A 57,074-nucleotide genomic window follows, 5' to 3' on the forward strand; every position below is an offset into this window, starting at 1 on the left:
GAAATCATAAATGGCATACCAAACGTTACTTTTTGACATCGATGATACGTTACTGAATTTTCAAGCGGCGGAAAAACAGGCGCTGGAAGGATTATTCAAAGAGCTTAAACTACCGTTGGACAGAAAGATCTATGATTTTTATCATGCTGAAAATTTAGCCCTCTGGCAGCAGTTTGAACTAGGTAAGATCAGTAAGCCTAAGCTGCTTGTTAAACGGTTTACGACGTTGTTTGCTCATCTTGGTATCACCACCGGTATCGATGGCCAGCAGATGGAGCAGCGTTACCGCTATTACTTGGGACAAGGTCACGAGCCGATGCCGCAAGCACCGGAAGTTTTAAATGACCTTAGCCAGAAACATGACCTGTACGTTGTGACTAACGGGGTGGCTAAAACTCAGCAGAAACGGCTTTCGGAAGCCCACATTGACCGCTTCTTTACTGACGTGTTTATTTCTGAACTAGTGGGCGCGCAAAAGCCTGCCCGAGCGTTCTTCCAGCGGGTGACGGCCGATATTCAATCCTATGAACCCGCCCAAACCATCGTTATTGGTGATTCATTAACGTCAGACATTAAGGGAGCAGCTGGTTTTGGCCTGGATTCGGTATGGTTTAATCCTACCCATCAGCCTAACCAAACTGCGATCAAACCGACGTACGAAATTGATCAGCTGGAAAAACTGGAAAACATCGTGGCATAAAAAAACGTTAATCTAGTCAATTTAGGCTAGGTTAACGTTTTTTTGCTTGAGTCGTTACTATTTTAGTCTTTTAAATCTGACAAATTATCCTTCATTTAATAATGAACTAAATCTTATCCAACCCCTGTTTCAAATCGGCAATCAGATCGTCCACGTTTTCGATACCAACCGAGATCCGGATGAGATCTGGTGTGATACCGGTCTGCTTTAACTGTGCTTCATTGAGCTGAGCGTGGGTCGTTGATGCTGGATGGATGATGAGTGAATGAGCATCACCAACGTTTGCGAGTAAGGAGAATAGATCAAGACTTTCGGTTAATTTCTTCCCCGCAGCTTCACCGCCTTTAAGTCCCAGTGTGAAGATTGAGCCGGTGCCTTTAGGGAAGTACTTCTTGGCTAAAGCGTGGTACTTACTGTCTTCAAGATCCGGATAGTTTACCCAGGCAACCTTTGGATGGTCGTTTAAGAACCGGGTGATCTTCTCCGTGTTGGCCACGTGGCGTTCAACCCGCAACGATAAGTCCTCTAGTCCTTGAATGAGTAAGAATGAGTTAAACGGACTAATAGCGGCCCCCGTATCACGTAAGGTTTGGGCACGAACCTTAGTTGTGAATGCTGCGGGTGCTAGATTGTTCCAAACTAAGCCGTTGTATGATGCATCCGGTGTCGTAAAGTCAGGGTATTTGCCCGATGCGGCATAGTCGAACTTACCGTTTTCAACGATGACACCGCCCATGCTGGTACCATGGCCGCCAATGAACTTCGTTGCTGAATGAACGACCACGTCAACACCATGGTCTAGCGGTTGAATCAGGTATGGTGTTCCAAAGGTATTGTCGGCAATCAGAATAATGCCATTGTCATGGGCAATTTTGGCTACGGCTTCAATATCAATGAGGTTAATGCCGGGGTTACCAATGGTTTCAATGTACAGTGCCTTGGTATGGTCATCGATGGCCTTGGCAAAGTTTTGCGGGTCATCAGGATCGACAAAGGTGGTGGTGATGCCTAGTTTAGGCAGGGTGACGCTGAATAGATCATAAGTTCCGCCATAAAGGGTGCTGGCTGAGACGATGTTATCGCCTTGGTTGCAGACGTTTTGAACAGCGGCTGTTACCGCCGCGGCACCGGTTGCTAAAGCGACACCGGCAGTCCCGTTTTCAAGGGCAGCGACCCGCTTTTCAACCACGGCTGTCGTTGGGTTGGTGAGCCGGGTATAAATATTACCTGGATCAGTTAAAGCAAACCGGCCAGCCGCTTGGGCAGCATCCTTGAAAACGTAAGAAGTTGTTTGGTAAATCGGCACTGCGCGCGCACCCGTTTCATCGACAACTTGACCTGCGTGTACCTGTTTTGTTTCAAAATGTAATTGCTTTTCCGTCATATTGATCTCTCCCTAAATTAGTATTGATAAAGCTGTTCCATTATTTAAATATGTGTGTTAGAAATGAAAAAAGCGTTCGTCCCATACCAAGCCTAAAGCTTAGTATGGGACGAACGCCGTGTTACCACCCATCTTCGCAATTCACTCACATGAACTGCCTCAATGACACCTTTTGATGTCTGGGATGGTAACGCATCCTTGCGGGTCAGTTGCGTGAACAGCTAACCATCATTTGCGGGTTCATTCGCCAAATTGAACTTTTCCTGCCTTTCACTAACTGCAGGTCGCTGGGTAAAGTCGCATTGGGTACTACTCCCATCAGAATTTCATTTTCTAATTACCATCTAATATAGACGGTCTTAATTTAGAAGTCAAATCTTTTTTTAGATTTAGCAGTAGGGGGTCATTTTTTCGGCTTCTTGGTAAATAGTGATTTGACCCAGCCAAAGAGCGGTCCCCAATCCATCATGCCGCCTGAACTGGGGGGCGTTTTAACATTCAATTTGATCTTTGGCATGCTGTGATATACATAGGGTTTACGTGGCTTTTCTGGCATCATCATGCCTCCTCATTATTGAAACAAAACTTTAATTACATTTTAACGCAAATCGATTGTTTTCAAACTTGAAATAGCGTAAAGTTTCAGTGTTATACTAGATGAAATCAACGAACAGAGAGGTGGTGCGCAATGAATTCAATTATGAACGATCTGCAATATGCCTTGCAGCGCAAAGCATTAGTCAACGTTTATCAAGTGAAACAAGATGTTGTTTATACGGGGTACGTTGATATTGTGGACGATGCGGGGATTATTTTAACGACTTTCGACGATACCGGCAGCGAAGACGGCGCGGTTTATCTCACCTTTGAGGTGATTGAACTGGTTGAGTTTGAAAGCGATGACCTCGATAACATGCGGTTTCGGATCGAAAACGCGACGGCTGAACACTTCTTCACGTTTGGTCGGATGACAACTGAATTTAATTTAAAACGCCCACTGATTCGGCAAGTATTGGCGACCGCTATGGCGGATGAGACGGCCATCATGGTCTTGGATAAGCAGAGCGGTGAACTGCACGAAGGTGAAGTCACCCGAATCGCAGAACAAGATTTTGACCTGCAGATTTTCAATAAATTTGATCTCAGCCAACACCCATTACTAACTTTCAAACATCAGGATGTTGCGTTAATTGAGTTTGAAGGTAAGGAACTGACCCTGCAGACGGCTGCTATGGGCTATCTGCAGACGTTAACGCCCGTTAAAAAAATGTCAGTGACCAGATTGACCGAGATTGCCGCGGTGCTGCACCAGGCCGAGCAGACTCAGCAGTTGATTTCCATTAATCCCGTGGCAGACGAAGGGATGTTCTTCGTTGGCCGGGTCAATACGATTGGTGAAAACAGCGTTGTGATTAATCTGATTGATATGACCGGCCAGTTTGGCGGTTATTGGTTAGTTAGGCTGACCGCTATCGCACAAGTGACGACCCAATCTGACTATTTAGCAGTGATGAAAACTTACATGACGTTGGACCAGACGTTGGGCGTTGTTGCCCAGCCGGAGTTAAACGATGAACGGCTGTTTGACGGCACCGATAACCTCTTTCAGGCGGTCTTAAGCCAAGCTAGTAAATTCCACCGGGTCATTCGGCTCCAGTTGAACGGTGATGACAATGTCGTTGGCTACATCAGTAAATTTGGCGGCAACGAGATTATCTTTCACTTAGTTGAACAGGGAACGGTCATCGACACGATGGGAACACTCATCGAATTAAGTGATATTGATGAAGTTGCGTTTGATTATTTGGACGCCATGTTAACTGAGAAACAGCTACGTAATCAAGGTGAACTTTAGGAGGTAATCTCCGTTGATGAAAAAATGGCAGCAGCTACCTAAGTGGTTCAAAGACACGATGCAAATTATCGTGCCCATGGTCATTTTGTTAATCTTGTATGATTTATTGGCACCGCAGTTCACGCATCAGCCCTATTCGATAACGACCCTGATTGCCTTTCCGTTTCAAGTGATCATTGGGTTTGCGCTGGTCGCACTCTATAACTATTACAAGCTCAAATCGCTTGCGAAGCAACAAGCACAAAAGGCTGAGGCTGAACGAATCGAACGGGTCAAAAAAGAACAGCAAAAACGGCAGCACGCAGAAAATAGTCAGCGTAATCAGGCTGTGAAGCAGAAGCGACAGTAGTAACAATTCTTATAAGACAGATAAAAACCAATCCTCAATTTTATACTGAGAATTGGTTTTTTTAGTTGATTTTCTGCTGTCCTCATAAAATTATTGCTGAGTGGGATGCAGCCACTTGTTGACTAGATTCCTGTTCAAATACAAGACCGGCATCAGTAACAATAATGCCAGAATACCGCAAGATGGGAATCCCCATGCTCCGGAGAAGACGTCCATCACGCTGCCGACAAACAGGCTGCCGATTGGCGTAGTTCCTTGGTTAAGCAACACATAGATACTCATTACCCGACCACGCAGACCGTTGGGAATCGAAAATTGAAACGAGGCGTTTGATTGATTGAGAAAGACCATGTTACAAAAGCCGATGGCAACCATCATCGCGATGGCCAGGGGATAAGTGTGAACAAAGATCATTAACGTTTGTAGCGTAGCCGTTCCCAGTCCCACTGCCAGGTAGATATTGCGTTGCAGGCCAAAGCGGGAAAGGTAACTCATCAGAAACGCTGCAATCAACGAGCCAATGCCAGTGGCTGATAGCAGGCTGGCATAGGTTTGCGCGCCAGAATTGAGCACGGTTTTCGCAAATATTGGGATGATGACGTTATTGTTGTAGTTGAGTGTGCAGACAATGATCATTAATTCGGCACTCATACGGACGGCAGCGTGTTGCCAGACGTAGGCGAGGCCTTCCTTGACGTCTTTCCAAAGATAGCGTTTTTGAGTTTTGGCGATTAACGCTGGCGTCTGCTGAATCAAGAATAGACCCAGTAACACGGCTAGGTAGCTGATTGAGTCAACGAGAAAACAGAAGCCAACGCTAAATTTGACCATGAGGATGCCGGCTAGGGATGGTCCAGCAATTTTGGCTAAGTTAAAAACGGTGGAGTTAAGCGAAATGCCGTTCATCAGATCCTTTTGGCCGACAAGTTCCACAACGTAGGACTGACGGGTGGGGGTATCAAAACTTTGAAGCACCCCGTGGAGGATCGCAATTAACAAAATTTGCCAATACTGGATGATTTTGGCGTAGACCAGGATGGTCATGATGACACCCAGAATGAGGAACCCAGTTTGAGTTGTGAGCAGGATCAATTTTTTTGGGTGGCGATCAATCACGGTGCCGGCAATCAACGTCAACAATAGGATCGGAATGAATTGGCAAGCGGTCAAAACACCGACTAGAAATGCCGAGTTGGTCATTTGATACACGAGCCAAGTCTGGGCGGTGCGTTGGATCCAAGTGCCCATCACCGAGATGATTTGACCAAACCAAAAATAACGGAAGTTTCGATTTCGAAGTGAAGAGAAGGTACTGCGAAAAACGTTCAAGATAATGACCGGCTTTCAGAATGAATCATTGATGATCGATTTAATAAGATTTAACACTGTTAGTGAGTGAATTATATCTGTTATATCACAGAACGATGTGAAAAGACTGGTCAAAATTAGAAAATAAATTCTTGATTTCTCAAAGAAAAATCACCTTATCAAGGAAACCAATTTGGCTTTCTCGATAAGGTGATTTATTTGTAGCTTCATAATGCGATGATTCGGTTAATCAGTATAAAATTCAATCGCCAGTGCGCCCACGCTGGTATACGTGCTGATCACTGGGCCGGCTTCATGAATGGTCACCAGGGTATCTGGCAGCGCTGATTTGATACGGTTAGCGACCTCACTGGCTTGAGTGAGATTATCCACGTGAGTAAGGCCAACTTTAGCCGGGGCCACCGTCTGGATGCGGTCGACTAGTTCATCCACTTCCTTACGAATGAACCGTTTGCCACGGCCCTTAGCGGCTACTCTTAACTCGCCGTCTTTGACCTCCGCCATAACCTTAATGTTTAACAGATTGGCGATCCCACCAGCAGCTTTGCTGATACGGCCGCCTCGGATGAGGTTTTCAAGGGTGTTGAGAAACACGTAAATTTCGGTGTGAGAACGGTGCAGGTCAATGGCGTTAAGAATGGTCTCCAGTGGCGCACCATTTTTGGCGAGTTTGGCAGCGGTGATCACTTGAAAGGCCAGGCCACGGTCGATTGAAAGCGAGTCAACAACGGTGACTTTGGTATCGGACATGTCGGCGGCTTGCCGGGCAGCGTTGACGGTCCCGCTCAGAAAATGAGTCAGGTTGAGACACAGGACTTCATCACCATTTTGACCAAGCTGATCAAAGACTTCTAAAAATTGGCCGATTGAAGGCTGACTAGTCTTAGGGAGTTCGTCGTCATTCACTAGATGACTGAGAAATTGAGTATTAGTAATTTGAATACCATCATTTAAAAATTCTTGTTTACCTAAACGGACGACCAGCGGCACAACTGTGATCGGTAAGGTTGCCAGTTCATCAGGCGTTAGCTGCACGGTCGAATCCGTTACGATTTGAATAGACAATAGGTCCACCTCTTTAAAAAGATCAATGCCATTAACTATCGGGCATCGTCATTCACCAATAATAAATTTGGCAGTATACTTAATTATACCGTAAAATGAGTATAAAACATGAAAGACGGGTTTAAAATGACGGAATCGAAAAATTCTGATACGCAAGATCAACCCACCCCCGCAAAGACGCCGCTGAACCTTAACGATTTGGCCTCTAATCCAATGCGGGTGGGCATGGCACGGCTGGGTAAGCAAAAACGGCCGCAAGCGAAGTCTAAAAAGAAACACTGGTGGTCGAGAAGAACCAGATAAGGAGTGATCAAATGGCTGATTTAAACTTGATTCAAGGCGACATTACGCAATTCAAGGGCGATGCTATTGTGAATGCGGCCAATACCGGTTTGGTTGGTGGCGGTGGCGTTGATGGCGCGATTCACCGGGCTGCGGGACCAGAGCTGGATATCGCCTGTCGTAAGCTGCATGGCTGTCCAACGGGAGAGGCTAAGGTGACGCCCGGTTTTAATTTGCCGGTTAAAATCATTATCCACACGGCGGGTCCAATCTGGCGCGACGGGTCGTTTGAAGAACCTAAGTTGCTGCGAAACTGCTATGAGAATAGTTTAAAACGAGCGGTGGAAAATCATTGCCAGACGGTGGCTTTTCCATCGATCAGTACGGGCATCTATGGCTATCCATTAGACAAAGCCTGTAAGATTGGCGTATCAACCATTCGCAATTTTGAGGCAGCGCTTCAGGTCACTATGGTGGCCTTTGATGAAGGTACTTATCGGGCGTTTGAAAAAGCGATGTTAGCGTAAAAAGACAGTCTGTTTATCAGAAAAAACTGATAGACAGGCTGTTTTTAATACTGCATAACATTTAATTATTTGAATGCTAGCGACGAATTAGTTGACGCCGATAAAATGATTCAATGCCGCGGCTTCTTCAGTCGTTGCGTCACTTTCCTGTGACTTGATATTGTGTAATCTTTCAACCGTAATGTGAAGATTTAAGGCCAGTTCAGTATCTGTAAGATTATGTTTCTTTTGATATTGAATGATTTTTTCCGCAATACCGCTAACTTCTTGCTCCATAATATACCTCCACCTGATATGACTTAAAACTAAACACAACTAATGCCTATACTTCATTATATACGATTTTAGCGAGTGCACCAAAGAATTAGGGCGCAACTCGTAAAAGAACCGCCATTAAGGGAAATTAAAATCAGTAATGACAGTGTCTAAAGGGGGACCGGTGTAAGTAACCAGCCAAAAGTGCGATGTCAAAAGATCATTGTTACACAAACTCAATTCGGCTGTAATCTTTTCGTGATAATCTTCCTGTATTATTAATACTATTAAATACTTAACATGAGGTGATACTTATGAAAATGACAAATAGTTTACTGATACTCACAGCTGCCGTGTCCTTATTTGGTGCTACGGTTACCACAGCATCAGCTGCCACGATCCAAGCTTTACCTCATCAAGAAGCTGTTCAAGCAGCTCACGATGCTGTTGAAAATCATGATAGTGAAAATAAAGTTGCGTCTACAAGTGCCAATCGTTCTGATCAGACAGCCGATACGCATTCGGCTACGGCTAATTCAACGACGACTAGTCATGCTGCGACTGTTACTAATGACGGTGAGACTGCTAATTCGTCACGCGGAACAGCCGTTGTGAATTTAGCTAAGAAATTAGCTGCCATGAATATTCCCTATGTTTGGGGCGGTGAATCACTAAAAGGAATGGACTGTTCCGGTTTAACGGATTACGTGTACGCGCACGTGGCCGATATTCATTTAGGCCATTACACGGTGACTCAGGAATCTAAGGTCACTAAGAAGCCCGTCTCACAGGCTAAGCCAGGAGATCTGCTCTTCTGGGGTGCGGATGGCGGGACCCATCACGTGGCGATCTACATCGGTAACCACCAGTTTATAGCTGCGCCGCAACCAGGACAAAACGTTGGTGTTGAGACCATCAGCAGCGCCTTTATGCCGGACTTTGCTGGGACTGTTAAGGAATGATTTGCAGGATCCGCCTATCTGTTTGTGCGCATGTTATAATGAGCGTAAATAAGTAAGGGGGGAGAGGCAGACTCCGTAGGCTGAGCTTGCCGATTACAAATGATGAAACCAGTAATTAAATTCGTATTACCATTGGCAGTTCTGGGGCTGCTGGGCGGCTGCGGGTCACAGACCAAGTCGCATTCGGCGTCATCTAATAAGCCGAAAACTAGTAAGGTTGCAAAGAACAAGGCCGTTAACAGCAGTAACAGTGCGGCAAGTCAGTCTTCGGTCACTCAGTCATCTTCTGATTCGGAGTCGTCAGTGGCATCTTCTCAGTCTTCAAGTTCCAGCGAACATCAACATTCAGTGAAGTCTCCAGCGACTTCACAGCAGCCAACTAAAGCCAGCAGCGCTAAGACTAAGATGACGCAAGCCCATCCGGCAGTCACACAGCAGTCGGTGGCCAGTAAAATTTCCCAGACGTTGGGTGGCCAATATGCGCCTCAAGACCTGGCCTTTCAATTTAGTCAGTCGGGTGCTGGGACCTACACCGTTCAAGTGCAGGAAAATCACCAGTCACCTAACATGAAGGCTAAGGGTGCCGACCCGAGCACCAGCCCAACAGTGGCCTGGTTTAAGACTAATACCAACGGGCAGCTGCTGAAGTCAGTTGACGGCGGTGCCACTTACACAGTCGTAGGTAATGCTTATTAACTTTAAAAGACAACAAAATAACCTGTTGATCGTTATTCACTAACGACCAGCAGGTTATTTTTGTGACTTAATAGACATATTCAAGTAGCATCTGTTGATATCAAGTTACCACATACCGTGTTTTTCGCGAATCGATGATCTAAATCCAAACAGCGCAACGATAAAGGCAAAGAATGCGATAGCGGCAATCACCGTCCACAGCCAGCTGCTGGTTTGGACCAAAACAAAATAACCGATACCGATAGAACTAAAAAGTGTTAACAGCAAAGATAAAAAGAGATTTTCAATACCGAAAAATGCGTGGCCAATGGTCAGCATAATGGCGCCGGTAAAGACGGTCTCAGCACTAACCATACTGCCTGCGTGATAGAAAAATGCACCAAATTCAAGCAGTACACCCAGTACCATTACGGTTACCCCAAATGCTGTAGTGAATTTAAGTGGTTTTCGAGCCATAATGATCACCTTCTTTAACTTATATTATAATTCTTTTACGTTAAATGCGGTAATCATATTACTGAAGATGAAAACCAAACAGGGCCACTTGCAAAAGTACCAGACTGCCGAGCAAAACGAGCCAGTCCCACCAGCGGACACGAATTTGCTTGAAATAGGTGCGGGGAGCTTCTTCCGAAAAGCCGTGTGATGTCATGGCTTCGGCTAGATTTTCTGACCAGTCTAAGGAAGCCAGGATCGCTTTAAAATACAACTGTGGTGACCAGACGTGCAGGGCCTGTCCGCGCATGTTACCAGCGGCCCGAATAATGTTAACTTCACTGACAATTTTAGGTAACAAATTAAACGCACCTAAAAAGCCATACGCAAACTTACTGGGAATGTGGGTGTTTTGCTCTAAAGACATCACCAAATCAGAAACGGTGGTGGTCAAAGTGGCTGCTGAACCAACGAACACGTAGGCGTAGATCCGAGTAAACAGGACTAAAGCAAAATGAACACCAGCATTTGACTGAAGCAAAATCGCCACTGCCAGAGCCGAAGCTGGGATCAACGGCACAAAGAACAACAGGATGAGTCGTTTGAAAGTGGGGCGGCTGGTGAGAATGAGCAGCAGCCCAATTACTGCCAGTGCAAGATTCACGATCCAAGTACTGGTGAAAGAAATTTCCAGTGCAATCAGCACTGCTAATAAGAATTTAAAACTCGGGTTCACGCTAATCCCCCCACATACTGTAATTGTCGATCCTTAAGCGTTACGTGATAGTCGACCAAAGCATCCAGGCCGAACAGCTGATGGCTAACAATGACCATGGTCTGCTGGCAGTCATGCGCAACGGTCTTCATGATTGCCATAACGGTTTGCAATGAAGTGAAATCAAGGCCGGTAAACGGTTCATCGAACAGCTCGACCGGGGTTGCCATGATCAGCATTTCTAAGATCTGCAGCTTCTTTTTCTGACCGCCGCTTAAGGTGTAAACCACGTGCTCTTGCAGCTGTTCTAAATGCAGCTGTTTTAAGAAGCCTGGTATCCGATCCTTAAAGTACGCTGGCTGCTGACTGTTTTTGAGGGACAGCGCCAATTCCTCTGCGACCGTCACGTTTAAGAATTGCTGATCCGCATCCTGAAAAATTAACGCCACTTGCTGATAGAGCTGTTTACGATGCATTTTAGCAACTTCATTTTGATTCAGTAACAGCGAGCCAGCGTATTGGTGCAATTTAGAAATTGCGAGCAGCAGGGTTGATTTGCCGGTCCCGTTGGCGCCCGTTAGCAGCGTGATGTGATGCTTGAAAAAGTTTATTGCCGGCTGTTTAAGCAGGGTCGCGTTACCCGCGGTGAGGGTCAGCTGATGCGCGGCAATCACGGCTTGATCAGTGGTTGCTGGCAATTGCAGTTGTTTATTGGAAGTATCCTGACGCTGAAAGGCAGCCATTTTTTGTTGTGCGGCGGTCTGATCAAGCAAAGTCAGCGAATCACCAGTGCCGTTCAGGATAAACAGGTGGTCAATGTATTGATCGTAGTCTTCCAAGTCGTGATCAGAGATCAAAATCGTTTTGTGTTCTTCGCGCTGCAGCCGAGACAGCTTGGATAACAAGAGTTGGCGGGCAACCGGATCAACGCTTGCGAACGGTTCATCTAATAGGATGGTATCCGCGCGCATGGCGATGATTACCGCTAAGGCGACTTTTTGCTTTTCACCGCCCGACAAACTGTTTAGCTGCCGGTGCCGCAAGTCAGTAATCTCAACGTAATCCAGTGCCCGGTCGACTCTAGCCATCATGTGGTTGGGGGCGACCTGCTGATTTTCCAAAGCAAAGATCAGTTCCCGTTCCACCGTGTCCATGGCAAATTGCTGGTTAGGATTTTGAAACATCATCGCCACCAGCTGACCCCGGTCACTTTCCGGAATGTCACTGATCTTGGTGTCGTTTAAACGAACTTCACCCGCGGTAATGACACCACTAAATTTTGGGTAAAGACCACTGATGATCTTCATGAGGGTGGACTTTCCCGAACCGGAAGGCCCCGTGAGCAGTGAAAAGCCGCCACTAGGGAAGGTGGCTGAAAGATCGTTTAAAGTTAACGGGTTTTGACCATCTTCGGTCGGGTAGGAAAATGATAAATGATTGACCGCAATAGTTGCCATGAAGTTACCTCAATTCTAGCGGGCTTGGGTCTGCATCAAATGTGTCCGATCCAGTAATTTAACGATTGCCTTAGTCAGCACACCAGCGAAGATCCAAGTTGAAATCAGGCGGATAACGAACAGTGCAATCAGCAAACCGATATTGTACTTTGCGTAGCCGTTACGAATCATGTCCCAGCCAAAGGTGACGATGGTGGTCGTCAGCACACTGAGGTTTAAGCTAAACCAGTCGTAGCGTTTATAGCCGGTAAAGGTAAAACCAAGTTCTGAAGCGATGCCTTGAACGATACCAGAAATCATGGTGCTGGCACCCCATTGACCGCCGAGAAACATTTCGACAACTGAACCTAAGAATTCACCTAAAGTCGCTGAGCCGACTTTTTTGAAAATGTAACCGGATAAGGGACCGGCCATGACCCAGATCCCCATTAAAATATCGTTAGCTGCGGGTCCCAGACCAACTGGTGTTAAGGCAACCGTTAACAGGTTGTAGACCGGGCCGACAATCCAGTAAATGACCCCAAAGAAGATCGCAATTAAGGTTAATAGAATAATGTCGCGTAAATGCCAAGCATTTGAATATTTCATAAGTATGAAGCCTCCATCGTTTAGTAACTAAATGTTTTCCAGACTAAAAACGAGTCAAAGATAAACGCTTATCTTTGACTCGTCCTTTTGGCTTCTTTTATTAATCGAAAAATGAATGCATTATGCTCCCTTCGCTGGTATTATCCAGATCAGGTTCAATGGGTGTATCTCAGCCAAAAGGCACCCCAGATAACGTTTAGTTCTAAATTAAAGTGTACACGGAGTTACCTGCTTTTGCAAACGGTGCTGGTTCATCAGCGCATCTGAGCACGGCCTAATTTTTTCAAATTAGGAATCGTGAGCATGGTGCAAAGACTGATGATATACAGCACGGACAGGAAGCCCATGACGACGATCAAGCTGTAATGGTCCATCAAAAAACCAATGGCAACACTGGAAAAACCACCGATGGCCCGACCAACGTTGACAATCACGTTATTGGCTGTGGAACGGACCTCAGTTGGATACAGGCGAGAAATCACCGCACCGTAGCCGCCAAACATCCCGTTTGAGAAGAAGCCAAGAACAGCACCAGCCAGGGGTAAGGTGACTTCGTTGAAGGCCAGAGTGATACTAAAAACGGAGATGGCGGCGCAGACTAAGAAGATACCAAATGCTCGGCGCGGGCCAAAGTAATCTAAAATGCTGCCAAACGTCATCATCCCGATACTCATCCCAACGATCGTGGCAATCATCCAAATGGAAGAGCCAGATACGCTGAGATGAAGCTTTTGCTGCATGATGGAAGGCAGCCAGTTCATTAAGCCAAAGTAGCCGGCAATTTGGACGATCACCATTACACTCAGAGCAGTGGTTTGATAGGCCAGTTTTGGCGTCTTGAATAAGGCACTGATGCGGACCCGTTTATTGGGGTCAGTTTCGGCTTTTTGGGCTGCCAGAAATTCGTCACTTTCATGTAAATGTCGACGGATGAAATACGTCAGGCCTACTGGAATGAGACCGAATAAGAACAGGGCGTGCCAACCAAATGCGGGGATAATCAGGGCGGCTGTAATAGCGGCGAGGATTGCCCCAATTTGGCCGCCAATGGCCGCAATCGAGGTCATTTTACCAATTTTGTGATGGCTGAAGTTTTCGGCAATCAGGGTAATACCGACGCCGTATTCACCACCAGCGCCAATACCGGCAACTAAGCGGCAGAGATAAATTAAGGTAATGTTATTAGCAAAGTACATGGCAGCAGTGGCAACAGCAAAAATAAAGACGGTGTACGTAAACGTTTTGACGCGTCCGAAACAATCAGCGATGATGCCAAAAAAAATACCGCCCACTAGCATCCCCAAATTAGTGATCGATGAAATCAGCCCTGCCTGCGCACCGTTGATGTGTAAATCAGCGATGATGGAAGAAAGTGCAAAGGAGAGGAATAAAACGTCCATGTTCTCTAGTGCAAATCCCGCCGAGGTAGAAGCAATCGTCCACTTTTGGTTCTTGCTTAGCGCGTGGTGTCGTGCAGTTGTTTCCATATTCAGTTGCCTCCAAAATGAGTGCTCACAGGCACTTGTTATTTTTGCGGCTATGGTTCTAACCGTTGGGGGTATTGTGACATAGTTCGTTGACGAATACAAGGATATCTTGACGGTGACCGGCGAACTGATGTAAACTCAATGCAAGATATCTTTAACTTAGCCCAGAGAGACTAACAAGTTTACGGATGAAGACCACTTTTAGTGGGACCAGTGAACCGTTTAGCGCTCGAGCTAGACGGTTTTTTTCTGGATTGAAAGGAGAAAATTATGCGACCCATCATTATTGCATTAGACTTTGAGGACCGAAATCAAGTATTCACTTTTCTGGACCGATTCGAGCATCAAGACCAGTTATTTGTGAAGGTTGGGATGGAATTATTTTACTTCGAAGGGCCAAAAATTCTGGCTGAATTACGGAAACGGGGCATTCAGGTTTTTCTTGATCTAAAACTGTACGATATTCCCAACACCGTTGAACAGGCCATGTATCAGCTGGGCCAGCAGGAAGTATCCATGGTGACCGTCCACGCGGCCGGTGGTGCAGAAATGATGCGTAGAGCAAAACAGGGCTTACTGCGGGGCAGTCAAAAGGCCGGGGTTAAGCCGGCTAAGTTGCTGGCAATTACGCAATTGACCTCGACTTCTGAAGAACAGATGCGTGCAGAACAGCTGGTCAATGCCAGTTTAACGGAATCGGTACGGCATTACGCGCAACTGGCGCAGTCCAGTGGGGCGGACGGCGTGATTTCTTCAGCGCTCGAAGACCCGATGATCCACCGTTCAACTAGCGATGACTTTCTCTGCATCAATCCTGGGATTCGGCTAGAAAGTGACAGTGCGGATGATCAAAAGCGGGTCGTCACACCAGCGCAGGCTGCCGAATTAGGCAGTAATGGTCTGGTGGTTGGCCGGTCGATCACTAAAGCGGCTGATCCAGTGGCTGCGTACGGAAAAATTGCACAAGAATGGGAGAAATAAATCATGACAGAAATTGCGCGTCAAATTGCTAAAGACCTGATCGATATCAATGCGGTGACGTTGTCGCCCAAGCGGCCCTTTACCTGGGCCAGCGGAATTAAGTCACCAATCTACACGGATAATCGGCGAACGATTGCTTTTCCAGCGGTGCGGACGCATATTGCTGACGGTCTGGCAGCTTACATTAAAGCTAACTTTCCTGAAGCAACGGTGGTCGCCGGCGTCGCAACGGCTGGTATTCCCCACGCTGCCATTGTCGCCGATAAACTGGGCCTGCCCATGAGCTACGTCCGGTCAAAACCGAAAGATCACGGGACCGGCAAGCAAGTTGAGGGTCAAGTCTTGCCAACGGATAAAGTGGTTTTGATCGATGATTTAATTTCGACTGGCGGCAGTGTTTTAGGGGCTGCTAAGGCGGTTCAAAAAATGGGCGCAGAAGTGCTGGGCGTTTTGGGTATCTTTTCGTATGAATTACCAGACAGTGCGACTAACTTTGCTAACGCCGGGCTTTCCTTGCATACCCTGACCAATTACAGTACGCTGATTCAGCTGGCAAACGAAAACCATGATATTACCCAGACAGAGTTGAATTCGCTGCAGCAGTGGCGCAAGGATCCTTGGCACTGGGTACCAACTAAAACGAAATAAGTCACGGAGGATGATTGAATGGCCATCAAATTAATTGCGGCTGATATGGACGGGACTTTTTTAAATGATCACAGTGACTATGACCGGCCACGATTTCAGCGATTACTGACCACCATGCAGGCCCAAAAAGTCCGCTTCGTAGTTGCTAGCGGCAATCAGTACCCACATTTACCGCAGTATTTTACCGGGTTGACCGGCGACATTACTTATCTCACTGAAGATGGCGCCCACATTGTGTCAAATGGGCAGACCATCAGTGAAGACGTGATTCCCCATACTTTATTGAAGGCCTTTTTAAACTGGATGAGCAGCCAGCCCTTATTCAAGCACGCCTGGGTGCTGTTTTCGGGTCGTCAGGCCGCCTGGACGGAAATCCTGCCAGTCGCCAAACGGTTTAAACAATCGAGTTATTTTTACGGTAATTTAACCCACGTCATGGATCTGGCGGAAGTGACCGATGCGATTTATAAGATTGATATTACCTGGCCAGCCTTTGACGTTTCAGCACAGGAAGCTTTAGTTAACCAGGCGTTTAAAGGCCAGTTACGAGCGACCTCCAGTGGTCTGGGCGGTATCGATGTCATTTTACCCCACGTAAATAAGGCGTATGGTCTGGCCAAATTACAGCATCAATGGCAGATCGACTACAGTGAAACGCTGGCCTTTGGTGACAGTGGCAATGATGTCGAAATGCTGCAAAAAGCGCGTTATGGTTACGTTATGAAAAACGCGCCGGAGTCGGTTAAACAGCAGGTTGATCTAATTACGCCGTTAACGAATAACGACAGCGGGGTCCTCGCCGTGATGGAAGATTTTCTCAAATCGCGCTAAATGAGTTATACTAAACCTATTGTGAAAATTTTAACGACGAGGTGGATGAGATGATTAAATTAGTGGCTCTGGATCTGGATAATACGTTACTGACCAACGATAAAAAAATCAGTAAGGTGAACGAACTGGCCTTAAAGAAACTGTCTGCGAAGGGTGTTAAAGTGGTTTTGTGCACTGGCAGACCGATCAATGCCATTTGGCACTATATTGAACAGCTGGGGCTGACGGATCCCGCTGATTTTACGATTACCTTTAACGGGGCTTTGGTGATCAATAATACCAGCCGGAAAAACCTGGCTAAACAGGGCTTGAGTAAGACTGATTTAGTTCCGTTACACGAATTCAGTAAGGCCAACGATTTTCCACTGGATATTTTGAACTTTGACCAGGTTTATCCGATTACGGATCTGGTTAAATCAACTTATCAGCTGGGTGGCGGGATTAAATTCGAACCCATGACCTTTGATGAGTTGCCTGATCAGCTCTACGCCAAAGTAGTGGCTGCTCAAAAACCAGCTATTTTGGATAAAATGGTGGCCGGTTTAACCCCTGAACTTAAAAAACAGTATCACGTTGCCCGTTCGCAACCGCATATTCTGGAATTCTTAAGCCCCACAACCGATAAGTCAGTCGGGCTGCATGCGTTACTGCAGCATTTTGGCTGGGATGAAAGCAACCTTATGGCCTTTGGTGACGCCGAAAACGATGCCGGCATGCTGAAGAGCGCCGAAATCGGTGTGGCAATGGCAAATGCACAGCCAGCAATTACCGCTATGACGAAGTATCACACTGGCACTAATGAAGAAGACGGTGTGGCTGAGTTTGTGGATAAGTATTTTAAATTAGATTAAATAGATAATGAAAGGGACTCAGGGAAAATGATTTTTCCCCTGAGTCCCTTTTTTACTGCTTTAAATATCTATTGAGTAAACGTGTTCAGAAAGCCTGCTCTCGGCCACCTAACGCAATTAATCACAAAATCCAAAACCGGGATTTTCCGATTAATTGCGTTAGGTTCTGGGAGCAACCCGGCTTTCTTCACACTCTAGTTTTTAGCGAATAATCCAGTTAGGTACTTCATAAAGGTTGCCAGATAACGATCCGCATCTACGTTGATACCGACGTTCACGTTAGTCTTTGGTTGATCCAAGCGGGCTTGGTCACCAATTGTCCGGCCATAGGTTTCTTTGTCAGTTGAGACAAACATGTTTAGGCCAAGAGTAGTAACGAGGCTTGGGTCTAAGGCGACCCCAACGGCCAGTGGGTCATGCAAAGCACAACCTGGTACTTGGGGGTTGGTTTCTTCGTAGGCTTCAATGTAGTAGTCAACGATGTCAGCAAAGGCAGTCCCAGCCTTGGTATTAAGCTCACGCCATTGCGAGGTTTCTTTACGGGTCAAAAGGGTCCGTAAAGTCACGTCCAGACCAACCATGGTTAATTGCATCGGACTAGTGAAGACCGCGTTAGCTGCTTCAGCATCTTGATTGATGTTGGCTTCGGCATACGCGTTGACGTTGCCTTCAACGGTCAAAGCACCGCCCATGAAGGTGACGTTACCGATCTCAGTCGCAATTTCAGGGGCCTTTTCCAATGCCTTAGCCAAGTTGGTCATTGGACCAGTTGGAACCAAGGTGAGGTCTTTACCATACTTTTTGACTGAATCGATCAGGAAGTCGACACCGGAAGTGGTCTCTAATTGACGCTTAGGTTCTGGTAAGTCCACTTGGCCGATTCCGTTTTCACCGTGAATACGAGCACTGACCTGCATCCGGTCGAAGTGGTCACTTGTAAGGGAGTGACTTTCGCCAAGGTAGACAGGAACGTCAGGCGCACCAAGTAATTCCAAAATCTTCAGTGAGTTGATGCCGCCTTCCTTAACGTAGACGTTACCATATGAACCGATGATACCAATCAGATCAACATCGGGTGCTGCTAAGGCGTAGGCAATTGCCATTGAATCGTCGATACCAGTATCCAAATCCAAAATCATTTTTTTTGTAGCCATCAGAAAACCTCCATTGAGTAACTTATACCCAGTCACTCGTTGATATTATTGAAAGCGCTGTACTATACTCTTTAATGATAAATGATGCATCATTGAAATACAAGAAATTTACGGCGATATTCAGGTATAGTTACCGTATCGGTGGGGTTTAGCCACCGTTAATTTAAGTCGATCCAACTCGTACGGATAGTGACATGTGGTACAATATTTTTATTCAGTGTCAGCAGAGATTCATGAATTTGGAGGGAATTATGACTCAAAATTTATCGGAAGAACAATTGAAAAAGAAGCGTCGTGAAAACCTCCTGGACGATGCTACCAAAGAACTGAATGAGTGGACCGGGGATGATAATGCGGTTGAGATCCATTTATTCCGGATGTTTTCGGAAGTCTTTAAACGTCATGATAAAGATCAAGCGGATGCGCTATTTATTGTTGGCACTAAAACGACGACGCCAAGTCTAGCCGAAGTTTCCTCGGCCCCCGTTAAGCCGTGGGTCTTCTCACGGGTGCTAGCACTATTGGGGCTGAGTTTTGGCTTATTGACGTTGTTATTCCTAGTTTTTCACAGCGATAAAGCCGTTCCCGGAATGGTTTTTATTGGGTCGTTGGCAGTGCCGTTTTCACTGGCAATTATGTTTTTTGAAATTAACGTTTACAAAAATATTTCCGTTTTTCAGGCCACGGAAGTTTTCCTGATTGGTGGCATTGCATCACTGGTGGCAACCATGGTCTTGTATCAGCTGATTCCGTCTGGAAATGGCGTGGATCTGATGTCCGCGCTGGCCATTGGGTTTATCGAAGAAACGGCTAAATTACTGATCATCGGCTATTTTATTAATAGTTTTAGGGTCAATTATATTTTCAATGGCATGTTGATCGGTGCCTGCGTTGGGGCCGGTTTTGCGGTGTTTGAAACCTCCGGCTATACCGGTGAATTTGGGCTGGTCACACTCTTTGTCAGAAGCTGGCAAGCCATTGGCACGCATACCATTTGGTCCGCAATTATTGGCGCAGCGATTATTCTCGCTAAGGGGCGTCATAAACCAGTTAAGGGCAAAACGATGGTTCGACCCAAGTTTTTACGGTTCTACTTGCTGGCGATTTTACTACATGCCGGCTGGGATTGGCAGGCACCGGTACCGTATTTGGCCGCCTTTGACATTCAAAAATGGCTGATCATCATTGCCGGCTGGATTGCAATCTTTGTCCTAATCGACGCGGGGTTACGGGAAGTCCGCACCTTGCAGGGACAGCGAATTATTAATTAAGATAAATGGAGGAATCGAAGTTGGATAAACAGTATGATATCACAATTATTGGTGGTGGCCCCGCCGGTATTTTTGCGGGGTTTTACGCGGGATTACACGAAGCTTCTGCGCAGTTGATCGAAAGTTTACCAGTGCTTGGCGGTCAGGTCAGTGCGTTGTATCCAGAAAAGCGCATCTTGGACGTCGCCGGGATTCCCGATATTCAAGCACAGCAGTTGATCAACCGGCAGATCGAACAGTTTCAGCAGTTCCCGGTTGATGTTAAAACGGAGCAGAACGTCACTAACATTGAGCAGACGCCAGAGGGCTTTACTGTAACGACCCCCAAAGAAGTGACTCATTCAAAAACGGTGGTAATCGCCGTTGGTAACGGCTCATTTTCACCGCGGCCACTAGTTATTGATAACGTGAAGGAGTTTGAAGGTAAATCACTTTTTTATGCGATTACTGATTTAGAGCATTTTAAGGGCCACCGGGTATTGATCGCCGGTGGTGGTGATTCAGCTTTAGATGAAGCATTGATGTTGGAACCGGTAGCGAAGACCGTTCACCTGGTTCACCGGCGCAATGAGTTTCGCGCCTTGGAACACACGGTTGCCCAGGTGAAGAACTCGACCGTTGATATTCAAACACCGTATATGATCAAGGCGATTGAAAAGACGGCTAGCGGCATGTTAGTGACCATCAAGAAGATGCGGTCTGATGATACGCAAACGATTGAAGTCGATGATGTGATCGTGAGCTATGGGTTTACTTCCGACCACAAGATCGTTGATGGCTGGGACATCGACTTAGCTACTGATCACCGGTTATTTAAGGTCAACACTCAGATGGAGACCAGCGTTCCTGGCATCTACGCCATTGGTGACAGCGTGACTTACCCCGGTAAGCAGGCTTTGATCGCCACAGCTTATGGTGAAGCCCCGATTGCCATTAATTCAATTATGGCAAAATTGTACCCGAATCGTCGGGGACCGGCGCATTCATCATCGATCATTCGGCAAAAATAACGTTTATAAAAGACAAAATAGGTTCGCAGTCCAAACGACTGCGAACCTATTTTTTATGCTACTTATCACCACTGTTAGCATCCGGGTTAGTAATCTTGATCCGGTTAGTATCAGTTGATTTATGATGCAATTCTGGCGCATCGGTCTTGTAATCTGATTGCGTAGAGCGATTGCCGTTTTCACTATAGAGACTAGTTGACTTATTTTTTAAGCGACGTTCAATTTTAATTTCCTTGCTTAAACCATCAGCGTAATTGTACTTTTCCGGATTGATTGGTTTCAGTCCCTTAGGATGGTAGAAGCGCAGCAGGTTCTTTTGGTTAAGCGAATCAGACAAACTCAGTTCCAGCTTGACCTTGGACTGCATCTGATCGATCTTAGCCTGCAATTCTTTGTTAGGATGCAGTTCCTGACCGGTCTTATTGTCGTAAACGACCCCGGATAGGCAAGTATACTTGTCGCTGACCCAGTCCTCGTTTCTAAAGGCTACCACGGTGTCGTGTTCCTTTGAAAACAGGTCGGTACCGAACTGAATATACTGTTTAGTACTGATACCCAGCAAGTGTAAGAGGGTCGGCAAGACATCAATTTCACCGCCGTACGTATGGTCAATGTAGCCGCCCTTAGTACCGGGCATGTTAAACATTAACGGGACGCGTTGCAGCTGCGCATTATCAAAGTCATTCCAGGTACTTGGATTTTTACCCAGGGCCTTTGCCAGATTGGTGTTTTCAGAGTTGGAAATCCCATAGTGGTCACCATACAAAACAATAATGCTCTTCTTATCCAGGCCAGTTTTGTGCAGATAACTGTAAAATTCTTTGATGGATTCATCCAGATAGTGGGCCGTCTTAAAGTAGTTATCAACGGTTTTATCGCCAGTATTGGGCGCTTTAAACCCATCATCTTGGTCCTCTTTATCCAGGGAGAATGGGAAGTGGTTGGTCACCGTTAAGTATTTAACGTAAAATGGCTGCTGCAGGCGCTGCAGGTACTTCACGGAGTCATTGAACAGTAACTTGTCTTTCAGGCCAAAGCCCAGCGATTTATCGCCTGAGGTATCGTAGTAGCTGGCATCAAAGAAGTATTGGTAACCCAGATTCTTGTAGGTGTTATTCCGGTTCCAGAAGCTGGCCACGTTACCGTGAAAAACAGCGGTGGTATAGCCGGCTTTTTGTTTCAGGATCGATGGTGCGCCCTGGAAGGTATTATCAGAGCCTAGCTGAGCGAATAAGGAGCCCTGCGGCAGCCCATACGTGCTGGTTTCCAGCATGTTTTCAGCATCACTGGTCTTACCCTGACCAACTTGGTGGTAGAAATTATTAAACGCATAGGTTGATTGGCTGTGATAGAGGTGATTCAAAAACGGGGTGACTTCTCGGCCATCGACCTTTTTATCGATCATAAATTGCTGGAAGCTTTCCAAATGCAAAATGATGACGTTTTTACCCTTGGCTTTACCAAAATAAGCTTGATTGGGTTTCGCGTAATGCCTGTGCACAAATTTAAGGATGTCGTTGAGTTCGGATTTCTTGGCAGTTGCCCGGACATCACTGTTATGCTGCGTGTTGACAGCATCGTAGATCGTGAAGGAATCCAGACCCAGATATTTGACCACGTAAGAGCGATCAAAGGTCTTGGTCAGTAACTGCGGCCGGTTCATTTCACTGATCGCCATGTTGAACCCAAAGGCTAAAAAGCCCAGTGAAGTCACCGCGAAGCCTGCCCGCCAGTTTAATTTGCGAGTGTCAGTTTTGATCTGTCTGGTCAGCAATAAGATGGCAATGATGATCAGGTCGAGCCAAAAGAAAATATCGTGGAAACTGGTTAGTGCAACAGAACTGCCGCTAAGCCCCTGATTGACCTTGTTGTAGCCCAGCATGGTAGCAACGGTCATGAAGTCGGTGAACTCACGGTAGTAGATGACGTTCAAGTAAAGCAGAACGGTGTTTAAAATATCCAGCACAATGATTGACGTGTAAAACAGCCGCGTACGCTTAATATAAAGCGCCAAACTGTAGAAAATAATTGCGGTGGGAATTGGATTTAAAATATATAAGATGAACTGTAGCGGATCGTTGAGGGAAACCCGAAAATCAACGAAGTACGCAATCAGTGTTTTTAACCAAAAACAAAGCAGCAACAAAGTGGCGAAGCCAATTCGCGTGTTTGTTTTCTGCCATAAGCGTTTCATAAGCTGCAAAATAATGACTCCCTTTAATCGACGTATTGATGTTCATTAGTTTAGCAGACTTTTGGACCTTGTGCCTAATAAGCAGTAAAATTTATTAAAATGTAAGAAGTAATCGCTACTGGTTAGCGCTTCCATTTTTGCCGTTTTGGTTCCCTTCAGATGGTGATATACTTAACGTAATTAAAGAAATGAGGTGTCAATCGATGACTAAACTCAATTTATATGTTGTTCGTCATGGGCAAACTTATTTTAATATTTACAATAAATTACAGGGCTGGAGTAATTCACCCCTGACGCAAAAGGGAATCGACGGGGCGGTCACGACTGGTAAACGGCTGGCTGATATTCACTTCGATGCCGCTTATTGCAGCGATACGACCCGGGCAATGGATACGGCCAAATTGATCCTAAAAGAAAATCGGGCTTCCGCTATTAAGGAACCGCAAACGGCCATGTTTTTCCGCGAAGAGTTCTACGGCTATTATGAAGGCAACGATATGGCGCAGGCTTGGTATTTGGCGGGCGCGCCACATGGACTGCCGACCTTTAAGGACATTGTGACCAAATACTCTATCGGCAAGGCCAAGGATTATTTAAAGGCCGCTGACCCCTTTCATCAAGCTGAAAATAATGAGGAATATTGGGCACGGGTGGATCAAGGCTTCGATTTGATTCGGCATAATTCCGACTTAAAAGATGGCGATAACGTTTTACTTATTAGTCATGGTAATACCCTGTTAAGTCTAATGGAGCGTTACGGCGGCGGTAAGTACGATGTCACGGTGCGTCCAGCTAACGGTAGTCTGACCAACTTAACGCTGACGGATGATGATGTGATCGTGGAGAGTTATAACAAGTAACAAGGTGCGAAACCAAGCGGTTAGAGAGCGAAATATAAGAGAAGTCCACCAGAATCCCATGAATTTGGGGATTCTGGTGGACTTCTCTTATATGCAGCTCTCTGCTTGGTGTAGCCCGATTAGGCTATATAACAGTTAATTTTCAACGTTAAAATTATCCTGTGAGCTAAGATCGCCATCATCGCTAAAATCAATGCCTTGCTTAGCGTAATAGTCCATGATCGTCTGCCGCTGTGATTCGAACTTGGGTGGTAAGCCCAGACTATTGCCTAACGTTAAGATGGGTTCGTCAAGACTGAATCCAGGAGTAGGGGTCGCGAGTTCAATGCGGTTATCGCCGGGTTCACGAATGTAGAGGCTCTTGAACCAGCCACGGTCACGGTACATTTCAATGTCCCAGCCCTGTTCCTGTGCGAGTTGGTAATACTGTAACAGTTCTTCTTCGTTAGCGACACGTAGAGCCACGTGGTCGATCGAGCCACGGCCAAAGCGGGTGACTTGCTCAAAGTCGGTGGTTGCCACCAGCTTAATTTGTTCAGCACCCTCTAATTCGACGATATTGTCGGTGACGGTTAGGTGTAATAATTGCTCGAAAAAGGCTTGTGAAGCGCTTACATCTGGGACGTGCAATTCAGTGCCTAGGAAGCGTGAAATCTGGTATTTAGGATCAATACCGTTGTGGGGCACGATCTGCCATTCAGTTAACTGGTTGTCGGTTTCGACCATCGTGATTGGAATTTGATCCGGGTCGTTAAATATCAGTTCATTGCTGGTCTCCATCGTGGTAATGCCGTTATCAAACAATCGGTCCTTCCAAAACGTCTTGCTGCCGGTTGGAATGGCTAACCGAAAGCCGTTGATAAAATGATTACCATCAGTTCTGTGTCCTAATAGCGGCACCACAAAGAAGGTGATCACGGAACCGGGAGTGCCCAGATAGTCACCGTAAAACAAGTGACGAATATGAATGTTTTCCTGGTTAACGGAATTCTTAACGAGCCGTAAACCTAAGACCTGGGTGTAAAAGTGAATATTTTGTTTGGCATCCTTCGTCAAAAGTGAAATGTGATGAGTTTGCATGACTGCGCCTGCTTTCGTAATATTTTGCCCTCAGTATAGCATATTGGTGCTGGTCCCCGGTGTATTTCGCCTACTAGATATAGGGTATAATAAGTGATTAAGGAGTGTGAGTCATGAAAATTAAATCAGCGTTAGGGACCCATAATCAAGTCTATACGGCGGCCATTGGTATCCGCCAGGCTGTATTTGTAACGGAACAGGGGATTTCAGCACAGTTAGAATTCGACGGTCAAGATGACCAAGTGACGCACTATGTTGGCTACATCGATGATCAGCCGGTTGTGACGGCCCGAATTCGGCATGAAGGGCAGGTCGTGCATATTCAGCGGGTCGCGACTTTACCAGCATTTCGGCATCATTGTTACGCCATAGCATTGTTGCAGCAAGTGCTTGCGGATGTTGCTGCTGGATCGGCTATCGAACTTAATGCGCAGGCTACCGCCATTGGCCTGTACGAACGACTGGGGTTCAAGCAGACTGGCGCTCCCTTTGAAGAAGTGGGCATTCAGCACGTTAAAATGGTTAAAAACGTGTAACAAAGCAACGGACTAAAAAAGCTTGATTATCAGTTCATCACTGATAACCAAGCTTTTGTTATTTATCATTATTTATATATGTGTAAATTAATTTTGAGTAGCAGTGGCTGATGCACTGAAGTCAGTAACGTGTGCGTAACCAACAACGTGCCACCATGGTGCGTGAACGCGTTCAGTAACAACACCGCGGTTTTGGGCATCGATCATTTTGCCGTTACCAACGTACAAGCCAACGTGGCTAATACTGTGGGTGCCGTAACCAAAGAAGACCAAATCACCTTTTTGAACGTTAGTGCCGCTGACGTGCTTGTAAGCATTGTATTGGGCTTGTGCAGTTCGTGGAATGGTAATGTTAGCTGCTTTCTTGTAAACGTAGCCGGTAAAACCTGAGCAGTCAAATGCGTAAGGACCAGTTGCACCCCAAACGTATGGGTGACCTAACTTTTGCTTAGCGGTAGTTAAAACGGTACTGTAAGATGCGTCCGTGCTTGCAGCGTGTGCTGAAGTAACCTGTGAACCAGCAACTGCGAAGCTAAAGAATGCGACGATGGCGATAATACTTTTTGTAATTAAATTCTTCATTGAACTTGAGACCCCTAACTTTTTTCCGTTTTTTTTATGTACAATATTTAGTGTACGGTTTAATTGTTTCAGTAATGTGACAAACCAGTGTCAATGACGTTAAACAACTGGTTTTATACTGTAATTTACGTAATATTTTCACAAAAAGGGGCAAAACGGCGGTTATTACTGGATTATAGGTGCAATTCACTTTGCTCATTAGGTTGGAATGTGAAATAATAAGGTTGCAAAACCTGAGAGGCGGTTATTCAATGAGATATCGAATCCCTAATTTAGTCAATTTCGATCAATTTGTTTTTCGAATTGGTGAACTGAGTCGAATGACTGGTGTATCATCGCGTCAGCTTCGTTACTGGGAGCAGCGTGATTATATTTCAGCCATTACCCGGGATGATCAAAACAAAGCACGCGTTTATGACTTCCATACGTTTATTCAAGTTAGTATTATTAAAAAGCTGCTGGACGAAGGGTATCGCCTTCCCGCAGCAGTGGAGAAGATGCGCAGTATTGAAAAGGAAATTTCACTTTCCAGAAAGTTCTTCCAAGTTGCTTTTGATGGCGTAGACGTCATCGATGGGAAGATGTATTTGAATCTGGGCTACTTTGACAAAGCTAAAACTCAAATCTTGTATGGTTTGTATGAAGATGGTCAAGTTAGTTATGAGATTCGGCCAGTGAGTGAAGTTCAGGATAATTAAAAAATAGCGACGGTGACGTAAGTCTCTATTGGTAAGTATTTCAACTAACTGCTTAACTGAAAATAGTAAAAAGATGACCATTTAACTCAAAAAAGCCTATTCCGACAAAGTTCGCCGGAATAGGCTTTTTTGAATTAAATTCTGGAATTTACCGAGTTTTATTACATACTTTATTTTGCATGTCGTTTCAGATGTGGTCGCTTTGAAGGCAAGGTCACGGTCAACTTACCAACTGAAGTGGTAATAATTGGCAAGATGATATCGAAGATGACCGTTGCAAACAAGATGATCAACCCGGCCTGGGTCAGTGGTGCGAAGTTAGCACTGAACAAGACGAGGCAAATGATAATGACCGTAAAGAGCTGGTGGCGAATGTTTTGCCCAAGTGAACTGATACCTGGCAATAACCAATCCGTCATGCTGGTTTCTTTGAAGCGGTAGCTAATGGCGAGTTGAATCAATAGACTGGCACTAACGACCAATAGCGGTACGAACGCGATCATTGGTGCTTGCCAGTTAAAGCTAGGATCACCAGACATGAAGTGATTCGTCATCTGCGCGAGCTGAACGCCACCCATAACGGCCAGCGCTAGACTGGCTAACCAGTAGATTGGCTGCAGAACAGACCCGCTGATCATGGCAATGATCAAGAAGCTTAGCACACCGATGGTTAACATCAGCCAACCGAGATTAGCGCGGACAGAATGTTCAACCGTATTTTGAACCACTGGCTGGCCAGTATAGGCAATCTTAGCGTGACGCAGTGAAGTACCCTGTAGCTGTGTATTAACTTCGGACTGCAAATGCTTTAAGGTCGCTGCATTGTTATGACTAGCGGCTGAATCCTTCAGGTAGACCTGCAGCTGCGTTGTCTTGTAATCCTGACTGGTATTTGTCATCAAGGACTGCTGGAACTGCATACTGGTTAACTGTTCTGGTGTAATGTAATAAACTTTAGCAGCATCTGAAGTCTGTAATGCTGATAGGTAGCTGTAAATATTGTTATAGGACTTGATCAGACCGTTTAAACTGGTAGTGGTCTTCTTCAAACTGCTGCGAACGGAGGAGACTTGTGAAGAGTAGTCTGAGACCTTGCTTTGAACAGCTTGCCCATCATTACCAGCGGACGTTGCTTCATCGTTTAAGACCCGCATGTTACTTGCAACGGTTTGCAGTTGGCTGCTGACCAGATTGAGTAGCCGCTGGTAATTTCTGACCCGTTTGGAAGCTGATGAAGATTGTGATACGCTCGCCCGACCAGCTACTTGAGAGACTTGGGAACGGACCGTACCCGTGTCATCGCTTAAACGGTTAGCTTTTGAAACCAGTTTATCTAGCTGATCAGCAGTATCGCTGAGCTTAACTTGGCTCAGATCACTGCGGTTGCCCTTAAGATCAGATTGAAGTTGTGACAGCTGATCCGTGGCGCCCTTGAGCGACATGTTCATTTGATTCAACTGGGTGTTCACGTAGTATTCATGCATTGGCTGGCCGTTTGGCTGAGTTAAAGACGTGACACCGGAAACTCCAGGCATGGATCTTAGCTTAGTGGTTAAATTATCGATTTGAAGCAGGGCTTTTTCATTATCGACCCGGTTATTGCTGCGAATATAAACGGTGACCGGAGTTGCTTTACCCGCGCCAAAATGCGCGTTGAGTACCCGCATCCCAGCAACAGCTTCATTATTAGGCGCAACCGTTTTGGCGGCCGAAAAGTTCAGATTATCCCGGTACAAAATGGCAAATGGACCAACAACATAGAGTACAGCGATAATCGCAATGAAGGGTTGCCAGAGGCCGAAGCGGGCCATCCAGTTCCAGAAGCGGTGTGGCCGTGAAGTCGACTCAACGGCTGGCCAGAAGAACCGCTCACCTGAAAGCTGCATGAAGATCGGTGCAATTGTGTAAAGCCCAATCGTAATCACGATCGTAACGATGGCTAAAGCGGAAAGTGCCCGAATCGTTGAGAAGCCAAAGGCGTAAAAGCTTGCGAAGAGAACCGTTAACGTTCCCCCAAGAATCAGCAGGAAGTTACGAACAGCGTGAACACTGTGAGTGGTCGCTGCCGCCGCGTCTTGACCGTCAGCGACGTTTTGCTTAAAGGCATTAAAGAGATAATAGTGACCCAGCGTCCCTAAGACGAGTGTCAGCAATAACGTGAGTAATGGCAGATACTCGGAATATGGGAAACTAGTGCGGTCAGCTAAATTATTGATCAGACCTAAAGAAACAACGTACATCATCAGCATGGACAATGTGGAGATCAATGGGGCAATCAATGATTTAAAGATGACACCAATGATCAGCAGACTTAAAACAAACCCGAGGATGGCGGCAAAGGTCGTGACGTGACTAATATTTTCGTTGGCCGCGTCGTTAACCAGATCTGGACTGGTCAAGTAAGTTGATAGACCCGCAGTTCGAATCTGGGTTCGTAATTGCTTGGCCAGGACCCGTGAATTACCCTGGTTTTGATCAATTGCCAGCTGAACGGTTTCCGTGGAGCCGTCTTTGGAATAGAATTGAGATTTGGCAGCTGGATTAGTGACCATGGTCTGAATTGACCGAATGCCATAAGTCTTCTGTTTTTCAGTCAAGCGCGAAACAGTCTTATCGATACTGGACTGCTGCGCTTGGGTCAGCTTACCATTGGGATTGTTGAAAACTGCTGAAACATTATATGTACCGGAAATGTTTCGGCCCCAAGTGTTTTGCATGCTTCGGGCCACCATGGGTTGACTGTTGTTAGCCAATTGCGGCTGACCCTTTGTTTGAATCATATCAGAGGTGTTAGGCATCATGACGATTGCAACAAAGATTGCAATGAGCCAAAACAGCAATGAAAAGATTCGATGATTGTGTAACTGACGTATCCGCTCTTTCATTGAATAATATCTCCCTTAAAATGTCGCCGCTATAGGCGCCTATATAACTACTATATTACCATAGCTGATACAGGATTGTATTTCAATTGCCAAAATTGAAATAATTCGCTAAGTGGTACGAATCTAAACTGAAATTGATAAATGAATTCAAATCGCTATGATTTACGGCAAAATTTGCTTATAATGAAAATTCCTGAAATGAAGGGTGGAAAAAGAAGATGTCAGATCACTATCAGAGTCGTTATGCTGGATTAAATACAAATCAACGGTTTTTAATTGCTAATCAATTAGCTGCTGATTATCATTTAGATGTCAGCCAAGTTTTATTTACCTATTTAAAGGTGGCTGAGCCAATCTTGGCAAAGCAAACTCATACCAAACAAATTTCTGAAGCGACACAAAAACAAATCGATGAACAATTTGAACAAACATTACTAAAATTGAGCCATACAAAGGAGTGAGTATGTCATGTGTACCAGTATTTATCAGATCGCACAAGATGGTACCCACGTACTGGGCCGGACAATGGACTGGCACGCTTTAGGGGCTGGACCGGTTTTCGTGCCCCGTCAATTTCAGTGGCGCTCGGTTTATGATAATCAGGCGTATCAAAATCCTTACGCCATCATTGGCAGCGGTGGTGCGCACGATGATGAAATCGATATTTCTGATGGCATCAACGAATATGGCCTGAGCGTTCAGAAGCTGACCTTTGCTAACGGCGCCCGCTTTGACTCTCAGCCGGATATTAATAAACACTCAATTGCACCGTTTGAATTACCCCTATATTTATTGGGGCACTTCAAATCGATTGCGGAGATTGAGGCGCACATGGATGAACTTCAGCTGATGAGTGGCGAACACGCCTTTAAACGGTACGGCTACCCCGAACTGCACTATGTTGCAGCTGATATAACTGGACGAATCGTTGCCATTGAAACGTCGGCTAAACCGCTTAAAATCTATGAAAATCCGCTGGGAATACTGACCAATGCTTATAATTTTGAACGCCAGCTCAACCAGTTAAAAGATTATATGACTTTTACCCCAGAATTTGAGGCTGACCAAGTACCATTGAATACAGCCCGGGTGACGACAGGCAGTTTCTCAGGTAAGAAAATCCCGGCTGGGTCATATACACCAAGTTCGCGGTTTATTCGGGCGGCCTATTATAAGGAAAGAACGGACCAACCGCTAGATGAAGCGTCCGGAATTGTGAGCATGTGGCATTTGTTAAATGGCGTGAGTGTTCCTAAGAGCACCATGTATCAGCAAAACTATTCGGTTTACCGGGCAGCCACCGTCACCGATTCGCTATCCTATTATTTTGAACCATATAATCGGTTGGGCGTTGTTAAACTGCAGTTGACGCCAGAGTTGCTAACAGTCACAACGCCACAGTTTTACCAAGTACCGGATAAGTTGCAGACGTTCAAGTTAAATTAATGAATTATTAATTCTGTGTCAACTAAATCTCATGGTAAACTAAACTTAGAGTAACAATAATTTTAATGAATGGAGACACAATTTTTTGGCCAAGAAAAGACGGCGTAGTAAAAAGAATAACTCACAGGCTGTTGCGACACTAATCTTTCTGTTAGCACTATTTGTCATCGGTGGGGGGATGGGTGTACGCTATGTAATGAATAATTACATAGCTAACCAAAGAACCCAAGCGAGTAAGCCGACTGAATCAGAAACACCTGAACAGCGCCAGCAGCACCAATTTATTAATTCAGTGGCGAAACCCGCGGTTAATGTCTATCAGGCCAACCATCAAGTTTTGCCCAGTATCGTGATCGCTCAGGCAATCGTCGAGTCCAATTGGGGGCATTCCCAGCTCTATCAAGAGGCTAACAATCCGTTTGGTATTAAGGGCAGTTACAATGGGCAGACTAAATCGTTTCCCACTAATGAGTATATCAATGGGAAAGAGGAACGGATCAATGCCAACTTTCGGGTTTATCCGAGCTTAAAAGCGGCCATCCTCGATCACGATGAAGTGGTTGCCCGGCAGTTTTTACCGGCTAACGTGACTGATTATCACAGAGCGGCAACACTGTTACAGCGAAATGGGTACGCAACGGATCCGTCCTACGCGAAGAAATTGGTCAACGTCATTAACACTTATAGTTTAAATCGGTTCGATGGTTACTAAATACAACGCAACTTCCTACGCGATACCACTAACAGTGGTTTCTGTATGATGCGAATATCAAAACAATGATAGGAGATATGTACAAATTTGTTTGATCTAATAGGAAAACTCTATGGTCCATTTTTTAACCTTCACAATTGGGAAACGGTTATCAGCTCTGGGAGCGACTGGCTAGTGATCTTTTCACTGGTTCTGATCGAATGTTTGCTTTCAGTGGATAATGCCGTGGTACTAGCGGCCCAAACTCAAGCACTGCCGACCAAAAAGCTGCGTGAAAAATCGCTGTTCTATGGGATCTGGGGTGCCTATATTTTTCGCTTTTTGATTATTGGGATGGGTGTTTACCTGATCAATTTTTGGGAAATTAAGGTTGTCGGCGCGGGTTATTTACTGTTCTTAAGCATTCAATTTTTTTCCAAGTCACGGGTCAAGCATACCCGTAAGCTAGTTTCTAATAAAAAGCGGCCGATTTCATTATTTTGGTCGGTCGTCATTCAAATTGAGTTAATGGACATCATTTTCTCAATCGATTCAGTGTTAGCTTCGCTGGCCATTTCACCTAACCCAGTGATCGTTTTGATTGGTGGGATGATTGGCATCCTCGCCATGCGTGGGGTTGCTGAATTGATTATGAGACTGATGCGGGTCATTCCGGAACTGGAACCAATGGCCTATGGGCTGATTGCCTTAATTGCGGTTAAGTTGTTTATCAGTATCCCAATAATCGATATTGAAATTCCAGCAGCTGCCTTTGGGCTGATCGTGCTTGGAGCAGTTGTGGTGACGCTGATCATTCACGTCATTCGAAAAAAGAGAAAGGTGGCACAGACTTCAGATGGCAGTCACGATAACTAAGGATAATTTAGCTGAAGAAACCGCTTCTGGGTTAGTACTGGTCGATTTTTGGGCTGACTGGTGCGCACCGTGTAAAATGATGGCCCCCATCTTAGAACAACTGGAGACCGTCTACGGTGACCGCATCAAATTTGGTAAATTAAACGTGGAACATAATCAGGATCTGGCGATGAACTACAAAGTCATGAGTATTCCCAGCCTAGTTTTCTTTCGCGATGGTAAAGCAGTTGAAAAGGTGACGGGGCTGTACCCCAAAGAAAAATTAGCCAAGTATTTAGATCAAAAGTTAGCCACCAACTAGGGGGTAAGCGTTATGAAAATCGGATTTATCGGTACCGGCGTCATGGGCGGTGCCATTGCGGAACATCTATTAGATGCTGGTCATGAGTTAGTCGTCTATAACCGTACTAAAGCCAAGACGGATGCGTTAGTTGCCAAGGGTGCCACTTGGGTCGAGACACCGGCGCAAGTTGCTGAAAAGACAGATATCATTTTTTCCATGGTGGGCTATCCCACTGATGTCGAGGCGATTTACTTTGGTGATCAAGGCATCTTTAGTACGCTAACGGCGGGTAAAACCGTGATTGATATGACCACCAGTACACCGACCTTGGCCGAGAAGATTGCGGTTAAAGCACGGGCGCTAAACGCCCATGCACTGGACGCACCAGTTTCCGGCGGTGATGTTGGTGCTAAGAACGCCACGTTAACCGTGATGGTTGGTGGTGATCAGGCCACCTTTGATGCCGTGAAACCCTTGTTTGAGTTAGTTGGCTCGAAAGTGCATTTATTCGGCCCAGCCGGTAAGGGTCAACATACTAAAATGGCTAATCAGATCATGATTGCCGGTACCATGACTGGGACTGTCGAAATGATGGTTTACGCCAAACACGCTGGCCTCAATATGAACGATGTCCTCGACACGCTTAGCAGTGGTGGGGCGGACAACTGGAGTATGGATAACTACGCCCCGAGAATTTTGAAGGGTGATTATACGCCAGGGTTCTTCGCCAAGCACTTCTTAAAAGATCTGCGAATCGCACTGGATGAAGCTGACAAAATGAAAATAGACTTACCAGCAACTAAGCTGGCCAAGCAACTTTACGAAACCATGGTTGATGATAAGGGCCTTGGTAACGACGGGACTCAGGGATTAATCAAGTTGTATGAGAATTTGTAAAAATGGTTAACTCAAAAACGGCTAATGAACAGTAAATGTTCATTAGCCGTTTTTGATTATTCTTGTAAATCCGAGAAGAAACTGTATAACTTTTCTTGTGTCAGTTGCTGCTTTTCTTCACCGGAAACGTCATAGGTGATCTTGCCATCACTAATGACGATCAGCCGGTTACCGTACTTTAATGCGTCATCCAAATGGTGGGTGATCATTAGACAGGTAAGGTTTTGGGCAATGATCCGGTCGTTAGTAGCGGTCATTAACTCCTGTGAAGTCTTTGGATCCAGCGCAGCCGTATGTTCATCCAGCAGTAAGATGTCCGGCTTCTTCAGCGTGGCCATCAGGAAACTAAGGGCCTGTCGCTGCCCACCAGATAAACTGCCGGTTGGTGTGGTCAGCCGTTCGTTTAAACCGTTGCCCATACCACTGGTCATCTCTTTAAATTCAGCCATGTGCTGGTTCAAGTGACGGGGAGCTAAATGCCGGTGTTCACCGCGTTTAGTTGCCAGCAAGAGGTTTTCGGCCACGGTCATCCGTGGCGCGGTTCCCAGCTTGGGGTCTTGGAAGACCCGGCTCAAAAACCGCGTGCGCCGTTCTTCTGATTCGTTGGCAATCGATTCACCCCGTAACAGGATATCACCAGAATCAATGGTTAAATTCCCAGCAATGGTGTTAAACAGCGTTGATTTACCAGCACCGTTAGATCCCAAAATGGTAATAAAGTCACCTTCGTTGATGGTGAGATTTAAATCTTTCAGCAGGGTAAGTTCTTCAGGTGTGTTGCGATTAACTTTGGTCACAACGTGGCGTAATTCTAGAATTGGTTTAGTCATGAGTCGAGATCCCCCGTTTCCAAACGCGCTTTAAATTGAACATGTCCCGGAAAACTGGCACCATCATGCAAAGTGCTAATACGACGGATGAGAACAATTTTAAATCGTTAGTATTAAAGCCTAATTTGAGGACGATCAGCAAGACAAACCGGTAGAGAATCGACCCTAAAGTGACGGCAACTAGCCGCTGGTTCATGGTCAGTTCACCAAAGGCGACTTCACCGATGATGATGGACGCTAAGGCAATGACGATGACCCCAATTCCCATGTTCACATCAGCGTAACCGTCGTTTTGAGCAACCAAGGCGCCACCAAGACCGATGACCCCGTTAGAGACCATCAGGCCCATGATCTTCATGTTGTCGGTCTTGATACCTAATGACCGGGCCATTTTTTCGTTATCACCGGTAGCAATGAACGCCTGACCGAGGTCGGTTTGCAGGAAGTAGATCAAAACTAAGGTCAAAATGACGATGACTGTAAAGCCGAGGAAAACACTGTCAAAATACATTGGTGAATGCGCAAAGATCGGTAATTTCAACAGTGAAGGTTTATCCAGCAAAGTCAAATTTGAGCGACCGTGCATGATCCGCAAGTTAACGGAGTATGCGGCGGTCATGACCAGAATACCAGCTAACAGGATCGGAATTCGGCCCTTGGTATACAGTAAACCGGTTGCGAGTCCGCAAAGCATGCCGACCCCAATGGCAATCAACGTTGCCCAGATGGGGTTGATCCCGTTATTGATGGCAGCTACACAGGCGGCTGCCCCCATTGGGAAGGTTCCTTCAACGGTCATATCGGGGAAGTCTAAAATCCTAAAGGTTAGAAATAATCCCAGCCCAAGAGTTGCCCACAGCAGCCCTTGGCCGATAGCAGAAACGCCTAATCCAAATGTCATTTGATGATCTCCCCTTTCTTTTGAGCTTCTTTAACCAGTGAGCTAGGGAAGGTGATCCCTAACTTTTGAGCTTCTTTCATGTTCAAAATCAAATCACCGTGACGGATGAATTTGATTGGTGTGGTTGCGGGTTTCTTACCCTTTAAGATATCAGCAGTCATCCGGCCGGTGAGCACGCCTAACTTGTATTGGTTAATACTGTAAGTGGCTAGGCCACCAGATTTGACCATGGTATCAACAGCGGGGAACACGGGAACTTTAGCGGCGTTGGAGTTTTTGACCAGTGTCTGCATGGCGGAAGCCACCGTGTTATCGGTTGGTACGTAGACCGCATCCACGTTTTGAACCATTTGCTGTGAAACTTGGTCCACGTCGTTCGTGTTTGAAATTGAGTAAGCTTTTAACTTCACGTGTTCCTGCGCACACAGAACTTTGAATTGCTTGTACTGCGCGGCCGCTGAATCGTCACTGGAGGTATAGAAAATACCCAGTGTCTTCATCTTAGGCATGACTTGTTTGATCAGACCTAACTGTTCTTTTAAGGGTGCCTGGTCAGAAACACCGGTGATATTGTGGCCGGGTGCGTTATTATTTTTAACTAAGCCAGCACCTTTAGGATCAGTAACGGCTCCTAAAACAATCGGGATTTTGGACGTTGCGTTTGCTAATGCCTGAGCTGAAGGCGTGGCAATTCCGATCGTAGCATCCGCATCTTCGTTGACAAAGCGGTTACTCATGGTCATGAGGTTACTTTGATCATTTTGAGCGTTTTGAAAATCAATTTTGATGTTTTTGCCAGGATGATAGCCCTTTTCTTCCAAACCGTGGATGATTCCATGATGGATGGCATCCAAAGCCGGGTGAGACATCAGTTGTAAAATACCAACGGTGGGTTTGGCAACCGTAGCTGGTTTACCGGTTCCGCCTTCACCAACGAAAGCGAAGCCGAGAAAAATAACAATAATCGCGATTAATGCGTATAGTCGCTTCATGATTCGATTCCCCTATCTAAAATAGAATTAAAAGTGCAATAAAAAAGGCGACTCCTCACAGAAGTCGTCTAAGAAGAAGCGCGACGTGCAAGGTTAGTCATGCAGCGTCACTCAATAACAAAGTAACCGGCAAGACACGTGTATGAACATGTTGTCCAAACCGCGTCAAAGACAGCGGTTTGCTTACCGGAATTGCCAAGCTTTAAATGGGTTAGCGTACTTTGTCATTTGAATTCCTCCGAACTAGAATATCTACTATTATAAAGACCGAACCCGTGATGTGCAAGTATCACCTGCGTTTCAGCCGGGGTAATTCAGTCCAAACAAAAGGACCCAACCTCATCACTGAGGCTGGGTCCTTCCGCGCTTGATAAGCTACATTAGTAGTTATCGTAGTTACATTATACACCTTGGTTTGTAATATAGAAACAAGAATATACATTTTTTCACGTTAGAGGACTGCCCACAGGTTGTTTACAAAATGCAGTATGATGCTGTATCTGATATCTTTGAAGTACAAATAGGCACCCGCTAACACCCAACCCAATGACGCATAAAACAGGGTAGTTACAGAAAACGTCATCGTATGCAGGTAGCCAAAAATCAATCCGCTAACAAAAACGCCAAAAACGTTGCTCCAAGGCGAATTTTTTGAAAAAAAGAAATTGAAAAAGAAACCTCGAAACAAGTATTCTTCAAAAACCGGGGCGATCACCACGCCATAAACCGTATTCCAGAAGGGCAATTGCTGGATCTGACCATCTAGTGCCGATTGATTGGTCGGCATGGGCAATAGGTGGTGGCTAATGAGCTGTGACCAGGCAATTTGGACGGCCAGCATCAGCACGAAAGCCAGTAACAGTTGGCCGAGCCGATGACGATTAAAGGCCTGGTGACCAAATTGGCGCGGATTATGGCGCTTTAGTTGCCGGTTGTACAGCCAGGTGTACAGCACTAAAATAGCAGCTACCATGATCAGCATAGCACCGATGAAACGGTTGGCCAGGCCCGCGTTCTTGCTGGCGTACTTGGTGGCAAACTCCAGCAGTATCGAGTTTGAGAGGTACGCAATCAGTAAGAGGATAAACCCACCAATGCGCAAACCTTGGCGTCTGAGATAGGTCATCATTTTGGCACCTCGATTGTAAATATTAATAGGTAATAATTTTGATCAGATTATGGTCTGGATCACGCACCCATAGTGCAGTGGCAACTCCTTTAGCCCCTTCATAGGGGATGGGACCGTTATCAATTTCCACGGCATAGTTAGTGAGGTGTGAGAGGGTGTTTTCCAGTGGATCGTGCGTTTCTAAAGCAATTTCAGCACTTCCAGGTGTGACCACGTGAGCAGCAATTTTGGCACCATCATCTTTAGTTCGAAATTCCAGACGGTGATGACCCAGTCTTAAACTGGGACGTTTAGCATCCTTAATGATCGGCAGGTCAAACACTTCGTGATAAAAACGGACGGAATGGTTGATGTCAGTGACGGTTAGTGTCAGACTATCAATATCTTTAATATTCAAATTTGTCATCCTTTATTGATTATTTTACGGCAATTAATTATACCACAGAGAGAAAATAGGCTAGTTGTGGTCAGTCGATAATCGTCAATTTCAACAACTAATTAATGAGGCTGTAAGCGTGACCAATTAATTCACAAGGCAATTAAACAAATTCTAAATGATGTTTTATAAATCCCGACATTAGCTTGTTTTCTTGCTATTAAAAATGTTTCGTGATAGTGTAAAGTGTTGTGAAAAAATGAAAATAAATGTAAATTTAGCCTTTTATGGCGGTTTAAATGATGGTGTCCCGGCAAGCTGAAAGTCCCTTAGATCGACTTAACAACTTGTCCGGGCACCCTTTTCAAGGAGGTATATTAAAAAAATGTCTTTACTAGAAGTTGAAGACCTCAGTATGGCTTTTGCAGACAAACGACTGTACGATGACGCGAGTTTTCAACTAAACAAGGGTGAACACATGGGAATCGTCGGTCAAAACGGGGTTGGTAAATCAACCCTGATCAAAGTTCTGACCGGTGATGAATTGCCATTGTCCGGTTCCGTTAAGTGGCAACGTGGCGTTCACGTGGGTTACTTGGATCAATACGCGGATATTCCAGAAGGGATGACGCTGATTGAATTCCTGCATACCGCGTTTCAAGACCTATACGATAAAAATGACCGCATGACGCAGCTGTATACGGACTACGCTGAAACGGCGGATGATAAATTACTGGAACGGGCCGGCCGGATTCAAGAAGAGCTGGAAGCTAATAACTTTTACGATATCGAAACTGAAATCGAACGCATCATTACGGGCCTTGGCCTAGATGATATTGGCCGCGACCATGAAGTAGCGCAAATGTCAGGTGGACAGCGGTCTAAAATTATTTTAGCCAAGCTGCTGCTGCAAAATCCGGACGTGATCTTGCTGGATGAACCGACCAACTATTTGGATGTGGCCCACATTGCTTGGTTAGTGGATTATCTGAATAATTTTGAGGGTGCAGCGATGGTCATTTCCCATGATTATGATTTCCTGGAAAAAGTCACCAACTGTATCATTAACGTGGCCTTTGGTAAGATCACTAAGTACCGCGGGAGCTTTAAGTCAGCCATGAGACAGCGGACTGAACGCGAAGAAGCGCAACGTAAAGAATACGAGAAGCAACAGGTCAAGATTGAAAAGACCGAAAAGTTCATTGCCAAGTTTAAGGCCGGGACTCGGTCAAAGCAGGCGAAGTCCCGTGAGAAACAACTCTCGCATATGGACTTGGTCGATCCGCCTTCGAGTAACATTCAGGCGACCTTCAACTTTCCGTATGAAGATACCGGTTCGCAAAACGCCTTAGTGGTGGACCATCTCTCGGTCGGCTATAACCGGCCACTGTTAAAGCCGGTCACTTTTTCCGTGAATACCGATGAAAAGGTTGGCTTTGAAGGCTTTAACGGGGTTGGTAAGTCAACTTTGATCAAGACCATTTTAGGTCTAATCAAATCTAAGGGCGGTACGGCTGAATTTTCACCATCAGCCAAGGTCAGTTATTTCAGTCAGGATCTGGAATGGGAAAACGACCAGGAAACACCGCTGAAGATCATTCAGGCCAAGTATGAAAAATTACCGCAAAAAGCCATCCGGACGAAGTTAGCTAGGTGCGGCCTAGACGCTGCCAATGCGATGAAACCCATCGGCCAGCTTTCTGGTGGTGAACAGACTAAGGTCAAGTTAGCCATGATGGAATTTGAACCCAGCAACTTCTTGATCTTAGACGAACCGACGAACCATTTGGACGAAGAAACCAAGGAAGCCTTAAAGGACGCCATCAATAAGTTTCCTGGCAACGCCATTGTCGTTAGCCATGAGGTCAGTTTCTACGATGGTTTAGCGGATAAAGTTTTGAACGTTGAGAAACTAAGCCTTAAGAATCAGTAATAATATCTCTAGTTAAATAAAATGTTATCTTTTTGAAACATTTGCATGCTACAATAATAACTATTAAGTCATGTTTGGGGATAGGTTTATGAAGCGGGTTTTGCAAATAGTTGCTGTCATTATTGCTATTGCGGTATTGGGCGTCACGGCTAATCATTTAATGACACCGAATGCCAGTGACCACGCAGCAACACAAACGACTAAAAAAGTAAGTACCAAAAAACCGGTTGAAAAAAAGCCGGCACCAGCTCAGGTCAATTGGCGGAAACCTTCTGAGAGTAAACCGTATCCTAAATGGGATCAGCTGAAGAAACCTTGGATTCACGTTTCGGTGAGCCAGCAGCGGGTCTTCATTAAGGATGGCAACAAGACGGTTTATACCATGTATGCCTCAACTGGCGTCAATAATTCAACGCCACGCGGCACCTTCCATATTCAACAGGAACGAGGAAAGTTCTTCTATAACGCTGAATCTAAGGAAGGCGCTAAAGATTGGGTGTCCTTTAAGGACCACGGCATTTATCTTTTTCATACGGTGCCCACCGATCAATACGGCAATTTTAACGTTAAAGAAGCCAACCTGCTGGGACGAGCAGCACACTCACATGGCTGTGTGAGATTGGCGGTTCCGGATGCAAGATGGTTCTACAATAACGTTACTTATGGCACCAAGGTTGTCATTGATTAATTAATAAGGGTTACTAAAAAAGGCGTCGAACTTCAGTTGAGTTCGACGCCTTTTCGTGTAGTCATTTGATCAGAAATTAATGATTAGTCGTTAAAATTGTTGCTTTCAACGTCTCTGATAAAGGTTGCCAAATGATCATAATAAACGGGTGCGTTATCGATCATGTGATGGTGACCGCCACCGGGAGTAGTTACTAAACGCGCATGGGGAATCTCAGTGGCCATCCGTTTAGCGGTTGAGATCGGCATGGTTTCGTGTTCGCCAAAGGTCAGCAACGTTGGCACTTTGATTTCCTTTAGGTGGGATTCAAATTGCCATTCCTTTAACTTACCAGTGATGACGAATTCGTTGTCACCCTGGAAAGCGCCGTAAACTGGCCGAGACATGGTTGGAATCAAGTGGGAAATGGCGGCTGGCTTTTTACGGTCAACGTAGCCGTCATTTAAGACATCCACGTACTTTTGGTATTGTGGGTCATCGTAGTTGTTAGCGGCTTCTTGCTTCTTCATGTAAGCCACGGCATCGGCTGGCAGGGCTTCTTCTCGGACCTGGTTGATGTGGGTCACGTATTCGTCGATGTTATCCACCATTGAGGAAATGATGGCACCCTTCAAATGCTGACCGTACTTAGCAGCATACATTTGAACCAGCGCGCCGCCCCATGATTGGCCGATCAGATAGAAATGATCCAAACCTAACTTTTGACGGACTTCTTCAACTTCGCCTAAGAAGTAGTCGTAAGTCAGGTACTTTTTAGCAATTTCGGGATCACTGTAATCGGGTTGATCGGAGTACCAAGAACCTAATTGGTCATACATATGAACTTGAACGTTGAGACCCTGTTTTTTCAGTTGTTGGGCAGTATCTTCCCAGTATTCATGGTTGCCACCAGGGCCACCGTGTAATGCCAGCAAATGAATATCGCCTTCACCTTGGGTATTGGTCCACAAATGGTAGCCGTTATCTAGCGTAATGATCGTGGTGCCTTGTTTCATGAAAATTACCTCATTTCAAATTAGAGTTATCTATCATAATATCACGAAGTCTATAAGTGGGGAAGTTCTAGCCAGCTATTCGCTAACGATAAGGTGTAAGTGATCTTCTGGTTACCGCGGACGGTCATGCCAAAATCAGTCGCGTAAACGATCAGCGCCAGTTGGTGACCGGCTGTCAACTGATAATGGGTCGGCTGTAATTCCAATGTGATGGGGTAAGTCACGCCTGGCTTAACGGTGTCGACTTGCGTTAATGAAGTCCGGTTTTGCAGGTTCATGTGAGCTTTGGAAATCAGTTGGTAGGGCGTGGCCTTTTTCGCTAATTGGAATTCACGTAAGTCTTCTTTTCGATAATGGTAACCCAGCACCATGGCTTGTCTGGCTAAAGTGGTTGGCAGTGGGTTTAGCCGTTTGAAGCTGCCGAGATCAACTAATTCCGTACTGATAAGCCCAATTGGCTGATTGGAAGCCACGCTTAAATGCAATTTGGCGCAGCCGTCGATCACCAGTGTGTCAGTTTGAGCGGGTGCCTGGAAGATTTGTCGGTGACCAGCCAGCGGTGACTGAGATTTGACCAAATCTTGCTGCCACTGAGCGTTATTTTTGGCGTATTGCTGGAAGTTCGAATCGTCTAGCTGATCATCAAATTGAACCGTTTCTTGACTAGTGGTTTCAGTGGAAAGTCCCTTGGTGGTCAGATTATAGTGGGCGGTCGGGTTAGAAGTAGCGCCCCAATCGGGATAGGCCTGCCAAGATTCGATCTGGGTGTTATTTTGAATCAAAACGTCCGGTAAGATTTTTTCAGCGTGATTATCCAGATCGTACAGTTCATGAGATAACCAGAGGTTCACCATGTCGGTAAAGTCCAGTGAACGGAAATTGTTAATGTAGATGTGGGGGCCTTGGTGCAAGATAATTTTATGGTTAATGGGTAGACCACTGATTGCCCGCCACAATTTTTCGGCGTTACGGGGTTTGACGTTCCAGTCGTTGAGTCCGTGTACGATCATGACGTCTGCTTTAATGTTTTTGGCGTTTTTACGGTAGTTCCGCACATCCCAAAAATCGTTGTAGTTACCGGTATCACGATCTTGACCAGTTTTAATAGCAGCTAATTGACGCTGCCATTTTTGCTCTACACGACTGTAATCGCCGGCTTGCTGCTGGCGGGAGAAGGTTTCTTCAGCCAGCACGTCAGCGTCTTCACCTGGGAAACCGCCGGGAGCAATCACTAAGCCGTTTTCCCGGTAGTAATCGTACCAGCTGGAAATTCCGGCCTCACAAATGATGGTCTTGAGCCCATCCACACCGGTTGTAGCCGCAGCGGTAGCGAGCGTGCCCAAATATGATCTGCCGGTCATGGCCACGTGGTGATTGGACCAGTTGGCGTCAATGGCAATGTTAGCAGTGCGGTTGGTGAAGGCCGTCCGTTTCCCGTTTAACCATTCGATGATGGCTATCGTGGAAGTCGTTTCTTCGGGGTCACCGGTAGTACGCAGCCCGTCCGATTCCTTGGTACCAATGCCAGCAGCGTAGACCACGGCGAAACCGCGGGCCAGAAAATAGTCGTTAAGACTGTAATCAAACGAGTTGCCAAAAATTTCGTCCGCCTGATCAGTATGACCGTTGACGACTCTGGGGTCGGGCAACTGTACTGGTTGTTTGGAAGTATCGCTAAGCGTGCTGGCCGTGACGGGCTTTTCGGTTAACGGGACGTTGACGTTGTGCGTCAAAGCATCGCCAGCAGCATCATTGGTGCCCTGATTATACGGTGAAGCGGTGTACAGTACAGGCACTGGTTGAAGATTAGATTCAGCTGGCCGCGTGATTTCCACCTTTAACAGGTCCAATAAACCGTCATGGTCACTATCCTGAGATGATTCAACGTAGACCACTTCGTGAATCAGCTGCGTGGTGTCAAAGACCGGCTGAGCCTTGCCGTTGAAGAACAGTGGCTGGGGTAATTTGACGCTGGCCTGCAACCGGTGATAATAACCGCGGCTGGCCAGCTGATCCAGAAAAGTTTGACCAGTGGTGGTGTGGGTGATGAGCAGCTGGTACCAGGCGTGCAGCAGATCCGCATTGTTCAGACTGTCATGGTCGAACTTGGGCAGGTTCACATTGGCCGCCATTTTTTCTGGGGCATCCAGTTGAAAGTCTTGACCGGCTTCAAAGCCTAGTAATTGTAAATATAGATTGAGGATATGTAACGGCTGAATATCAGCACTGATCTCAGTTAACGACCGGGCATCCAACTGTTGGGCTGCCAGTAAGTTAGCCAGTTTACCGTCAGCAGCTTCCGTACTGGTGACTTCCGGGAAACTTTGCTGCAGCAGCCGGTGCAAGAACCGGTGCGACGTCAGCTGTAAATCGGCCTGACTGATAAAATGAATGGCGAGTAATTCCTTCTTTTCATCAGCCAAGGTCATCGGTGCAATTGCGAATTGATTGATCTTCATTTAATAAAACCTCCTGCGGTCGAGTAATGGCTTTATTATAACGCAAGGCGGTTCCCATAAGCCGAGCTGATAGCCAGAAACGTTTGGGCCATGATACACTAGTAGTAAATTGTTGCAGGACACAAATAGAAAGGAACGGTTATTTGAATTATATCGGCGGAATTGCCCTGATATTGTTTGCGACCACTATTGCGGGGGCCTTAAGTCAGCGCATCGGAATTCCCAGCGTGATCGGCCAATTACTGGTGGGGATTGTGCTGGGACCCGCTTTGCTGAACTGGATCAGGCCCAGTGAGTTACTGTCCGCTGGGGCTGAAATCGGCGTGATCATTTTGATGTTTATGGCGGGGCTGGAAAGTGATTTGAAACTGCTCAAGAAGTACTTTAAACCGGCGATCAGTGTGGCCACGCTAGGGGTGATCTTACCCATGGTCTGCTTTTATATTTACGGGGTGCTCATGCATCAAAGTTTCGAGCGCGCGATTTTCTGGGGTGTCGTTTTTGCGGCCACTTCGGTGTCGATTTCAGTGGAAGTTTTGCGCGAATTCGGTAAATTAAATACTAAGGAGGGGGCTACTGTTCTTGGGGCTGCCGTGGTTGACGACATTATGGCGGTGCTGATTCTAAGTATCTTCGTCAGTATGTTTTCCGGTGGCAGTAGCAGTCAGCCTAACCTAGTGTTAAGCATTGCGGAACAGCTTGCTTATTTCGTGATGGTCTACGTGGTCATTCGCTGGATGGCACCGTTTTTGATCCGACTATTCGAACATTTGCCGGTGCCGCAAGCTGTCCCAATCATGTCACTGATTATTTGTCTGGGAATGGCTTATCTAGCTGATCTGACCGGGTTAAGTGCTGTGATCGGCGCGTTTTTTGCGGGGATCGCGGTGGCTCAGACCCATGCCAAAGAAGAGGTTGAAACGAATATCAGCCCCATTGGCTACGCCTTTTTCGTGCCCATCTTCTTTGTCAGCATCGGGCTGGAAATGCGTTTTGACCATTTCTGGAGCAACCTGTTACTGATTATTGGAATGACCATCGTGGCGGTGTTATCCAAACTGATCGGTGGCGGCTTAGGTGCCCGACTACTGGGATTTAGCTTTAACAGCGCCTACGTGGTGGGGGCCGGTATGGTCTCCCGTGGCGAAATGGCGCTGATCATCGCTCAGATTGGTTATCAGGCCAAATTACTAGCACCGGAACTCTATTCCGAACTGATCGTGGTCATCATCTTAAGCACGGTGATCGCGCCACTATTACTGAAACACGCCATTGCCCGGCTGGAATAACGGTTAGATTAGATACTAAAAGCCACAGAAATCTTTTGGGATTTCTGTGGCCTTTTAAAATTATTTAGCGTCCGGCTGGTTTAACCGGCTATGGTGCATCCCATAGCTAAAGTAAAGGATCAGGCCCAATAAGAACCAGATGCTGGAAGCAATCCAGGTTTCGGCCTGCAGCTGGGTCAGCATGAACATGCATAAGAACCCTGAAACGATTGGCAGTACCGGGTACCATGGAACTTGGAAGCCATGGCTGTTTTCAATTTCCTTGTTGTGCCGAAGGGGAATGATCCCAAAGGAAACAAACAGGAAGGCAATTAAGGTCCCAATGTTGACCAGGTTGGTCAGTTGATCCAGAGGCACGAAGCCACCCATGATCGCAATGATCAGGGTAATGGTCCGCAGACTGTTGATCGGGTTACCATGAGCATCGATCTTACCCAAGAACTTAGGTAGCAAACCATCGCGGCCAATGGAATAGATCAGCCGTGAGGAACTGTAGATCATCGTGACCATCATCGTAAACATCCCGGCTAAAGCGCCTAGCGAGATGATCCCAGCAGCCCAGTTTTGGTGAACGACTTGCAGGGCGAAGGACACCGGATCGGCCACGTTGAGTTTCGTGTAGCTGATCATCCCGGTCAACACGATGGCAACTAACACGTAAAGCAAGGTGGCAATGATCAAGGTGCCAATGATTCCAATTGGCATATTGCGTTTGGCGTTTTTAACTTCCGCTGCTGAAGAAGAAACGGCGTCAAAACCAAGGTAAGCGAAGAAGACCGCTGAAGAACCGGCTAACACCCCGTGAACCCCAAAGGGCATGAACGGATGCCAGTTACCCGGCTTGATGAAGAACGCTCCAACGACCACGAACAGTAAAATAATGGCAATTTTAACAAAAACAATGATGTTGTTTAGCCGAACGGAAGTTTTCATCCCGTGAGCTAACAGTGATGAAATGATTAACACGATGATAATAGCGATCCAGTTGCCGTAGGATCCGTGAGCGATATCTAATGGTCCCACAATGGCTGCCGGAACGTTAATTCCGAAGCCAGACATGAAGGATTTAAAGTAAGCGCCCCAAGCACTGGAAACGGCCGCAACGGCTAGCACGTATTCCAAGATCAGCGCCCAGCCAAGGATCCAGCCGATGATTTCTCCGTAGACTAAGTTGCCATAGGAATAGGCACTGCCGGCAACTGGCAGGGCTGAAGCAAATTCGGCGTAGCACATGGCAGCAGTTGAGCAGACCACGGCCGCCAGAACAAAGGACAAAATAATGCCGGGACCGGCTTTAGTCGCGGCAACGGTACCGGGGAGAATAAAGATCCCAGTCCCAATGACGGCACCGATTCCCAGTGCAATCAAATCGACCGCGGACATGGTTTTGACAAATTTCTTGTCCGTTTCCAGATAGCGGTCGACTTTTTCTCGACGAAATAACCGTGAAACTAATGATGACATATGGGTTCCTCCAAAAATAAATAATTAAAGATTGAAAAGAATTTTAAATCTATTCTAACCATATTGACCCTTAAAAGCAATTCGAGGCGGTAAGGCCAAAGTGAACCTTGACGATTTTTTTGAAAATTTTAGCCAAAACTGGCTTTTCGGAGTTTGCTTGCCCCCCCGATTAGGCTAAAATAAGGGGTATCAACAATTTCGGGAGGACTGATTTAAAATGACAACAGAAGTAGCCAGCGGCGCAGTGGTTTATCGGGTTTTAAAGGGACAGCCAGAGTATCTACTATTGAAGAGTGCAACCAGTGACTTTTGGGGTTTTCCTAAGGGGCACGTTGAAGGTGATGAGAAGCTGGATGAAACAGCGATCCGCGAAATTCGCGAAGAAACGCAGCTTCACGTGACCATCGACACCAACTACCATGATGAATTAAAGTATGAACTGCCCAACGGCAATCATAAGGAAGTTCACCTGTTTATCAGTGAAGTTCCGGTTGATGTTAAGGTGACTAAACAAGACATTGAGATCAGTGATTACGGCTGGTTTAACGAGACCGAAGCAGTTGAGCGATTAACCTATGATAATTTAAAACAATTAATGAAACGGGCACATCAGTATATCGTGGCTAAGATCGCAGCTAAATAATGGGGGAAAACATGAAACACGTCATTGTCATTACGGGTGCAACGGGAACCGGTAAAACAACGGTCAGTACCTACTTAAAAACTAAATATCAAATTCCACGGATCATTACCCATACCACCCGGCCCATGCGACCCGGTGAAAAAGATGGCGTGGACTACTATTTTGAGTCTGACGCCAGTTTCAGTAAGAACCATTATTTAGAATCAGTGACCTATGCGGGCTATCAGTATGGCTCATCGTATGAGGGACTGGAGCGGGCCTTTGAAAAGTCAGATCTGGTCAGCATTGTGCTTGATACGAAGGGCGCTGAAACCTATGTGCATGAACTTAAGCAGCAGGCTTTCATTCTTTTCTTGACGGTAGGGAAGTCAGTGATCTTACACGAACGGTTAAGGGACCGCGGCGACCAGTTAGAAATGATCCAGTCGCGAATCAAAAGCAAGGAATACAGCCGTGATCTTACCCTGCCGGCGACTTTGAAACAGGTCGCTACGGTAATTCAAAATGACGATTGGAATCAGACACAAGACAAACTGACAGCCATTGTGACCGGCTTGCAGGCACCCTCTTTGTAAAACGTGATGGACATATGTGTCATTGTGCATGTATTTGTGATACACTGTCTTAAGCGTAATCATTATTATTTAAGATGGAAGTTACTCTCAAAGAGGTGTCCAGACATGCAAACTGAACTTACACAGGCGTTATCAGAACTAAAAAAGAATCATTTAAAGGTCACTAAACAGCGTAAAGCGCTGTTAGGCTGTTTACTTCAAAACCAAGATCACTACCATGACGTGACCCTCGTTGATGAGTACATGAGAAAGCAGTTCCCAGGGATGAGTCATAATACGATCTACCGCAACATTAAGGAATTTGAAGAAGTTGGTATGGTGGAACAGCAGGTTCAAGGCGATCGCGCACGGGTCAAATACCAGTGTGATTTTCGGCACCTTCACCACCATCACTTTATTTGCCAAAATTGCGGTAAGGTTACAGAACTGAAAGAATGCCCAATGGACGTTTTTGAGGCGCAATTGCCAGGTTACGACATTGTCGGCCATCGAATCGAACTCTATGGGATTTGTCCGGATTGTCAAAAATTACTCGCAAAGTCATGATCTGTAAACAAACCTTATTTAATATTTAAGGTTTGTTTTGTTGTTTATTAATAATAATTTGAGATACTAATATTATAAGAAAAGTCGTTTTTAAGGGAGGAATGAAACATGGCATATCGCACACCACCATTTATAACCCCGTTTGCAATCGTTTCGATTGCGATTGCGTTGGGTGCGACCAACGTGGTGGTTAACTCAGTCAGTCATTCTAATGAAGGCAAGCCAACGAGTGCCCAAATCGTTTCAAATAGTGCCGTCTCAGGTTCTATGAAGCAGTCATCTGATTCTGATAGTAAATCTTCAGACAAAAAGGATTCCAGCAGTGACAGTTCCAAGAAAAAGGATTCCAGTTCACAGGACAGTAGCGACACGCAAGACGAAAATAGCTCAAGTACGAGTACGCCAGAAACTGGAACGAGCAGCGCTAATCAAACCAGTACGCGTTCTAAGAAATCTGGTAGTAAAACCACTGAAAACACCGGTAATACTGGTAATACTGAGCGGAAGACAACGGGTTCTAAGTCAACAACGAAGACGCCGCAAACCAATAATACCAACAATGCGAATACGACCAATAATGCGCAGACCAATAATGATTCAGGCGGGACTGGTGACACTAATAACGCGGGTGACACTGGCAATGCCAATCAAACATCAGGGCAATAAGGAGGGGACACCACTTGTTTAGTTTCTTAGATATGATCAATCACTACCTGGGATATGTAAACCTAAACGTTAAGCTGAAGAACCGAATCTACACCATTCTTGGCGTTTTGGGTGTTATCTACTTGCTGTACGTGTCAGTTCGTTGGATTAAAAACGGGTTCGGTCTACGTGGCAGTTTGATTCTGTTAGTTGCCATTATCTTGGCCTATTTTTCAGTGATGAACGTTTTTTACTACTTCACTAAAAAGAAGGCGCCACTGGATATCTCGCCCAAAATTGAAAAAGTACTGGGAAAGACGCTGGGCGGCAACGTTGAAGAGGCCGAAGAGACCAAGCAATCAGGTCGTGAACGACGCGGCAATGACCTGTTAAACGGGGCTAACATTCCGGCTAACGGTTACTTTGACAGTAAGAAGATCTTACCTGGTAAAGTAGCGGTTAATTCAGAACAGAGCGCTAATATTTCCCAACTGGCTAATCAGCTGCAGCAGATGAACCTCATGACCCCTAACTACGGTGGATTAGGGTCACGGGAACTGGCTCAGCAGATCACTCAAAATAAAAAGCCCGTCTACGCGATCGGCTTAGGGGTAAACATCCCCTACTTTGAGCTGCAGCAAGATGGGCAGCAAATGATCGTGTACGCTGGCATGAATCAGGCCCAAAAGCAGCCGATGGGTAAAATTACCACGGTTGGATTGCAGCCAATCGCGGATGTCTACGATAAAGTGAAGCTTTATCTGGCGAACGTGATTTTAGTTGGTGGACCATACATGGTGATGGGCCGCAATGAACCGATTGAAAAGCAAGCACCATACACCATTCGGGTTCAGTTAGCCTATGAACGAGAAGCTCGGGCACACGCTGAGCAACCTGGCGAACGCACCGCGGCTCAGCCAAGTACTGCTCGGCCAACGTTAACGACTAGGGAACCAGCTTCAAGAATGAAACGGTACCACTAAAAAACAATGGATCATGCAAACGGGTTCCCAGACTAGGGGACCCGTTTTTGTCTGTCTTAAGCAGTGGTCTGGTACAGGTTATCTATTTTAAGTTCTAATGAAAGTCCCATAATTATAAAATGAATATTTTGAAATAAATGAATATTTTTCCGGCCGATGAAAAAATTAATGCGTTTAAATAAGCGTGATTTAGCAGTATTTTGGTGGCTATACAAGCCGATATGACGGACTTTAAGCGGTTACGTGCTTTGACCAATGAGTGAATATGGTTTAATATTTATAGTGAGTTAAAATTAGAAGTGTATGAAATTAAACTGGGTATTTCGGTGCTTCAGACATACACTTTCAACCAAGCGCAACTCAAGCGAAACTAATAGCTAATGATTTCCAGCCATTAAAGCGAGCGGGCTGTATGCCTCTGTCGGATCCATGCAGCTTGTTCGCTTATCTCGTTGTAGATTATTTTAGCCATTAGTCGCTATTTTCATAAGGCGGAGGGGAAAAAAATGTCAATGATTGAATTTCACAATGTTCAAAAGTATTACGGCGACTTTCATGCGCTGCATGATATTAACCTAACCATTGATGCTGGTGAAACTGTGGTGCTGATTGGCCCATCTGGTTCTGGTAAATCAACGCTGATTCGAACGGTAAACGGGTTGGAGCGGATTCAAGAAGGCCAGTTGATCGTCAACGGCCAAGATCTAGCTAACCGCAAAACGGACATGAACCGGATTCGAAAGAATGTCGGGATGGTGTTCCAACACTTTAATCTCTATGCGAATAAAACGATTTTGGAAAACATTATGCTGGCACCGCGACTGGTTTTGAAACGACCAGAAGAAGAAAATAAAAAGATTGCCATGGATATGCTGGACCGGGTTGGTCTGGCTGATCAGGCACCTAAGATGCCAGCACAGCTTTCTGGTGGGCAGCAGCAACGAATCGCCATTGCCCGCTCACTAGCCATGCGGCCCAAAGCACTCCTGTTTGATGAACCAACCAGTGCGCTGGATCCGGAAATGATCGATGATGTGCTCAACGTTATGAAAGACATTGCTCGTGATTCTTCCATGACCATGTTAGTGGTGACCCACGAAATGGGCTTCGCTCGTGAAGTGGCTAACCGGGTCGTCTTCATGGCGGATGGCCATATTCTGGAAGATGACAGTAAAGAGAAGTTCTTTGATGGGCAGCCAAGTAACGAACGTGCGCGTCAATTCTTAAGCAAGATTATCACTCATTAAAAGTCAGGAGATGTGAGCATGAAGAAACTATTCCGATTGGTCAGCGTTATTGTCTCTAGTCTTGCTTTACTGCTAGTGCTTACTGCCTGCGGGTCAAAACCGCTGGCGGATCAAAACGTGGTGACACGTGCTAAGCAGAGCAACACGATTACTTGGGGTGTTAAAGCTGATACGAAACTGTTTGGTTTAATGGACGTTAAAAATAGTCAGATCAAGGGTTTTGAAGTTGATATGGCAAAGGCGCTCACTAAACAAATTTTAGGACCCAAAGGGAAAGCGGATTTTGTCCAAGTTACCAGTTCAACTCGGATGCCGTTACTTAAAAACGGGAATATTGATGCCATTATGGCGACCATGACGATTACCCCAGAGCGGTTAAAGCAGGTCGATTTTTCACGATCATACTTTGACGCTGGTCAATCATTGTTAGTTAAAAATGGCAGTCCGATCAAAAACGTGAAGGATTTGAATAAAAACGGTGCTACCGTTCTTGGTGTGGTTGGTTCTAACTCGGTTCAAAACGTTGCCAAGTTTGCGCCAAAAGCGAAGGTGCTGCAGCTTTCCGATTACGCGCAAGCCATGACGGCCTTGAAATCAGGTCAAGGTGAAGCCTTAACCACTGATAATGGTATCTTAGCCGGGATGTCAGTTGAAAATCCCGGTTATCATCTAGCCGGTGGGGCCTTCACCAAGGAACCATACGGGATCGCCATCAATAAAAACCAGCCTGAGTTTAAGCATGATCTCAATCACGCTTTGACCAAGGTTGAACAAAGCGGTCAGTACAACCGGATTTTGAAGAAGTGGTTTGGGAACGTACCTGGGTTAAACTATAAGGAGATGGAACGATGATAGCTATCTTTCATAATTATGGCAGTCTATTGCTCCAAGGATTCGGTCAAACCTTATTATGTAGCGTGATCGCGCTGGTCTTTAGTTTGATTATTGGATCAATGTTTGCCATCTTCGAAACGACACCGATTAAGGCTTTACGGGTCATTGCCCGAATCTATATTGAAGTTTTCCGAAACATTCCCTTGCTGGTTATTACGATGTTCTTCTTCGTGGTCATTCCCATGTTTATCACGAAGATCAACGGGTTTACTGCTGGGACGATCGGTTTAACCATTTATACCTCAGCCTTCATTGCTGAAACGGTTCGTTCTGGGATTCAGTCAGTGGATCCCGGACAAATGGAAGGGGCTCGTGCCAACGGGCTATCGTTCTGGCAAGCCATGCGCTACATTGTGCTGCCACAAGCCTTTCGTTACGTGATTCCACCACTGGGTAACCAGTTCATTAACTTAGTTAAAAATTCATCAGTCCTCGCCTTCGTGGCTGGGTTTGATCTGATGTATCAAGGTAACGTCATCGCGTCAGATTCCTTAAATACCATGAGCACTTATATCTGTATTGGGATCTTATACCTGATCATTACGCTGCCGCTGAGTTACTGGATGCGGTATCTTGAAAAGAAGTTAGCCTAGGGGGTGCAGTCATGAAAGACTTTCTCGATGCGTATTCGTGGATCAATATCCATTATTTGTTACAGGGCCTTTGGATCACAGTGGCTGTGTCCGTGGTCTCGATTATTGGCAGTTACATTTTAGGTTCCATTTTAGGCATCATCCGTTACGTGAATATCAAGGTCGTCTCACCAGTGATTGGGCTGTTTATCGATATTATTCGTAATCTGCCATTACTGCTGATCATCTTCTTCACTTACTTTGGCCTGCCAAACCTCGGTTTTCGGCCAAGCAGTGTTTGGGCGACCATCTTTGCCATGACGATCTTTGAATCAACGATGATTGCTGAAATCGTCCGGTCAGGGATCGTGGCCGTTGATCCTGGCCAAATGGAAGGTGCCCGGGCTAATGGCTTGACGTATGGCCAGGCACTGTATCACATCATCTTGCCACAAGCGATGAAAAAGATGATTCCGGCGCTGGTCAGTCAATTTATTTCCTTGATCAAGGATACGTCACTGGCCACCATCATTGTGCTGCCAGATCTGATGCATAACGCGCAGATCGTTTACGGTCAAAATTCAACCTACATTTTGCCGATGTTCTTAATGATCGCGATTATGTACTTTATTGTTTGCTACGCCTTATCAGTGCTGTCACGTTCGCTGGAACGGCGAATGGGTTAGCGGTTCTGATTCTGGTATAAAAAAATAGAAGTCAATTCTCCTTAACAGGGAAACTGACTTCTATTTTTTGTCTATTTTAAGATTTTACTGTTCCAAAACGTATTTTTCAAATCGTTGATAATCGACGCTAGTGACTTCGGCTTCGATCTTGGTACCGTTAGCGAGGTAGTCAGTTGATTTAACGCTGGCATGCTCGTTTAAGTACGACACGATGTCGCCTTTTTCAAACGGAATCAAGAAAGTGGCGGTCACGTAGTTCTTGAAGACCTTTTCTCTGATCACTTGAACCAAGAGGTCGATTGAAGCGGGATCCTTGGCGGAAACTACGAGTTCATCACCAGCTCGAGAAGGATAGTCCTGGTCAGTCAGATCAGCCTTGTTGTAAACGGTGATCATTGGCAGGTCCGGTACCCCAATTTCCGCTAAGGTTTGTTTGGTCGTAGACATCATATCGATCCGGTTAGGACTGGAATAATCGACGACTTGGACTAACAAATCGGCGTTGGCAGCTTCGTACAGAGTGGACTTGAAAGCTTCGATTAAAGTCGTTGGTAACTGGGAGACAAACCCAACCGTATCGCTGAGCAGCAGCTTCTTAGCGTCGTCGAACTGCAGTTGACGAACGCTGGTATCCAAGGTGGCGAAAAGCATGTTCTTCACCATGACTTGTTTGTCCTCGTTCATACCGTAACGTTTGACCAATTCATTCATGATGGTTGATTTACCAGCATTAGTGTAGCCAATTAACGCCACGTTAGGCAGTTGAATGCGTTCGCGTTGCTGACGCTTGACCGCGGCGGATTTGTCGACGTCTTTTAGTTCATGTCTGACATGGTTGATTTGCCGCTGAATCGTCCGGCGGTTTAATTCAACTTGTGCTTCACCAGCACCACGGTTGGTGAAGCCACCACCAGAACTGGTCCCGGTTTGTTGATCCAAACGCTGGTTCATCGCGGTGTGCAGCCGCGGCATTTGATACTGCAGCTTGGCCAGTTGAACCTGCAGTTTAGCTTCACGGGATTGCGCCCGGTTAGCGAAAATAGCGAGGATTAAACCGGTTCGGTCCATCACTGGGACCTTGACGATCTTTTCGAGGTTTCTGATTTGGCTAGGGGTTAATTCGTCGTTTGCGACGACAATTTCAGCCCCTGTATCCACGACAATGTCACGGAGTTCTTCAACTTTACCAGTTCCAAAATAGGTTCCGGCAATTGGCTGACTGAGATTTTGTACGGTGGTTTCTACCACGTTCATGTTATTAGCTTCTGACAAAGCCTTTAATTCTTCCATGGCATAATCAAAGTTATAGCGTCCTGTATTAAGGCCAATGTTTACGACCGGCACAAGTTCGCTGTTATCCATGTTGTCACCATCCTTAGTGTTTAGCCCCAGTATAACATAGTCCCGCCGGATAGAGCGGGGAGGTAGCGGGGCCTAATGGCTTTAGACAATTGTATTTAAGCCAGCGGCAGTTTACAATAATGAGCAGGTTTATTCATCTTTGAGCCGGGGGATTAAATAAAGAAACGGTTCCTGAAACGAAAAGTTATTCTAATTAACGAAAATATATGCAGATTTTGTGACAAACAATCCCGAACTTAGCTGAGTTAGACGGCTAAGATGATAAAATTACATTGATTTTAATCCTTTTCTAATATACAATTTACTACAAGAATTCTTTCATACTTGTTATTAAACGTTTGTCTGGAAACTTGGGGAGTGAAATAACGATGAGGTTGAGTCAAATTTTAGCATTAGGCACTGTTTCGGGCGCTGCGTTGCTATTATTAACCGCTTGTGGTGCTCAAAATAATCGGCATTTAGCTCGCAGCCAAACGCTGCACTGGGTGGAAAGTGCTGATCTGCCGACCATGGATCCTTCAAAATCCACGGATGTTGTCAGTGGTGATGCCCTGCATAACGTTGATGAAGGTCTACTAAGAATTGGCCAGGGGTCGCGCTTACGACCAGGTGTTGCGAAATCGTATCGGGTGTCAAAAGATGGTAAGACCTGGACCTTTGATCTGCGGCACTCTAAATGGAGTAATGGCAGTCCGGTGACCGCCGCCGACTTTGTCTATGGCTGGCGTCGAACCGTTAAACCAAGCACCGCGTCGCAGTTTGCTTATCTCTACGATCACGTTAAAAACTACGCCACAATCAATAAGGGTAAGCGGGCACCCGCTAAATTGGGTGTCAAAGCGCATGGTCCGTATCAGCTGGTCGTGACGTTATCGCGTCCCCAGAGTTACTTTAAATACCTCGTTGCTTCCCAAGCCTTTTTGCCGCAGAATCGGCAGGTCGTTGAAAAATACGGGTCCAAATTTGCCACCAACTCTCGCGATGCGGTGTACAACGGACCGTTTAGACTGACCGGCTGGCAGGGAACCAATGATGACTGGACGTTAAAGAAAAATCGCCAGTATTGGGATGCGGGCCAGACGAAGCTTCAGGCAGTCAAGGTTCAGGTCATTAAGGACCAGGGCACTTGGCTCAGTCAGTATCAAAGCGGCAAGGTTGATGAATTGATGACTGATGGGACCCAGTACCGTCAGTTAAAGAACTCACCTGAAATGCACATCCGCGATTCAGCTTCAATGTTTTACTTGGAGTTTAATCAACGGCAGGGGTTCTTTAAAAATAACGTTGATGCCAGAAAGGCCATCGCGTTAGCGATCAATAAACCATCGTTAACCCAAAATATTTTGGCCGATGGGTCACAGGCACCCAAGGGCCTAGTGCCTACTCGACTGGCGAAAAAGGGCAGCACTGATTTTGCGGATGACGCGTACGTGAAATCAGGGACGACTTATAATCTGCGGCAGGCCCGGCGCCTTTGGAAAAAAGCGCTGCGACGATCTGGTCGATCCAGCATCACGCTGAATTTACTGGCAGATGATACACCGGGCGGTAAGAAGACGGTTGAGTTTATTCAAAGTCAGATGGCTAAATTGCCGGGTTTAAGATTAACCACGACCAACGTGCCGTTTAACGTTCGGCTAAACCGGTCCACTACTGGGGACTTCAATATGGTTGTGAGTGCCTGGATCGCCGACTTCCCCGATGCCGTTTCATTTAGTTCGCTGTTTACTTCCCATAATGCCTATAATCGTGGGCACTGGCAGAATAAGGATTATGATGCGGATGTGAAAAACGCTGAGGGTAAGGACGCCAATGATCCGGATGCGCGCTGGCATGATTTGGTAAGTGCCGAGAAGACCTTGATGCAGCAACAAGGGGTCGTGCCGCTTTATCAGCGCAACCAAGCGCAGATGCTAAAGCCTTACGTGCATGGTGTGCAGTACTTCCCAACGGGCGCGCAATGGGACTTTAGCCGGGCCTATATTTCTGATCACCAGTAAAGGCT

At 45.9% G+C, this 57,074-nt stretch carries 59 protein-coding genes, 1 pseudogene and 1 riboswitch (1 of these 61 only partly in view); of the genes and pseudogenes, 36 read left to right on the top strand and 24 right to left on the bottom strand.

What is annotated here, in order from left to right; genetic code table 11:
- Together CES79_RS00540 and CES79_RS00545 are read left to right on the top strand one after the other, a co-directional pair.
- A pseudogene (locus CES79_RS00540) lies at window positions 1-10 on the top strand (MFS transporter); it begins 1,441 nt to the left of the window's first position.
- A complete protein-coding gene (locus tag CES79_RS00545; protein WP_089135999.1) occupies window positions 11-700 on the top strand; it encodes a YjjG family noncanonical pyrimidine nucleotidase in 690 nt (229 codons plus the stop codon).
- 106 nt (window positions 701-806) lie between these two features.
- Here CES79_RS00545 and CES79_RS00550 read toward each other — a convergent pair whose 3' ends face one another.
- Together CES79_RS00550 and CES79_RS12790 are read right to left on the bottom strand one after the other, a co-directional pair.
- On the bottom strand, window positions 807-2,084 hold the full coding sequence (locus CES79_RS00550; RefSeq protein ID WP_089136000.1) for an O-acetylhomoserine aminocarboxypropyltransferase/cysteine synthase family protein: 1,278 nt from the start codon (window positions 2,082-2,084) through the stop codon (window positions 807-809).
- A gap of 403 nt (window positions 2,085-2,487) precedes the next feature.
- Entirely contained in the window at window positions 2,488-2,640 is a 153-nt protein-coding gene (locus CES79_RS12790; protein ID WP_159459430.1) for a hypothetical protein, read from the bottom strand.
- 132 nt (window positions 2,641-2,772) lie between these two features.
- On the opposite strand from CES79_RS12790, the gene CES79_RS00555 reads away from it, so the two are divergent.
- Both CES79_RS00555 and CES79_RS00560 read left to right on the top strand, forming a co-directional pair.
- Window positions 2,773-3,939: a hypothetical protein gene (locus CES79_RS00555; RefSeq protein ID WP_054653691.1), complete on the top strand. Its 1,167-nt coding sequence runs from the start codon at window positions 2,773-2,775 to the stop codon at window positions 3,937-3,939.
- A gap of 16 nt (window positions 3,940-3,955) precedes the next feature.
- Complete coding sequence (locus CES79_RS00560) at window positions 3,956-4,288, top strand: hypothetical protein (RefSeq protein WP_089136001.1); 333 nt, start codon at window positions 3,956-3,958, stop codon at window positions 4,286-4,288.
- Window positions 4,289-4,378: 90 nt separating this feature from the next.
- Here the strand turns inward: CES79_RS00560 and CES79_RS00565 are convergent, their stop codons facing one another.
- Together CES79_RS00565 and CES79_RS00570 are read right to left on the bottom strand one after the other, a co-directional pair.
- Entirely contained in the window at window positions 4,379-5,617 is a 1,239-nt protein-coding gene (locus tag CES79_RS00565) for an MFS transporter (protein ID WP_408005818.1), read from the bottom strand.
- 225 nt (window positions 5,618-5,842) lie between these two features.
- Window positions 5,843-6,682, bottom strand: a complete 840-nt coding sequence (locus CES79_RS00570) for a DegV family protein (RefSeq protein WP_159459431.1) — start codon at window positions 6,680-6,682, stop codon at window positions 5,843-5,845.
- Window positions 6,683-6,790: 108 nt separating this feature from the next.
- On the opposite strand from CES79_RS00570, the gene CES79_RS00575 reads away from it, so the two are divergent.
- Together CES79_RS00575 and CES79_RS00580 are read left to right on the top strand one after the other, a co-directional pair.
- Window positions 6,791-6,985 carry a hypothetical protein gene (locus tag CES79_RS00575; RefSeq protein ID WP_054653694.1) on the top strand — a complete coding sequence of 65 codons (195 nt, stop codon included), beginning with the start codon at window positions 6,791-6,793 and terminating at the stop codon, window positions 6,983-6,985.
- Window positions 6,986-6,996: 11 nt separating this feature from the next.
- A complete protein-coding gene (locus tag CES79_RS00580) occupies window positions 6,997-7,491 on the top strand; it encodes an O-acetyl-ADP-ribose deacetylase (RefSeq protein ID WP_054653696.1) in 495 nt (164 codons plus the stop codon).
- Between the two features lie 87 nt (window positions 7,492-7,578).
- Here the strand turns inward: CES79_RS00580 and CES79_RS00585 are convergent, their stop codons facing one another.
- Window positions 7,579-7,767: an LBP_cg2779 family protein gene (locus CES79_RS00585; RefSeq protein ID WP_089136004.1), complete on the bottom strand. Its 189-nt coding sequence runs from the start codon at window positions 7,765-7,767 to the stop codon at window positions 7,579-7,581.
- 293 nt (window positions 7,768-8,060) lie between these two features.
- On the opposite strand from CES79_RS00585, the gene CES79_RS00590 reads away from it, so the two are divergent.
- Together CES79_RS00590 and CES79_RS00595 are read left to right on the top strand one after the other, a co-directional pair.
- Entirely contained in the window at window positions 8,061-8,708 is a 648-nt protein-coding gene (locus tag CES79_RS00590; RefSeq protein ID WP_054653698.1) for a C40 family peptidase, read from the top strand.
- Between the two features lie 99 nt (window positions 8,709-8,807).
- Complete coding sequence (locus CES79_RS00595; RefSeq protein ID WP_089136005.1) at window positions 8,808-9,404, top strand: hypothetical protein; 597 nt, start codon at window positions 8,808-8,810, stop codon at window positions 9,402-9,404.
- A 105-nt stretch (window positions 9,405-9,509) separates the two neighbouring features.
- On the opposite strand, the gene CES79_RS00600 is transcribed toward CES79_RS00595, so the two are convergent.
- From CES79_RS00600 to CES79_RS00620, 5 genes are all read right to left on the bottom strand, one after another.
- Window positions 9,510-9,860 (bottom strand): hypothetical protein, encoded by a 351-nt coding sequence (locus CES79_RS00600; RefSeq protein WP_089136006.1) that lies wholly within the window; start codon window positions 9,858-9,860, stop codon window positions 9,510-9,512.
- Between the two features lie 58 nt (window positions 9,861-9,918).
- Entirely contained in the window at window positions 9,919-10,575 is a 657-nt protein-coding gene (locus CES79_RS00605) for an energy-coupling factor transporter transmembrane component T family protein (RefSeq protein WP_054653705.1), read from the bottom strand.
- A complete protein-coding gene (locus CES79_RS00610) occupies window positions 10,572-12,011 on the bottom strand; it encodes an ABC transporter ATP-binding protein (RefSeq protein ID WP_089136007.1) in 1,440 nt (479 codons plus the stop codon). Before CES79_RS00610 ends, CES79_RS00605 begins: the two co-directional genes overlap by 4 nt.
- Before the next feature lie 15 nt (window positions 12,012-12,026).
- Window positions 12,027-12,599, bottom strand: coding sequence for an ECF transporter S component (locus tag CES79_RS00615; protein WP_054653712.1), 573 nt, complete (start codon window positions 12,597-12,599; stop codon window positions 12,027-12,029).
- 108 nt (window positions 12,600-12,707) lie between these two features.
- Window positions 12,708-12,797, bottom strand: a riboswitch (TPP riboswitch).
- Between the two features lie 56 nt (window positions 12,798-12,853).
- Window positions 12,854-14,086: an MFS transporter gene (locus CES79_RS00620; protein WP_089136008.1), complete on the bottom strand. Its 1,233-nt coding sequence runs from the start codon at window positions 14,084-14,086 to the stop codon at window positions 12,854-12,856.
- Between the two features lie 267 nt (window positions 14,087-14,353).
- Here CES79_RS00620 and pyrF point away from each other — a divergent pair, with 267 nt between their 5' ends.
- The 4 genes from pyrF to CES79_RS00640 are packed head-to-tail and all read left to right on the top strand — an operon-like array spanning window position 14,354 to window position 17,397.
- Complete coding sequence (gene pyrF / locus CES79_RS00625; protein WP_133286366.1) at window positions 14,354-15,067, top strand: orotidine-5'-phosphate decarboxylase; 714 nt, start codon at window positions 14,354-14,356, stop codon at window positions 15,065-15,067.
- A gap of 3 nt (window positions 15,068-15,070) precedes the next feature.
- Window positions 15,071-15,715, top strand: coding sequence for an orotate phosphoribosyltransferase (pyrE, locus tag CES79_RS00630; RefSeq protein WP_054653716.1), 645 nt, complete (start codon window positions 15,071-15,073; stop codon window positions 15,713-15,715).
- Window positions 15,716-15,733: 18 nt separating this feature from the next.
- Window positions 15,734-16,546, top strand: coding sequence for a Cof-type HAD-IIB family hydrolase (locus CES79_RS00635; protein ID WP_089136009.1), 813 nt, complete (start codon window positions 15,734-15,736; stop codon window positions 16,544-16,546).
- A gap of 50 nt (window positions 16,547-16,596) precedes the next feature.
- Window positions 16,597-17,397, top strand: coding sequence for a Cof-type HAD-IIB family hydrolase (locus CES79_RS00640; protein WP_089136010.1), 801 nt, complete (start codon window positions 16,597-16,599; stop codon window positions 17,395-17,397).
- Between the two features lie 194 nt (window positions 17,398-17,591).
- Here the strand turns inward: CES79_RS00640 and CES79_RS00645 are convergent, their stop codons facing one another.
- Window positions 17,592-18,551, bottom strand: coding sequence for a nucleoside hydrolase (locus tag CES79_RS00645; protein WP_089136011.1), 960 nt, complete (start codon window positions 18,549-18,551; stop codon window positions 17,592-17,594).
- Between the two features lie 251 nt (window positions 18,552-18,802).
- Between CES79_RS00645 and CES79_RS00650 the strand changes: the two genes are divergently transcribed.
- A complete protein-coding gene (locus tag CES79_RS00650; protein ID WP_089136012.1) occupies window positions 18,803-19,822 on the top strand; it encodes a PrsW family intramembrane metalloprotease in 1,020 nt (339 codons plus the stop codon).
- Window positions 19,823-19,842: 20 nt separating this feature from the next.
- Window positions 19,843-20,832 (top strand): NAD(P)/FAD-dependent oxidoreductase, encoded by a 990-nt coding sequence (locus tag CES79_RS00655; protein WP_089136013.1) that lies wholly within the window; start codon window positions 19,843-19,845, stop codon window positions 20,830-20,832.
- Window positions 20,833-20,890: 58 nt separating this feature from the next.
- Here the strand turns inward: CES79_RS00655 and CES79_RS00660 are convergent, their stop codons facing one another.
- On the bottom strand, window positions 20,891-23,026 hold the full coding sequence (locus tag CES79_RS00660; protein WP_089136132.1) for an LTA synthase family protein: 2,136 nt from the start codon (window positions 23,024-23,026) through the stop codon (window positions 20,891-20,893).
- Between the two features lie 203 nt (window positions 23,027-23,229).
- On the opposite strand from CES79_RS00660, the gene CES79_RS00665 reads away from it, so the two are divergent.
- Window positions 23,230-23,886, top strand: a complete 657-nt coding sequence (locus CES79_RS00665) for a histidine phosphatase family protein (RefSeq protein ID WP_054653722.1) — start codon at window positions 23,230-23,232, stop codon at window positions 23,884-23,886.
- Between the two features lie 135 nt (window positions 23,887-24,021).
- On the opposite strand, the gene CES79_RS00670 is transcribed toward CES79_RS00665, so the two are convergent.
- Window positions 24,022-24,966 carry a VOC family protein gene (locus tag CES79_RS00670; RefSeq protein WP_054653724.1) on the bottom strand — a complete coding sequence of 315 codons (945 nt, stop codon included), beginning with the start codon at window positions 24,964-24,966 and terminating at the stop codon, window positions 24,022-24,024.
- 113 nt (window positions 24,967-25,079) lie between these two features.
- Between CES79_RS00670 and CES79_RS00675 the strand changes: the two genes are divergently transcribed.
- Window positions 25,080-25,502, top strand: a complete 423-nt coding sequence (locus CES79_RS00675; protein WP_089136014.1) for a GNAT family N-acetyltransferase — start codon at window positions 25,080-25,082, stop codon at window positions 25,500-25,502.
- Window positions 25,503-25,589: 87 nt separating this feature from the next.
- On the opposite strand, the gene CES79_RS00680 is transcribed toward CES79_RS00675, so the two are convergent.
- Window positions 25,590-26,084: a C40 family peptidase gene (locus CES79_RS00680; RefSeq protein WP_054653726.1), complete on the bottom strand. Its 495-nt coding sequence runs from the start codon at window positions 26,082-26,084 to the stop codon at window positions 25,590-25,592.
- 251 nt (window positions 26,085-26,335) lie between these two features.
- Between CES79_RS00680 and CES79_RS00685 the strand changes: the two genes are divergently transcribed.
- The gene (locus tag CES79_RS00685; protein WP_054653728.1) at window positions 26,336-26,782 is read left to right on the top strand and encodes a MerR family transcriptional regulator; all 447 of its coding nucleotides are present in this window, start codon (window positions 26,336-26,338) and stop codon (window positions 26,780-26,782) included.
- 170 nt (window positions 26,783-26,952) lie between these two features.
- On the opposite strand, the gene CES79_RS00690 is transcribed toward CES79_RS00685, so the two are convergent.
- The gene (locus tag CES79_RS00690) at window positions 26,953-29,667 is read right to left on the bottom strand and encodes an MMPL family transporter (protein ID WP_054653730.1); all 2,715 of its coding nucleotides are present in this window, start codon (window positions 29,665-29,667) and stop codon (window positions 26,953-26,955) included.
- A 218-nt stretch (window positions 29,668-29,885) separates the two neighbouring features.
- Between CES79_RS00690 and CES79_RS00695 the strand changes: the two genes are divergently transcribed.
- From CES79_RS00695 to CES79_RS00720, 6 genes are all read left to right on the top strand, one after another.
- Window positions 29,886-30,128, top strand: coding sequence for a hypothetical protein (locus tag CES79_RS00695; RefSeq protein WP_054653732.1), 243 nt, complete (start codon window positions 29,886-29,888; stop codon window positions 30,126-30,128).
- Between the two features lie 7 nt (window positions 30,129-30,135).
- Entirely contained in the window at window positions 30,136-31,113 is a 978-nt protein-coding gene (locus tag CES79_RS00700; RefSeq protein ID WP_089136015.1) for a linear amide C-N hydrolase, read from the top strand.
- A gap of 85 nt (window positions 31,114-31,198) precedes the next feature.
- Window positions 31,199-31,825: a glycoside hydrolase family 73 protein gene (locus CES79_RS00705; protein ID WP_089136016.1), complete on the top strand. Its 627-nt coding sequence runs from the start codon at window positions 31,199-31,201 to the stop codon at window positions 31,823-31,825.
- Window positions 31,826-31,912: 87 nt separating this feature from the next.
- Window positions 31,913-32,680: a TerC family protein gene (locus tag CES79_RS00710; protein WP_089136017.1), complete on the top strand. Its 768-nt coding sequence runs from the start codon at window positions 31,913-31,915 to the stop codon at window positions 32,678-32,680.
- The gene (gene trxA / locus CES79_RS00715; RefSeq protein ID WP_054653734.1) at window positions 32,661-32,981 is read left to right on the top strand and encodes a thioredoxin; all 321 of its coding nucleotides are present in this window, start codon (window positions 32,661-32,663) and stop codon (window positions 32,979-32,981) included. The genes CES79_RS00710 and trxA overlap by 20 nt, the downstream gene beginning before the upstream one ends.
- Before the next feature lie 12 nt (window positions 32,982-32,993).
- Complete coding sequence (locus CES79_RS00720) at window positions 32,994-33,860, top strand: NAD(P)-dependent oxidoreductase (RefSeq protein WP_089136018.1); 867 nt, start codon at window positions 32,994-32,996, stop codon at window positions 33,858-33,860.
- A gap of 56 nt (window positions 33,861-33,916) precedes the next feature.
- On the opposite strand, the gene CES79_RS00725 is transcribed toward CES79_RS00720, so the two are convergent.
- The 5 genes from CES79_RS00725 to CES79_RS00745 form a co-directional block, all read right to left on the bottom strand.
- Window positions 33,917-34,690 carry an ABC transporter ATP-binding protein gene (locus CES79_RS00725; protein WP_054653736.1) on the bottom strand — a complete coding sequence of 258 codons (774 nt, stop codon included), beginning with the start codon at window positions 34,688-34,690 and terminating at the stop codon, window positions 33,917-33,919.
- Window positions 34,683-35,591 carry an ABC transporter permease gene (locus tag CES79_RS00730; RefSeq protein WP_089136019.1) on the bottom strand — a complete coding sequence of 303 codons (909 nt, stop codon included), beginning with the start codon at window positions 35,589-35,591 and terminating at the stop codon, window positions 34,683-34,685. Before CES79_RS00730 ends, CES79_RS00725 begins: the two co-directional genes overlap by 8 nt.
- A complete protein-coding gene (trpX, locus tag CES79_RS00735; protein WP_089136020.1) occupies window positions 35,588-36,583 on the bottom strand; it encodes a tryptophan ABC transporter substrate-binding protein in 996 nt (331 codons plus the stop codon). The genes CES79_RS00730 and trpX overlap by 4 nt, the downstream gene beginning before the upstream one ends.
- 451 nt (window positions 36,584-37,034) lie before the next feature.
- Entirely contained in the window at window positions 37,035-37,712 is a 678-nt protein-coding gene (locus tag CES79_RS00740) for a CPBP family intramembrane glutamic endopeptidase (RefSeq protein ID WP_089136021.1), read from the bottom strand.
- Window positions 37,713-37,734: 22 nt separating this feature from the next.
- Window positions 37,735-38,118 carry a VOC family protein gene (locus CES79_RS00745; RefSeq protein WP_439958907.1) on the bottom strand — a complete coding sequence of 128 codons (384 nt, stop codon included), beginning with the start codon at window positions 38,116-38,118 and terminating at the stop codon, window positions 37,735-37,737.
- 355 nt (window positions 38,119-38,473) lie between these two features.
- Between CES79_RS00745 and CES79_RS00750 the strand changes: the two genes are divergently transcribed.
- Window positions 38,474-40,021, top strand: a complete 1,548-nt coding sequence (locus tag CES79_RS00750) for an ABC-F family ATP-binding cassette domain-containing protein (protein ID WP_089136023.1) — start codon at window positions 38,474-38,476, stop codon at window positions 40,019-40,021.
- 88 nt (window positions 40,022-40,109) lie between these two features.
- The gene (locus CES79_RS00755; protein WP_089136024.1) at window positions 40,110-40,709 is read left to right on the top strand and encodes a L,D-transpeptidase; all 600 of its coding nucleotides are present in this window, start codon (window positions 40,110-40,112) and stop codon (window positions 40,707-40,709) included.
- A gap of 83 nt (window positions 40,710-40,792) precedes the next feature.
- Here the strand turns inward: CES79_RS00755 and CES79_RS00760 are convergent, their stop codons facing one another.
- Both CES79_RS00760 and CES79_RS00765 read right to left on the bottom strand, forming a co-directional pair.
- Window positions 40,793-41,704 carry a proline-specific peptidase family protein gene (locus tag CES79_RS00760; protein ID WP_054653740.1) on the bottom strand — a complete coding sequence of 304 codons (912 nt, stop codon included), beginning with the start codon at window positions 41,702-41,704 and terminating at the stop codon, window positions 40,793-40,795.
- Window positions 41,705-41,754: 50 nt separating this feature from the next.
- Window positions 41,755-44,163: a Xaa-Pro dipeptidyl-peptidase gene (locus CES79_RS00765; RefSeq protein WP_089136025.1), complete on the bottom strand. Its 2,409-nt coding sequence runs from the start codon at window positions 44,161-44,163 to the stop codon at window positions 41,755-41,757.
- Between the two features lie 143 nt (window positions 44,164-44,306).
- On the opposite strand from CES79_RS00765, the gene CES79_RS00770 reads away from it, so the two are divergent.
- Window positions 44,307-45,452: a cation:proton antiporter gene (locus tag CES79_RS00770; RefSeq protein WP_089136026.1), complete on the top strand. Its 1,146-nt coding sequence runs from the start codon at window positions 44,307-44,309 to the stop codon at window positions 45,450-45,452.
- 60 nt (window positions 45,453-45,512) lie between these two features.
- Here CES79_RS00770 and CES79_RS00775 read toward each other — a convergent pair whose 3' ends face one another.
- Window positions 45,513-46,916, bottom strand: a complete 1,404-nt coding sequence (locus CES79_RS00775) for an amino acid permease (RefSeq protein ID WP_054653742.1) — start codon at window positions 46,914-46,916, stop codon at window positions 45,513-45,515.
- Window positions 46,917-47,133: 217 nt separating this feature from the next.
- Between CES79_RS00775 and CES79_RS00780 the strand changes: the two genes are divergently transcribed.
- From CES79_RS00780 to CES79_RS00820, 9 genes are all read left to right on the top strand, one after another.
- Window positions 47,134-47,559: a bis(5'-nucleosyl)-tetraphosphatase gene (locus CES79_RS00780; protein ID WP_054653744.1), complete on the top strand. Its 426-nt coding sequence runs from the start codon at window positions 47,134-47,136 to the stop codon at window positions 47,557-47,559.
- An 11-nt stretch (window positions 47,560-47,570) separates the two neighbouring features.
- Window positions 47,571-48,134 (top strand): nucleoside/nucleotide kinase family protein, encoded by a 564-nt coding sequence (locus tag CES79_RS00785; RefSeq protein ID WP_170173490.1) that lies wholly within the window; start codon window positions 47,571-47,573, stop codon window positions 48,132-48,134.
- A gap of 105 nt (window positions 48,135-48,239) precedes the next feature.
- Window positions 48,240-48,680 (top strand): Fur family transcriptional regulator, encoded by a 441-nt coding sequence (locus CES79_RS00790; RefSeq protein WP_089136027.1) that lies wholly within the window; start codon window positions 48,240-48,242, stop codon window positions 48,678-48,680.
- 108 nt (window positions 48,681-48,788) lie between these two features.
- Window positions 48,789-49,346 carry a hypothetical protein gene (locus CES79_RS00795; RefSeq protein ID WP_054653750.1) on the top strand — a complete coding sequence of 186 codons (558 nt, stop codon included), beginning with the start codon at window positions 48,789-48,791 and terminating at the stop codon, window positions 49,344-49,346.
- Window positions 49,347-49,360: 14 nt separating this feature from the next.
- On the top strand, window positions 49,361-50,308 hold the full coding sequence (locus tag CES79_RS00800) for a DUF6681 family protein (RefSeq protein WP_191983062.1): 948 nt from the start codon (window positions 49,361-49,363) through the stop codon (window positions 50,306-50,308).
- Window positions 50,309-50,814: 506 nt separating this feature from the next.
- Window positions 50,815-51,555, top strand: coding sequence for an amino acid ABC transporter ATP-binding protein (locus tag CES79_RS00805; protein WP_089136028.1), 741 nt, complete (start codon window positions 50,815-50,817; stop codon window positions 51,553-51,555).
- 18 nt (window positions 51,556-51,573) lie between these two features.
- A complete protein-coding gene (locus tag CES79_RS00810; protein ID WP_054653754.1) occupies window positions 51,574-52,407 on the top strand; it encodes a transporter substrate-binding domain-containing protein in 834 nt (277 codons plus the stop codon).
- Complete coding sequence (locus tag CES79_RS00815; protein WP_054653756.1) at window positions 52,404-53,042, top strand: amino acid ABC transporter permease; 639 nt, start codon at window positions 52,404-52,406, stop codon at window positions 53,040-53,042. Before CES79_RS00810 ends, CES79_RS00815 begins: the two co-directional genes overlap by 4 nt.
- Before the next feature lie 11 nt (window positions 53,043-53,053).
- Window positions 53,054-53,707 (top strand): amino acid ABC transporter permease, encoded by a 654-nt coding sequence (locus CES79_RS00820; protein ID WP_054653757.1) that lies wholly within the window; start codon window positions 53,054-53,056, stop codon window positions 53,705-53,707.
- A gap of 84 nt (window positions 53,708-53,791) precedes the next feature.
- On the opposite strand, the gene hflX is transcribed toward CES79_RS00820, so the two are convergent.
- A complete protein-coding gene (gene hflX / locus CES79_RS00825; protein ID WP_054653759.1) occupies window positions 53,792-55,069 on the bottom strand; it encodes a GTPase HflX in 1,278 nt (425 codons plus the stop codon).
- A 368-nt stretch (window positions 55,070-55,437) separates the two neighbouring features.
- Here hflX and CES79_RS00830 point away from each other — a divergent pair, with 368 nt between their 5' ends.
- Window positions 55,438-57,069, top strand: coding sequence for a peptide ABC transporter substrate-binding protein (locus CES79_RS00830; RefSeq protein WP_089136029.1), 1,632 nt, complete (start codon window positions 55,438-55,440; stop codon window positions 57,067-57,069).
- Window positions 57,070-57,074 lie beyond the last annotated feature (5 nt).

It is taken from the genome of Secundilactobacillus silagei JCM 19001 (assembly GCF_002217945.1).
Classification (GTDB): domain Bacteria; phylum Bacillota; class Bacilli; order Lactobacillales; family Lactobacillaceae; genus Secundilactobacillus; species Secundilactobacillus silagei.

Bases quoted from the DNA above. Each gene is read 5' to 3' on its own strand.
- CES79_RS00805 (WP_089136028.1), top strand. From the start codon at position 50,815: ATGTCAATGATTGAATTTCACAATGTTCAAAAGTATTACGGCGACTTT.
- CES79_RS00590 (WP_054653698.1), top strand. From the start codon at position 8,061: ATGAAAATGACAAATAGTTTACTGATACTCACAGCTGCCGTGTCCTTA.
- CES79_RS00660 (WP_089136132.1), bottom strand. From the start codon at position 23,026: ATGAAACGCTTATGGCAGAAAACAAACACGCGAATTGGCTTCGCCACT.
- CES79_RS00785 (WP_170173490.1), top strand. From the start codon at position 47,571: ATGAAACACGTCATTGTCATTACGGGTGCAACGGGAACCGGTAAAACA.
- CES79_RS00555 (WP_054653691.1), top strand. From the start codon at position 2,773: ATGAATTCAATTATGAACGATCTGCAATATGCCTTGCAGCGCAAAGCA.
- CES79_RS00780 (WP_054653744.1), top strand. From the start codon at position 47,134: ATGACAACAGAAGTAGCCAGCGGCGCAGTGGTTTATCGGGTTTTAAAG.
- CES79_RS00575 (WP_054653694.1), top strand. From the start codon at position 6,791: ATGAAAGACGGGTTTAAAATGACGGAATCGAAAAATTCTGATACGCAA.
- CES79_RS00745 (WP_439958907.1), bottom strand. From the start codon at position 38,118: ATGACAAATTTGAATATTAAAGATATTGATAGTCTGACACTAACCGTC.
- CES79_RS00695 (WP_054653732.1), top strand. From the start codon at position 29,886: ATGTCAGATCACTATCAGAGTCGTTATGCTGGATTAAATACAAATCAA.
- CES79_RS00690 (WP_054653730.1), bottom strand. From the start codon at position 29,667: ATGAAAGAGCGGATACGTCAGTTACACAATCATCGAATCTTTTCATTG.
- CES79_RS00685 (WP_054653728.1), top strand. From the start codon at position 26,336: ATGAGATATCGAATCCCTAATTTAGTCAATTTCGATCAATTTGTTTTT.
- CES79_RS00830 (WP_089136029.1), top strand. From the start codon at position 55,438: ATGAGGTTGAGTCAAATTTTAGCATTAGGCACTGTTTCGGGCGCTGCG.
- CES79_RS00730 (WP_089136019.1), bottom strand. From the start codon at position 35,591: ATGACATTTGGATTAGGCGTTTCTGCTATCGGCCAAGGGCTGCTGTGG.
- trpX (WP_089136020.1), bottom strand. From the start codon at position 36,583: ATGAAGCGACTATACGCATTAATCGCGATTATTGTTATTTTTCTCGGC.
- CES79_RS00815 (WP_054653756.1), top strand. From the start codon at position 52,404: ATGATAGCTATCTTTCATAATTATGGCAGTCTATTGCTCCAAGGATTC.
- CES79_RS00795 (WP_054653750.1), top strand. From the start codon at position 48,789: ATGGCATATCGCACACCACCATTTATAACCCCGTTTGCAATCGTTTCG.
- CES79_RS00645 (WP_089136011.1), bottom strand. From the start codon at position 18,551: ATGGCTACAAAAAAAATGATTTTGGATTTGGATACTGGTATCGACGAT.
- CES79_RS00790 (WP_089136027.1), top strand. From the start codon at position 48,240: ATGCAAACTGAACTTACACAGGCGTTATCAGAACTAAAAAAGAATCAT.
- CES79_RS00760 (WP_054653740.1), bottom strand. From the start codon at position 41,704: ATGAAACAAGGCACCACGATCATTACGCTAGATAACGGCTACCATTTG.
- CES79_RS00615 (WP_054653712.1), bottom strand. From the start codon at position 12,599: ATGAAATATTCAAATGCTTGGCATTTACGCGACATTATTCTATTAACC.
- CES79_RS00585 (WP_089136004.1), bottom strand. From the start codon at position 7,767: ATGGAGCAAGAAGTTAGCGGTATTGCGGAAAAAATCATTCAATATCAA.
- CES79_RS00545 (WP_089135999.1), top strand. From the start codon at position 11: ATGGCATACCAAACGTTACTTTTTGACATCGATGATACGTTACTGAAT.
- CES79_RS00640 (WP_089136010.1), top strand. From the start codon at position 16,597: ATGATTAAATTAGTGGCTCTGGATCTGGATAATACGTTACTGACCAAC.
- CES79_RS00675 (WP_089136014.1), top strand. From the start codon at position 25,080: ATGAAAATTAAATCAGCGTTAGGGACCCATAATCAAGTCTATACGGCG.
- CES79_RS00595 (WP_089136005.1), top strand. From the start codon at position 8,808: ATGATGAAACCAGTAATTAAATTCGTATTACCATTGGCAGTTCTGGGG.
- CES79_RS00680 (WP_054653726.1), bottom strand. From the start codon at position 26,084: ATGAAGAATTTAATTACAAAAAGTATTATCGCCATCGTCGCATTCTTT.
- CES79_RS00550 (WP_089136000.1), bottom strand. From the start codon at position 2,084: ATGACGGAAAAGCAATTACATTTTGAAACAAAACAGGTACACGCAGGT.
- CES79_RS00775 (WP_054653742.1), bottom strand. From the start codon at position 46,916: ATGTCATCATTAGTTTCACGGTTATTTCGTCGAGAAAAAGTCGACCGC.
- CES79_RS00650 (WP_089136012.1), top strand. From the start codon at position 18,803: ATGACTCAAAATTTATCGGAAGAACAATTGAAAAAGAAGCGTCGTGAA.
- CES79_RS00580 (WP_054653696.1), top strand. From the start codon at position 6,997: ATGGCTGATTTAAACTTGATTCAAGGCGACATTACGCAATTCAAGGGC.
- CES79_RS00740 (WP_089136021.1), bottom strand. From the start codon at position 37,712: ATGATGACCTATCTCAGACGCCAAGGTTTGCGCATTGGTGGGTTTATC.
- CES79_RS00810 (WP_054653754.1), top strand. From the start codon at position 51,574: ATGAAGAAACTATTCCGATTGGTCAGCGTTATTGTCTCTAGTCTTGCT.
- CES79_RS00820 (WP_054653757.1), top strand. From the start codon at position 53,054: ATGAAAGACTTTCTCGATGCGTATTCGTGGATCAATATCCATTATTTG.
- CES79_RS00620 (WP_089136008.1), bottom strand. From the start codon at position 14,086: ATGGAAACAACTGCACGACACCACGCGCTAAGCAAGAACCAAAAGTGG.
- CES79_RS00720 (WP_089136018.1), top strand. From the start codon at position 32,994: ATGAAAATCGGATTTATCGGTACCGGCGTCATGGGCGGTGCCATTGCG.
- CES79_RS00600 (WP_089136006.1), bottom strand. From the start codon at position 9,860: ATGGCTCGAAAACCACTTAAATTCACTACAGCATTTGGGGTAACCGTA.
- CES79_RS00635 (WP_089136009.1), top strand. From the start codon at position 15,734: ATGGCCATCAAATTAATTGCGGCTGATATGGACGGGACTTTTTTAAAT.
- hflX (WP_054653759.1), bottom strand. From the start codon at position 55,069: ATGGATAACAGCGAACTTGTGCCGGTCGTAAACATTGGCCTTAATACA.
- CES79_RS00560 (WP_089136001.1), top strand. From the start codon at position 3,956: ATGAAAAAATGGCAGCAGCTACCTAAGTGGTTCAAAGACACGATGCAA.
- trxA (WP_054653734.1), top strand. From the start codon at position 32,661: ATGGCAGTCACGATAACTAAGGATAATTTAGCTGAAGAAACCGCTTCT.
- CES79_RS00610 (WP_089136007.1), bottom strand. From the start codon at position 12,011: ATGGCAACTATTGCGGTCAATCATTTATCATTTTCCTACCCGACCGAA.
- CES79_RS00670 (WP_054653724.1), bottom strand. From the start codon at position 24,966: ATGCAAACTCATCACATTTCACTTTTGACGAAGGATGCCAAACAAAAT.
- pyrE (WP_054653716.1), top strand. From the start codon at position 15,071: ATGACAGAAATTGCGCGTCAAATTGCTAAAGACCTGATCGATATCAAT.
- CES79_RS00765 (WP_089136025.1), bottom strand. From the start codon at position 44,163: ATGAAGATCAATCAATTCGCAATTGCACCGATGACCTTGGCTGATGAA.
- CES79_RS00700 (WP_089136015.1), top strand. From the start codon at position 30,136: ATGTGTACCAGTATTTATCAGATCGCACAAGATGGTACCCACGTACTG.
- CES79_RS00755 (WP_089136024.1), top strand. From the start codon at position 40,110: ATGAAGCGGGTTTTGCAAATAGTTGCTGTCATTATTGCTATTGCGGTA.
- CES79_RS12790 (WP_159459430.1), bottom strand. From the start codon at position 2,640: ATGCCAGAAAAGCCACGTAAACCCTATGTATATCACAGCATGCCAAAG.
- CES79_RS00725 (WP_054653736.1), bottom strand. From the start codon at position 34,690: ATGACTAAACCAATTCTAGAATTACGCCACGTTGTGACCAAAGTTAAT.
- CES79_RS00750 (WP_089136023.1), top strand. From the start codon at position 38,474: ATGTCTTTACTAGAAGTTGAAGACCTCAGTATGGCTTTTGCAGACAAA.
- CES79_RS00665 (WP_054653722.1), top strand. From the start codon at position 23,230: ATGACTAAACTCAATTTATATGTTGTTCGTCATGGGCAAACTTATTTT.